We start from the raw sequence: 40,935 nt of genomic DNA, 5'->3' as shown, positions 1-40,935 counted from the left end.
TATCCTGTGCGGGCTGGACAAGTACGCAACCGGCCCCTGTGCGTCGGTGGAAACTCCGGAGGATGAAGATGAAATCGTCGAAATTGCTGGTTCTGGCCGTTGCCGCCGCCGCCGCGCTGGCGGTCCCGTTGGTGATGGCGCAGAGCGCCGCCGACAAGGGCAAGGCGGGCGAGGCCGCGCAGAATGCGGCCGTGGACAAGGCGCAGAACGAGGCCGAGCAGAAAGCCAAGCGCCGCGCTGCCGCCGCCGCCCAGGAAAAAGCCAAGGGCGAGCAGTCGGCCCCGCGCGAAGAGGAAGAAGAGGAAGCCCGCAAGCGTCGCTGACGCGGGTCTTCCGGTATCGATGGACGCCCCGGCGCAGGCCGGGGCGTCTTTTTTGTTAAGCCCCCTGCGGCGGCACGGCTCCTGGCCGGGGCGGCCGTGACGCCGGGCCGGATTTTTCGATGTCGCCGCATGCCGCGCTTGGGTGTTCGCGCGACAACCTTTAAACTAGGGCTTTCCGGGAGGCAAGTGAGCCATGACCCCCCTTATTTTCGTTACCGGCGGTGTGGTGTCCTCGCTTGGCAAGGGCATTGCCGCCGCGTCGCTGGCCTCCATCCTCGAGGCGCGTGGCCTGAAGGTCACGATGATGAAGCTGGATCCGTACATCAACGTCGATCCGGGCACCATGAGTCCCTTCCAGCACGGCGAGGTCTACGTCACCGATGACGGTGCCGAGACCGACCTGGACTTGGGGCACTACGAGCGCTTCGTCCATACCCGCCTGAGCCGCAAGAACTCGGTCACCACCGGGCGCATCTACGAGAACGTGATCCGCAAGGAGCGCCGCGGCGACTACCTGGGCGCGACCGTGCAGGTGATCCCGCACATCACCGACGAGATCCGCCGCTGCATCGACGAGGCCACCGAGGGCTTTGATGTGGCACTGGTGGAGATCGGCGGCACCGTCGGCGACATCGAATCGCTGCCGTTCCTGGAAGCCATCCGCCAGGTGCGTACCGAGCGCGGCCCCGAGAAGGCCTTGTTCATGCACCTGACGCTGGTGCCGTACATCGGCGCCGCCGGCGAGCTGAAGACCAAGCCGACCCAGCACTCGGTCAAGGAGCTGCGTTCGATCGGCATCCAGCCCGACGTGCTGCTGTGCCGTTCCGAGCAGGCCATCCCCGATTCGGAACGGCGCAAGATCTCGCTGTTCACCAACGTCTCCGAGCGCGCGGTGATCAGCGTGCCGGACGTGGAGGTGCTGTACCGCGTGCCGATGGGCCTGCATGCGCAGGGCCTGGACGACATCGTGGTCGACCAGCTCAAGCTCGCCGACAAGGCCGGCCCGGCCGACCTGTCCGAATGGGAGGCGGTGCTGGATGCGGCGCTGCACCCGCTGGACGAGGTGACCATCGCCGTGGTCGGCAAGTACGTGGACCACCAGGACGCCTACAAGTCGGTCGGCGAGGCGCTCAAACACGGCGGCCTGCGCCAGCGCACCCGCGTCAACCTCAAGTGGCTGGAAGCGCAGGACCTGGAGGAGACCGGCATGTCCGCGCTGGAAGGCGTGGACGGCATCCTCGTGCCCGGCGGCTTCGGCGACCGTGGTTTCGAGGGCAAGGTGCTGACCTCGCAGTACGCCCGCGAACACCGGCTGCCGTATTTCGGCATCTGCTACGGCATGCAGGCGGCGGTGGTGGACTACGCCCGCCACGTGGCCGGGCTGGACGGCGCCAACAGTACCGAGAACGACCGCCAGTCGCCGAACCCGGTGATCGGCCTGATCACCGAATGGCGCACCGCCAGCGGCGAGGTCGAGAAACGCGACGAGAAGTCCGACCTGGGCGGCACCATGCGCCTGGGCCTGCAGGAGCAGCGCCTGAAGCCGGGTACGCTGGCGCGCGAACTGTACGGCAAGGACGTGGTGGCCGAGCGCCACCGCCACCGCTACGAGTTCAACAACCGCTACCGCACCCAGCTGGAGGACGCCGGCCTGGTGATCTCCGGCAAGTCGATGGACGACACGCTGGTGGAAGTGGTGGAACTGCCGCGCGAGGTGCACCCGTGGTTCCTGGCCTGCCAGGCGCACCCGGAATTCCTGTCCACGCCGCGCGGGGGGCATCCGCTGTTCATCGGCTTCATCCGCGCCGCGCGCGAGAAGAAGGCCGGCGGCAAGCTGTTGAAGGAAGCGCGGGCGTGATGTTTTTCCCTTCTCCCTCCGGGGCGAAGGCGTGTGGCTTGCGGGCCACCGGCTCGCACACGCCTGAACGTCCGGCGCGTTGCGCCGGGCAGGGGCGCGCAGCGAGGTGCCCCGAAGGGGCGGATGAGGGTGCGGGCGAAGCCTCGCAGTACCCGCATGCCGCGGTGGCTTCGCCCTGAACCCTCACTCCAACCCCTTTCCCGCCGGGAGAGGGGCTTCAATCACGAGGTAGTTGAATGAAGCTCTGCGGATTCGAAGTAGGCCTGGACCAACCGCTGTTCCTGATCGCCGGCCCCTGCGTCATCGAGTCGATGCAGCTGCAGCTCGACACCGCCGGCAGGCTCAAGGAGATCACCGGCAAGCTGGGGATGAACTTCATCTTCAAGTCCAGCTTCGACAAGGCCAACCGTACCTCCGGCACCAGCTTCCGCGGCCCGGGCATGGAAGAAGGTCTGAAGGTGCTGGCCGAGGTGAAGAAGCAGATCGGCGTGCCGGTGCTGACCGACGTGCACGAGTACACGCCGATGGACGAAGTGGCCTCGGTCGTCGACGTGCTGCAGACCCCGGCCTTCCTGGTGCGCCAGACCGACTTCATCAGGAAGGTGTGCAGCGCCGGCCGGCCGGTGAACATCAAGAAAGGCCAGTTCCTGTCGCCGTGGGACATGAAACCGGTCGTGGAGAAGGCCAAGGCGACCGGCAACGACGACATCATGGTCTGCGAGCGTGGCGCCAGCTTCGGCTACAACAACCTGGTCAGCGACATGCGCTCGCTGAGCGTGATGCGCGACACTGGCTGCCCGGTGGTGTTCGACGCCACCCATTCGGTGCAGCTGCCGGGCGGGCAGGGCAGCAGTTCCGGCGGCCAGCGCGAGTTCGTGCCGGTGCTGGCGCGCGCGGCGGTGGCGGTCGGCGTGGCCGGCCTGTTCGCCGAGACCCACCCGGATCCGTCCAAGGCGCTGTCCGACGGCCCCAATGCGTGGCCGCTGGACAAGATGGAAGCACTGCTGGAAACCCTGCTGGCGCTGGATTCGATCACCAAGAAGAACGGGTTCCTGGAGAGCACGCTCTGATGAGCGGCGGCGCTGGGCCAGCATGGGGGCGGGGCGCATGAAGCGAGCCATTCTTGTGACTATGGCCTGCGCGCTGTTCGTGTTGGCGGGCAATGCTGCCGCATGCCATACCGACCCACCCATCGTGACGCCGCCCCTGCGCGAAGTCACCGGGTCGTCGGATATCGTGGCCGTGATCCATGTCGACTGGGTCGGTTGGCGGACTCCTGCAGAAGAGGCGGAGTTTCGTCGCCTGTGGGAGCGCCCGCCAATGAATACGCCATTTTCCTATCCTGCCCGCTCGGCGCGTTTCAGTGTGAAGCGCGTCCTCAAGGGCAACATTCCGGCCGATACATTGATCTGGAGTGGTGCCACCAGTTGCGAGGTCGGTCTGGCGGAAGGCCGGGATTATGTATTGTTTGCCAGCCTGCCTTCGGGAGAAGATGACCGGCTCATGCCGCTGCGCGGCACGTTTTCCCTGGATGCGCCCCCCTACACCGACGCCATGCTGGCCGAAGTGGAATCCTTCCTCACTCACTCCAACGCCCCCACACCATGACGACAATCGCCAAGATCCACGCCCGTGAAATCCTCGACAGTCGCGGCAACCCCACGCTGGAAGCCGAAGTCACCCTGGCCGACGGCTCGTTCGGCCGTGCCGCGGTGCCCTCCGGTGCCTCCACCGGCACCAAGGAAGCGGTGGAACTGCGCGATGGCGACAAGACCCGCTACCTGGGCAAGGGCGTGCGCGACGCGGTGGCCAACGTCAACGGCCCGATCGCCGCGGCGCTGAAGGATTTCAATGCCGAGGACCAGGCCGGGCTGGACCGCCGCCTGATCGACCTGGACGGCACCGAGAACAAGGGCCGCCTGGGCGCCAATGCGCTGCTGGGCGTCTCGATGGCCGCCGCGCATGCCGCCGCCACCTCGAAGAAGCAGGCGCTGTGGCAGTACCTGGCCGCCAAGACCGGCGCCACGCCGTCGCTGCCGGTGCCGATGATGAACATCATCAACGGCGGCGCGCACGCCGACAACAACGTGGACTTCCAGGAGTTCATGGTGCTGCCGGTCGGCTTCGGCTCGTTCGGCGAATCGCTGCGCGCCGGCACCGAGATCTTCCATGCGCTCAAGTCGGTGCTCAAGGGCCACGGACTGAGTACGGCGGTGGGCGACGAGGGCGGCTTCGCGCCGGACTTCCGCAGCAACGTCGAGGCGCTGGACACCATCCTGGAAGCCATCGGCAAGGCCGGTTACACCGCCGGCGAGGACATCCTGCTGGGCCTGGACGTGGCCTCCAGCGAGTTCTACGAGAACGGCAAGTACAACCTGGTCGGCGAGAACAAGCGCCTGACCTCCGAGCAGTTCGTCGACTTCCTGGCCGACTGGACCGCGCAGTACCCGATCATCACCATCGAGGACGGCCTGGCCGAGAACGACTGGGCCGGCTGGAAGCTGCTGACCCAGCGCATCGGCAGCAAGGTGCAGCTGGTCGGCGACGACCTGTTCGTCACCAACCCGAAGATCTTCGCCGAAGGCATCGAATCGGGCACCGCCAACGCGATCCTGATCAAGGTCAACCAGATCGGCACCCTGAGCGAGACGCTGGAAGCGATCGCCATGGCCGACAAGGCGCATTACGCGGCGATCGTCTCGCACCGCTCGGGTGAGACCGAGGACACCACCATCGCCGACATCGCCGTGGCCACCACGGCCACCCAGATCAAGACCGGCTCGTTGTGCCGCAGCGACCGCGTGGCCAAGTACAACCAGTTGCTGCGCATCGAGGAGGCCCTCGGCGGCAACGCGCGCTACGCCGGGCGCGACGCGTTCGTCTCGCTCAAGCGCTGACGCCGATGCGCGACTGGCGCTGGCTGCTGCTGGTGCTCGCGGTACTGCTGGCGCTGCTGCAGTACCGCTTCTGGTTCGGCCCGGGCAATTCGGGCGAGGTGATGATGCTCGAGGCCCAGGTCGCCAACCAGAAGCGGGACAACGAAGGCCTGCAGCAGCGCAACGACGCGCTCGCCGCCGAGGTCAAGGACCTCAAGGAAGGCGAGGCCGCCATCGAGGAGCGCGCGCGCAGCGAGCTGGGCATGATCAAGCCCGGCGAGAAGTTCTACCGCGTGGTCGAGAACGCGCCTGCTGCCCGGCCGGCCGCCGCGCCGGCGGGCGAGCACGGCGCGGCGACGCAGGAGGACGTGCCATGACCACCCAGGTCTGGGCGGTGGTGCCGGCCGCCGGCCGCGGCACCCGCTTCGGCGGGCCGATGCCCAAGCAGTACCTGCTGGCCGCCGGCGAACCGTTGCTGGCGCATGCGCTGGAGGCATTGCTGTCGCACCCGGGCGTGGCCGGGGTGATGGTGGCCATCGCCGCGGACGATGCCGACTGGCCGGGCTGGAATGCCTTCGCCGGCAAGCCGGTGCTGACCTGCACCGGCGGGCAAACCCGGGCCGCCTCGGTGCTGGCCGGGTTGCAGGCGCTGCCGGAGAGCGTACGCGCCGACGATTTCGTGCTGGTGCACGATGCCGCGCGCCCGAACCTGCCGGCAGGCGACCTGGGCCGCCTGCTGGAGGTGGGACGCACCGATCCGGTCGGTGCCATCCTCGCTGCGCCGGTACGCGATACGCTCAAGCGCGCCGGCGACGATGGCGGCATCGACCGCACCGAGCCGCGCGAGCGGTTGTGGCGCGCGCTGACGCCGCAGTTGTTCCGCCGCCACCAGTTGACCCGCGCGCTGGCCGAGGCGACCGCCGCCGGCGTCGAGGTGACCGACGAAGCCATGGCCATGGAGCGCCAGGGCGCGCGGCCGCTGCTGGTCGAAGGCGACGAATGCAATTTCAAGGTCACCACGCCGGCCGACCTGGCGCGCTTCGAGTTCGAGTTGTCGCAGCGCGGCTGAATCCCCGTCCGGCGTCCCCGCGCCGGGCCTGACACGACGATCCGATCCAACGCCATGAATCCTTCTTCCTTTCCTCCCATCCGCATCGGCCAGGGTTACGACGTGCACGCCTTCGGCGAGGGCGACCACGTCATGCTCGGCGGCGTGCGCGTGCCGCACCGCTGCGGCGTGCTCGCGCACAGCGACGGCGACGTGATCCTGCACGCGCTGTGCGACGCGATGCTGGGGGCGCTGGCGCTGGGCGACATCGGCCAGCATTTCCCGCCCAGCGACGACCGCTGGAAGGGCGCGGACAGCAGCGATTTCGTGCGCCACTGCGACGGCCTGCTGCGCGCGCGCGGCTGGCAGGTGGGCAACGCCGACATCACCGTGATCTGCGAGCGGCCCAAGGTCGGCCCGCATGCGCAGGCCATGCGCGAAACGGTGGCCCGGCTGCTGGGCGTGGAACTGGACCGGGTCAGCGTCAAGGCCACCACCAGCGAGAAACTGGGCTTCACCGGCCGCGAGGAAGGCATCGCCGCGCAGGCGGTGGTGCTGCTGGTTCCGGCATAGCCACCGCAGATTACCCGCGTTCTCGTAGGAGCGGCTTCAGCCGCGAAGAGGCACTCCCAGCCCAACCCTACATCCGGCCTGCACAAAGGCGGGAGAATGCATGAAAGCCCCTTCGCGGCTGAAGCCGCTCCTACGAGGATGCGGGCCAGACATCGTTCCACAGGACTGACATGACCGATCTTCCCGCGCTTCCCCTTGCCTACGGTGCCCCGGTACTGCGCGCGCTGATGCGCAGCGTGCCGGAGGATTTCCAGGTCGACGAACTGCCCGCCTTCGAGGCGAGCGGCGAGGGCGAGCACCTGCTGCTGGACATCCGCAAGCGCGGCGCCAACACCGTGGGCGTGGCCAGGCAGCTGGCGCAGTGGGCCGGCGTGCCGGAAATGGGCGTCAGCTATGCCGGGCAGAAGGACCGGCACGCGGTGACCACACAGCGTTTCAGCGTGCACCTGCCCAGGCGCGTCGCGCCCGACCTGGCGCTGCTGGAGTCGGACGAGGTCCACGTGCTGGCCTCGACCTGGCACAACCGCAAGCTGCAGCGCGGTGCGCTGGCCGGCAACCGCTTCACGCTGGTGCTGCGCGGCGTGCAGGGCGAACGCCCGGCCATCGGCGAGCGCCTGCAGGCCATCGCCGCGCGCGGCCTGCCCAACTGGTTCGGCGAGCAGCGCTTCGGCCGCGATGGCGGCAACGTACCGGCGGCGCTGGCGATGTTCGCCGGCCGCCGGGTGCGCAAGGACCAGCGCTCCATGTTCCTGTCGGCGGCGCGCTCGGCGCTGTTCAACCGCGTGCTCGCCGCGCGCGTGGAACAGGGCAACTGGGACGGCGCGATGGACGGGGAGGTGTGGATGCTCGACGGCAGCCGTTCGGTGTTCGGCCCCGAACCGATGAGCGAGGCGCTGGCCGAGCGCCTGGCGCGTTTCGACATCCACCCCAGCGGGCCGTTGTGGGGAGCGGGCGAACTGCGCGCCACCGGCGCCGCGCTGGAACTGGAGCAGGCGGCGCTGGCCGACGATCAGGCACTGGCGCTGCGCGCCGGCCTGGAGCAGGCCGGGCTGAAGCAGGAGCGGCGCGCGCTGCGGCTGCGGCCGGCGCTGATGCGTCACGCCTGGCTGCAGGACGACGTGCTGGAACTGTCCTTCGCGCTGCCGCCGGGCTGCTACGCCACCGCCGTGCTGCACGAACTGGGCGAGGTGAGCGACGCCAGCCGTGTCGGATCACCCGCAGCGGAGTAAATCTCAGGGTCCATCGGTACGGACCACCCTGCTGCGTAGGAGCGGCTTCAGCCGCGAAACCCATGCAGGCACGGGCTTCCGGGCGGTCCGCGACCGCAGGCCGCAGCGCATCACCCGCACCGCGACGAACGCAGCGCCCCTGCCGCCAGCATGTGACAGCTGCGCTGCGCACCCCCGCTGCCGATTGCCGGGGTCGCCGGAAGCTATCGCCTCAGCGCCGCGCCAGCAGCACCAGCACCGCGCCGGTGCCGCCCTGCGCGGGCGGCGCGGAATGGAAGGCCAGCACGTCGTTGCGCTGGCGCAGCAGGCGGTCCACCAGGTTCTTGAGCACCGGCGCGCCGCCGTCGGACTGCAGCCCCTTGCCGTGGATGATGCGCACGCAGCCATGGTCGTGCGCATGGGCGTCGAGCAGGAATTCGCGCAGCAGGTGTTCGGCCTGGGCCACGCTGGCGCCGTGCAGGTCCAGTTCGTCCTGCACCGAATACTGGCCGCGCTTTAGCCGCTGGAACATGCGCGGCGGCAGCGCGTCGCGCCGGTAACTGGCCACGTCGCCGGCTTCCAGCGGCGCGCTCGAATGCAGCAGCCGGGCGAACTCGCCCAGCGCCTGCGCCTCGTCCTGCTCGGCCATGCGCGCACGCGGCTTCGGCCGCGGGCGGGCGATGGCGGGCGTTTCCACCTTGCGCAGCGGCTTTACCTGGCCGATGGCGGAGCGGAACAGGGCGCCGTCGTCTTCGTCTTCTGGGTGCGACATGCGCATAGCGTAACGGCTGCGGCGATGGGCAGGATGTCACGGGAAGGCGACGGACGCATTCCGGTATCATGCCGGATCGGGCCATGCCGGCCGGCGTGCTGCACGCCGACGGGATGGCGGTGGACGGCGAGGCAGCGGGAGCGCCGTCATGGATTCAGCGATTCAGGTCTTCAATGCGCGTACTTGTAAGCAACGACGACGGCGTGGACGCCCCCGGCATCAGGATGCTCGCCGAGCAACTGCGCAATGCCGGGCATGAGGTCACCGTGGTGGCGCCGGACCGCGACCGTTCCGGCGCCAGCAACTCCCTTACCCTGGACCGGCCGGTGCGGCTGCGCCGGATCGACCACTACACCTGCGCGGTGGCCGGCACGCCCACCGACTGCGTGCATCTGGCCCTGACCGGCATGCTCGAGCACGAGCCGGACATCGTGGTCTCGGGCATCAACAACGCGGCCAATCTCGGCGACGACGTGATCTATTCCGGCACCGTGTCGGCGGCGATGGAAGGGCGTTTCCTCGGCCTGCCGTCGGTGGCGGTGTCGCTGGTGACCCAGCGCCACGAGGCGAAGAACTTCCTCAGCGCCGCGCGCGCGGCCATCGAGATCGTCGCGCGGCTGGTGGCCGATCCGCTGCCGGCCGACACCATCCTCAACGTCAACGTGCCGGACCTGCCGTGGGAGCAGATCCGCGGCTTCGAGGTGACGCGGCTGGGCAACCGTCACCGCGCCGAGGCCTGCATCCCGGCCACCGACCCGCGCGGCAATACCGTGTACTGGATCGGCCCGGCCGGTTCCGAGCAGGATGCCGGCCCCGGTACCGATTTCCACGCGGTGCGCACCGGCCATATCTCGATCACCCCGATCCAGGTGGACCTGACCCGCTATGCGGCGCTGGAGAAGGTCGCCAGCTGGGTCGGCGGGCTGTCGGCGACGCTGGAGCGCCCGGCATGACGCCACGCCTGCGTCTTTCCCCCGAGGCGGTAGGCAGCGGCATGACCTCGCAGCGCGTGCGCGACCGGCTGGTGGACCGCCTGCGCGAGGCGGGTATCGGCGACGAGCGCGTGCTCAACGCAGTGCGCGTGGTGCCGCGGCACCTGTTCATCGACGAGGCGCTGGCCTCGCGCGCCTACGAGGATACCGCGCTGCCGATCGGCCATGGCCAGACCATCTCCCAGCCGTGGGTGGTGGCGCGCATGACCGAGGCGGTATTGCAGGCGGCGCCGAAGACGGTGCTGGAAGTGGGCACCGGTTCGGGATACCAGGCCGCGATCCTGGCGGCGGTGGGGCTGGAGGTGTACACCGTCGAACGCATCGGCGACCTGCTGCGCCAGGCGCGCAAACGCCTGCGGCAACTGGGCATGAACGTGCGCAGCAAGCACGACGACGGCCGCATCGGCTGGCCCGAGCACGGCCCCTACGACGCCATCGTGGTCACCGCCGCCGCACCGGCGCTGGTGGACGCGCTGATCGAGCAGCTGGCCGTGGGCGGCCGCCTGGTGGCGCCGGTGGGCGGCCCGGGCGGGCAGATGCTGCTGCAACTCAGCCGGCAGGCCGACGGCGGCATCGCGCAGGAGGAACTGGCGCCGGTCAGCTTCGTGCCGCTGCTGTCTGGCATGCTGGATTGAACGCGCTGGACTGACACGGGAACCCTGCGACGATGAAGATATTCGGGCCGCTGTACGACCGCGCCCTGTACTGGGCCAGCCACAAGCGCGCGCCCACCTACCTGACGGTGCTCAGCTTCGTGGAGGCCATCATCTTCCCGGTGATGCCGGAAGTGATGCTGATGCCGATGTGCGTGGCGCAGCCGCGCAAGGGCTGGCGCTTCGCCACCTTGAGCCTGGCCGGCTCGATGGTCGGGGCGTTGATCGGCTATGCGCTGGGCCACTATGCGTTCGAGGCGCTCAAGCCGCTGTTCGCCGCGATGGGCATGCTGCCGGGCATCGAGTCGGGCATCGCCACGCTGCAGGCGAAGATGGCCGAATCGCCGTGGGCGGTGTTCACCTTCCTGGTGCTGGGCGGCTTCATGCCGATCCCGATGAAGGTCTTCACCTGGGCATCGGGTATCGTCGGCGTGCCGCTGCCGCAATACGTGCTGAGCATGCTGGTGGGGCGCGGCAAGCGCGTCTATGTACTGGCCGCGGTGATCCGCTTCGGCGGCGCGCGCGCGGCCGAGGCGCTGCGGCGCTGGATCGAACCGCTGGGCTGGATTGCGACCGCGCTGGTCGTCGCGCTGGTGGGCTGGCTGGTATGGAGGGCGAAATTCGCATGAGTGCAGAGGTAATGGTCAAGGGCGTTTCCAGGGCGGTGGCAGGCATGGCGGCGCTGCTGCTGGTGGCGATGGCGGCGGGCTGCGGCACCGCCACGGTGGTCAGGCCTTCCGGCAGCGCATCAACGGCCGCGTCCGCGCCGCGCACGTCCGTGCCCAAGCCAGGCCAGACCGCGGTGGTGCGTCGTGGCGACACGCTGTACGCGCTGGCCCGCATCCACAACATCACGCCCGGCGACCTGGCGGCCTGGAACGGCCTGTCCAACCCGAACGCGATCTATCCGGGGCAGACGCTGCGGCTGTATCCGGGCAGCGCCACGGCCTCGCGCCCGGCCACCGGCAGCAGCGGAACCGCGACGCGGCCATCGGCGCCGCCGCCCACGGCAACGCCGGCGCCGGCCAGCAGCGGCATCGGCTGGCGCTGGCCGGCCGACGGCGCGCTGGTCGGCCGCTTCGTCGCCGGCGAGACCACCAAGCAGGGCATCGACATCGCCGGCAGCAGCGGCCAGGCGGTGCGCGCGGCGGGGCCGGGCGTGGTGGTCTATTCCGGTGCCGGCCTGGTCGGCTATGGCGAACTGATCATCATCAAGCACAACGACCAGTGGCTGTCGGCCTACGGCCACAACCGCAAGCGCCTGGTCAACGAGGGCCAGAACGTCAAGGCCGGCGAGCAGATCGCGGAAATGGGCCGTACCGGCACCTCGCGCGACATGCTGCACTTCGAGATCCGCTACAACGGCAAGCCGGTGGATCCGCTGCAGTACCTGCCGCAGAAGTAGCGGATGAACGCAGGGCCGCGGCGTGCGGCCCTTCCATCCGGACACGGAGGACAGGGATGCTGTTCGTCGAAACAATGAAGGAAGCGTGTTTCGTCGTGTTCCCCGTCTACGTCGTGCTGACGGTGCTGGCCTGCGTGTTCGACTGGCGCCGCCTGCAGGGGCTGGGCTCGCTGGGGGGCATGGTGGGATGCGTGATCGGCGCCGCGCTCGCGGCGCAGCTGGAACTGGCGGCGGTGCCGCGCTGGCTCCTGATGGGGGCGATGGTCGGAATCTTCCAGTATCTGTTCGCCCTGCTGGAGCGGAAGGCGCGACTGCGGCACGCCAGCTGAGCCGCTGTATGCGGTGCATGGACATACGCGGCGGGCACGCGGCATCGTTCGTTCCATGGAGGCGGTGCTGGTCGAGGAGGAAGAGCGTGGAGAAATCGCGTTACTGGTTCGCCGCCAAGGAACTGGGATGGGGCTGGGGATGGCCGCTGGCGTGGCAGGGATGGCTCGCCTATGCGCTCGCGGCCTTGCTGCTGGTCGCCGGTTTCGTGGTGTTCCCGCCGGTGGCCGAACCGGTCCGCGCCCTCGTCTGCAACGTGGGCGTCGTTCTGCTTCTGCTGCTCGTCTGCTGGCTCAAGGGCGAGCCGTTGCGCTGAGCGTCGCGCGATGGCGGGGACACGCAGCGGCGGTACGCAGGCGCCGTGGATGCGCGGCTTGCCCGCATGAAGGTCCAGGCGTGTTTCGTGCGCGGCAACTCCCGCACCGGCGCCAGGCGTCCGGCCGTCGCTGCCGTCAGTCCAGGATGAACGCCGCGACCACGCGGCGGTTCTCGCCGGCCAGCACGTTGAACGTGCGCGCGGCCGAGGCGTTGTTCATCACTTCGATGCCGATCCCGCGGGTCAGGCAGGCGGCCATGACCGCCGCCGGCGGAAACACCTGCCGCTCGCCCGTGCCGAGGATGAACACCGCCGGGTTCTGTTCCAGCGCCGGCGCCAGGTCGTCCACGCCGAGCTGGCCGATTCCGGTCACTTCCCAGTCCTCGACCAGCTGGTCGGGAGAGAGGATGAAGCTGCGCGTCAGCGTCCTGTCGTTGACCCGGGCCTGGTGGCCGTCGGCCGAGCGCAGGGCGTAGGTGTAGTCGGGCAGTTCGCGGCTCAGGTACATCTTGCGTTCCTCGGCGGTCAGCCGCGGGGCAGCACGATCTGGCGCTTTTCCCGGGCCGGGCGGTACAGCACGGCGACGTGGCCGATGCGCTGGATCAGCGCGCCGCCGCTGGCCTGGACCAGTTCGCCGATCATGGCGTCGCGCGCCTCGCGGTCTTCGGCGGCGATCTTCACCTTGATCAGTTCGTGGCGTTCCAGCACCTCGTCCAGTTCCGCCAGGAAGGCGGGGGTGACTCCCTTGCCGCCGATCTGCAGCAGTGCTTTCAGATCGTGGGCCATGCCGCGCAGGAATCGGTTCTGGGCCGGGGTGAGGACGATGGACATGCAGGGATTACGGGTTATCAAGGGGGTTCAGGGTATCATGCCCACCCCTACAGGCCCCATTCCGATGTCCCGCAGCAAGAGCAGCCAACGCTGGTTGAAGGAACATTTCTCCGATCCCTTCGTGAAGAAGGCCCAGGCCGAAGGCATGCGCTCGCGCGCCGCCTACAAGCTGGAGGAGCTGCTCCAGCGCGACCGGCTGCTGAAGCCGAACATGGTGGTGGTCGACCTTGGCGCCGCGCCGGGCGGCTGGTCGCAGCAGGTGCGGAGACAGATGGGCGACAGCGGCCGGGTGCTGGCCCTGGACATCCTGGAGATGCCGCCCCTGGCCGGCGTGGAGTTCCTTCACGGTGACTTCAGGGAGGAAACCGTCCTATCCCAGTTCGAAGCCATGCTTGGCGACCAGCCGGTGGACCTTGTCCTGTCGGATATGGCCCCCAATAAGAGTGGCATGGATGCGGTGGACCAGCCGCGGATGATGCACCTGGCGGAACTGGCGATGGATTTCGCCGACAACCATCTCAAGCCGGGTGGGGCGTTCCTGATCAAGCTGTTCCAGGGCGTCGGCTTTGACGACTACGTGCGGGAAATGCGCCGCCGTTACGACAAGGTCGTGATCCGCAAGCCGGAAGCCTCGCGCAAGCGCTCGCCCGAGGTCTACGCCCTGGGCCAGGGCAAGCGCACGCAGATCAAGTAAGCTCGACACCATACGAATCGCGTCAGAAATTAGAGGAACGCCGGAGCCGATGAGGATGAACGACCTGACCAAGAACCTCCTGCTATGGGTGGTTGTCGCCGTCGTGCTGATGGTGGTGTTCCAGAGCTTCGCTCCGCGCGGCGGCACGTCGCCGACCACCGACGCCAACACCTACACCCAGTTCCTGCGCGACGTGGATGCCGGGCGGATCAAGTCGGTGGAAATCACCAACGAGACCACCCTCACTGCCAACGCCATCCGCTTCAAGCGCAGCGACGGCAGCGAGGGCGCGCTGTACGGCCCCAGCGACAGCAAGCTGATCGACCAGCTCTACCAGAAGGGCGTGGACGTCGTACGCATGAAGCCGGAAACCGGCCTCAGCTTCTGGTCGATCCTGCTGCAGTTCCTGCCGGTGCTGCTGCTGATCGGCTTCTGGATCTTCATGATGCGGCAGATGCAGGGCGGTGGCGGCGGCGCCAAGGGCGCGATGTCCTTCGGCAAGTCGCGCGCCAAGCTGCAGGGCGAGGACCAGATCAAGGTGACCTTCGCCGACGTGGCCGGCTGCGACGAGGCCAAGGAAGAGGTCGGCGAACTGGTCGATTTCCTGCGCGACCCGTCCAAGTTCACCAAGCTCGGCGGCAAGATCCCGCGCGGCGTGCTGATGGTCGGCCCGCCGGGTACCGGCAAGACGCTGCTGGCGCGCGCCATCGCCGGCGAGGCGAAGGTGCCGTTCTTCTCCATTTCCGGCTCGGACTTCGTCGAGATGTTCGTCGGCGTCGGCGCCAGCCGCGTGCGCGACATGTTCGAGCAGGCCAAGAAGCACGCGCCGTGCATCATCTTCATCGACGAGATCGACGCGGTCGGCCGCCATCGCGGTTCGGGCATGGGCGGCGGCCACGACGAGCGCGAGCAGACCCTGAACCAGATGCTGGTCGAGATGGACGGCTTCGAGGGGGGCGAGGGCGTGATCGTGATCGCCGCCACCAACCGTCCGGACGTGCTCGACAAGGCGCTGCTGCGCCCGGGCCGCTTCGACCGCCAGGTCATGGTCGGCCTGCCCGACATCAAGGGCCGCGAGCAGATCCTGCGCGTGCACCTGCGCAAGGTGCCGGCCGCCGACGACGTGCGCCCGGAAGTGCTGGCGCGCGGCACCCCGGGCTTCTCCGGCGCCGACCTGGCCAACCTGGTCAACGAGGGCGCCCTGTTCGCCGCGCGCCGCGGCAAGCAGGAAGTGAGCATGCAGGACTTCGAGGACGCCAAGGACAAGATCTACATGGGTCCTGAGCGCCGCAGCATGGTCATGCGCGAGGACGAGCGCCGCAACACCGCCTACCACGAGTCCGGCCACGCCGTGGTCGCCATGTCGCTGCCCAAGGCCGACCCGGTGCACAAGGTCACCATCATGCCGCGCGGCTGGGCGCTGGGCGTGACCTGGCAGCTGCCCGAGCACGACCACATCAGCAAGTACAAGGACCGCATGCTGGAAGAGCTGGCGATCCTGTTTGGCGGCCGCATCGCCGAGGAGATCTTCGTCGGCGAGATGTCCACCGGCGCCTCGAACGACTTCGAGCGCGCCACCAAGCTGGCCCGCGGCATGGTCACCAAGTACGGCATGTCCGACGTGATGGGCACCATGGTCTACGCCGACGAGGAAGCCGGCTACGGCATGCACAGCAAGACCATCTCCGAGGCCACCCAGCAGAAGGTGGACGCGGAGATCCGCCGTATCCTCGACGAGCAGTACAACGTGGCGCGCCGCATCCTGGAGGACAAGCGCGACGTCGTCGAAGCCATGACCGCCGCGCTGCTGGACTGGGAAACCATCGACGCCGAGCAGGTCAAGGCGATCATGGAAGGTCGCAAGCCCTCGCCGCCGGCCGGCTGGGTGGACAAGCCCAAGAGCGGCCCGTCGGACAGCGACCAGGGGGGCGACGCGCACCCGGTCGCGCCGATCAGCGACCCGGCGGGGCAGCACTGAGCTCGGTATTTGCATGAGGCATTGGACGAACGGGCCGGTTTTCCGGCCCGTTTGCTTTTGGTGCTTAGCGCTTCTCCCTCCGGGAGACAGCTTGGCAGGATTGCCAAGCGGCCCGTCGAAGCCGTCCGACGGGTGAGGCACAGGGATGTGCCGGATGTCGGTGCCCGAAGGGCGGATGAGGGCGAACGTGGTCCATGATGGTCAACCCTTTGGACTACGTTGCCCTTACCCCAACCCTGCTCCGCGCCCCGGCCCACGCCAGCGGCGCGGGCGCTCCATTGCACGCGCGCCAGTGGCGCGCAAGCCGTGCGGTCTCGCCCCGCAGGGAGAGGGGCTTTGACTCCCCGGCTCTATCCGTCGGAAATGCGGCCGTAATATAGGCACCCATGAACGAAGCTTCCCCAAACACACCGGGGCACATCCCCGAAATGGTCATCGCCACCGTCGCGGGCGTCGCCTTCGCGATGAAGACCGGCCATTACCTGGCCGGCATCGTCCTCGGCATCGCATTGGGCGTGGTGTTGAGCCTGGTCGGCACGGCGATCCGCGCAAGGAACAAACGCTGATGTTCGATATTTCCCCGGTACTGGATTGCGCCGGCCGGCCGCTGCGGCTGGACCGCCCGCGGGTGATGGGCATCGTCAACGTCACCCCGGATTCGTTCTCCGATGGCGGGCAGCACTTCGATACCGGTGCGGCCATCGCCCATGCGCTGGCGCTGGTCGAGCAGGGCGCGGACCTGCTCGACATCGGCGGCGAATCCACCCGGCCCGGCGCCGCGCAGGTATCGGTGCAGGAGGAGATCGAACGCGTGGTGCCGGTGATCGAGGCGCTGGTGGCGCGCGTGCCGGTGCCGGTCAGCGTCGATACCTTCAAGCCGGAGGTGATGCGCGCGGCGCTGGCCGCCGGCGCCGGCATGGTCAACGACGTGCAGGCCCTGCGCCAGCCCGGCGCGCTGGAGGCCGTGGCCGGTTCCGGCGCGGCCGTGGTGCTGATGCACGCGGTCGGCGGCCCGCACGATGCCGGTGCGGCCTGGGACAGCGGCGACGTCGCCGGCGACGTGCAGCGTTTCCTCGCCGAGCGGATCTTCGCCGCGGAGATGGCCGGCATCGCCCGCACCCGGCTGGTGGTCGACCCCGGCTACGGCTTCAACAAGGACACCGCGCAGAACTTCGCACTGCTGGCGGCACAGGAAAAACTGCTGGCGCTGGGCGTGCCGCTGCTGGCAGGGCTGTCGCGCAAGCGCTGCATCGGCGAGGTCATCGGGCGCGCCATAGCTGCCGGGCGCGTGGCCGGTTCGGTCGCCGCGCACCTGCTCGCGGTACAGCGCGGGGCGAGGATCGTGCGCGTGCACGATGTGGCCGCCACGGTCGATGCGCTCAAGGTGCTGGCCGCGCTCGACGCGGTGCCGGCGCCGCGCGCTGACCGCCCGGCGCCGCCGCACTGGCCGGACGAGGATTGATGGCGGCCGACACGCGGCCGCTGGCCATCGCGCTGATGGGCCCCACCGCCTCGGGCAAGACCGCGGCGGCCATCGACCTGGCCAGGCGCCATGGCGGCGAGATCGTCAGCGTCGATTCGGCGTTGGTGTACCGCGGCCTGGAGATCGGCGCGGCCAAGCCCGACACGACCGAGCGCGCCGGCATTGCCCACCATCTGCTGGACCTGCGCGATCCCTGGCAGAGCTACTCGGCCGCCGAGTTCGCTGCCGATGCCGCCGCCGCGGTGCGCGACATCGTCGCGCGCGGCCGGCTGCCGATCCTGGCCGGCGGCACCGGGCTGTATTTCCGCGCGCTGCTGCAGGGGCTGTCGCCGATGCCGGAGGCCGACCCGGCCATGCGCGCGGCGATCAGTGCCGAGGCCGGCGCCGTAGGCTGGCCGGCGCTGCACGCGCAGCTGGCGCAGGTCGATCCGGCCGCGGCCCGGCGCATCCATGCCACCGATCCGCAGCGCATCCAGCGCGCGCTGGAGGTCTACCGGCTCACCGGCAAGCCGATCAGCCATTGGCAGGCGCTGCCGGGCGTCGCCCGCCTGCCGGCGCGCGTGCTCAAGCTGGTGCTGGCGCCGGCCGACCGCGCGGTGCTGCATGCCCGCATCGAACGCCGTTTCGACCTGATGCTCGAGCAGGGATTCCTCGACGAAGTGCGGCGCCTGCGCGCGCTGCCGCAGATGGCGGGCGTGCCCGCGCCGCTGGACCTGCCGGCGATCCGCGCGGTGGGCTACCGCCAGGCCTGGCAGTTCCTGGACGGGCAGGACGACACGGCCGCATTCCGCGACAAGGCGGTCTTCGCCACCCGCCAGCTCGCCAAGCGCCAGCTCACCTGGCTGCGCGGCGAACTGGACGCGCGCTGGTTCGATCCGGCCACCGACGCGCAGCGCCTGCAGGACGCGGTTTCCCTGTTTCTGGGGCGATGAAGCACGCCGGGCGGTGTAACATCCCGGTTCCGGACAGGCAGGGGAAGCCGCACGGTCCGGGTCGATAAGAACAATAAAGAGGAGTTGAAGATGTCCAAGGGGCAATCCTTGCAGGACCCGTTCCTGAACGCGCTGCGCCGCGAGCGCGTGCCGGTTTCGGTCTACCTGGTCAACGGCATCAAGCTGCAGGGCACGATCGAATCGTTCGACCAGTTCGTGGTGCTGCTGCGCAATACGGTCAGCCAGATGGTCTACAAGCACGCCATTTCCACCGTGGTGCCGGCGCGCAACGTGCGCGTAGGACCGGGCGGCGGCTACGTGCAATCGGCCGACAGCAATCAGGCAGGCGATGACGACAACGAATAAGCAGGACGTGGCGCGTGTTTGACCGTTCCAAACGAGGCGAACACGCGCTGTTGATCCAGCCGCACGCAGGGCGGCTGGAAGAGGATGTGCTGGAAGAGTTCACCGACCTGGCCCGCTCGGCCGGGGCCAGCATCGCGGCCACCGTGACCGCGCGCATCGACCGCCCCAGTCCTTCCACCCTGATCGGCAGCGGCAAGCTGGACGAGGTCAAGGCCATGGCCGATGCCACCGGCGCCGACCTGGTGCTGGTCAACCACGCGCTGACCCCGGTGCAGGAGCGCAACCTGGAACGGTTTCTGGAGCGGCGCGTGATCGACCGCACCGGGCTGATCCTGGACATCTTCGCCCAGCGTGCGCACAGCCACGAAGGCAAGCTGCAGGTGGAACTGGCGCAGCTGCGCCACCTGGCCACGCGCCTGGTGCGCGGCTGGACCCACCTGGAGCGCCAGCGCGGCGGTTCCATCGGCCTGCGCGGCCCCGGCGAGACCCAGCTGGAAACCGACCGTCGCCTGCTGCAGAAGCGCGTGGAGCAGTTGCAGAAGCGCCTGGACAAGGTGGAGGTGCAGCGCACCCAGATGCGTCGCGCGCGCGTGCGCAGCGAGATGCCGCGCGTGGCCCTGGTCGGCTACACCAACGCCGGCAAGTCGACCCTGTTCAACGCGCTGACCGGCGCCGGCGCCTATGCCGCCGACCAGCTGTTCGCCACGCTCGACCCGACCGTGCGCCGCATCGCGCTGCCCGGTGGCAACGCGATGCTGGCCGACACCGTCGGTTTCGTGCGCGACCTGCCGCACGAACTGGTCGCCGCGTTCCGCTCCACCCTGAGCGAGGCGCGCGAGGCCGATTTCCTGCTGCACCTGGTCGATGCCGCCGATCCGCTGCGCGAGGAGCGCATCGCGCAGGTGGACGAAGTGCTGGAGGCGGTCGGCGCCGGCGAGCTGCCGCAGCTGCTGGTGTTCAACAAGATCGATCGCATCGACGGCGCCGACGTGCGCCACGACGCGCAGGACGGTGTGCCGGACGAAGCGCGGCGCGAACGCGTATGGATTTCCGCGCGCGACGGCCGTGGCCTGGACCTGCTGCAGTCGGTGCTGGGCAAGCGCCTGGGCCTGCAGCACGTCACCGGTACCGTGCGCCTGCCGCCCAGCGCCGGCCGACTGCGTTCGCGCCTGCACCAGCTGGAAGTCATCCGCAGCGAACAGGCCGACGAGGAAGGCTGGCTGATCGAGGTGGACATCCCCATCGCCGAAGCGGAGAAGCTGGCCGCGGGTGCCGACGGGCAGGTGATCCGCGCGCTGCTGCCGGAGCGCGAGCCGGAGTGGTGAGCAATGGGAAACGGGGGCGCCTTCAACAGCGGATTCCCACCTGCATGCCGCCATCAAGGAAAATTCCGCGGGACACGGAAAACATCCGCCAGATATTTATTCTTGCGCGGGAAAAGCCGTGATTCCGTAGGAGCGACTTCAGTCGCGACCGGGGCTTGGCCGGGATAGCTCTTTCGCGACTGAAGTCGCTCCTACGAAGGGCGATGAGGAATGGCCGCTATGGATTTCGGCCGATGTCCCCACGAAACCCGCGGGTGCGGCTTGCCACACGTGCCCGGTTTGCCTTTACGACGGGATCGAACTGCGCCACGCCCGGCAGAGGCACGATCATGATGGAGCCATGGTCGAAGCGCGCCGCAATGACATCAAGGCGCCAGGATGGTGGGTGCGTCGCCACCTTGCCGATGCCTCCGTGCCGCAGCAGACATTACTTCAATCGCGCAAGCATCTGTCCCAATATGACCGGGCTCTCCGCCTTCAACGCCGGATCGAACTCGGCCACGCCCGGCGGCAGCAGCACGATCACGGTGCTGCCGTAGTTGAAGCGCGCCATCTCGGCGAACCGCTCCAGCGTGATGCCCTTGCCGCGCCAGTCCTTGCGGGTGATGCGGTCGCCGTAGGCGGGGATTTCCTCGCCGCTCCATACCGTTTCCACGCCGCTGACCAGCAGCGCGCCGACCATCACCTGCACCATCGGGCCGAAGTCGGTGTCGAAGTGGCACACCAGCCGCTCGTTGCGGGCGAACAGGCGCGGCACTCGCGCCACTGCGGCGGTGCCGACGCTGAACAGCCGGCCCGGCACGTGCACGGTCTCGCGCAGGGTGCCGGTCCAGGGCATGTGCACGCGGTGGTAGTCGCGCGGGGACAGGTAGACGGTGGCGAACAGGCCATCGGCGAAGGGTGCGGCATCGGTGGCGTCGCCGAGCAGTTCGGTGGCGGTGAACGACTGTCCCTTGGCCTGGAAGATGCGGCCGCCCTCGATCGCGCCGAGCTGGCTGATGTGGCCGTCGGCCGGCATCAGCAGCGCACGCGGGTCGGGGTCGGCCACGCGTACGCCGGGCCTGAGCGCGCGGGTGAAAAAAGCATTGAAGCTGGGGTAGCTGCGCGGGTCGGGGTCGGCGGCTTCGCCCAGGTCGACGCCGAACTTCGCGGTCACCGTGTCGATCAGCCAGCGCGAGACCCGCGGGTTGCGCGAATAGGCCAGCGAACGGGCCAGCGAGGAAAGAAAGCGGTGCGGCAGCGCGTAGGTGAGCGTTGTCAGCAGACTCATGGGGCGGTTTTTCCGGTGAGCTTGGTCAGGTCGCTGGCGATCAGCTTCGGGTCGAACGGCGGGCGCATCAGGCCGGCCAGGCGGCCTTCGGGATCGAGCACGGCGATGCTGGCCGAGTGGTCCATGCTGTAGTCGTTCGGGTTCTTGTCGAAGTTTTTGCCCGGCGCCTTCTGGAACACCAGGCCGAGCGGGGTGGCGAAGCGCTCCAGCGACGGCACGTCGGCGGTCGCCGCCAGCGTGTCCTTGTGGAAGGCGTGGGCGTATTCGCCCAGCCGCGCCGGCGTATCGCGTTCCGGATCGACGGAGACGAACACCACGCGCGGGCGCAGGCTTTCGGGAATGCCTTCCCATTGCTTCTGCGCCAGCGCCAGCTCGGCCAGGGTGGTCGGGCACACGTCCGGGCAGGAGGTGAAGCCCAGGAACACCAGGGTCCAGTGCCCGCGCAGTTCGCCGGGAATCAGGCGGGTGCCGTCGGACTGGCTGAGGCTGAAGTCCGGCACCGGCCGCGGCGTGGGATAGAAGATGATCGAGCCGGTCTGGCGGCCGCCGTTGCCGGCCGGGCCGAACACCTTCTGCGCCAGCAACAGGCCCAGGCCTGCCGCCAGCGCGATGGCCAGGACGATGCCGGTATTGCGGTTGAACATGGACCGTGTCTCCGTACGGGTGAGGGCGGCGCCCGGCCCGGGTCGGACGCGGGCCTGCGGGCAGCGGTGGCGGGATGCGCAGGCGGCCCCTTGCCGGGGCGTTGCGGCCCGATGCCGGGACATCGCCGCAGTTTCGGCTGCAACCGGGCGCTCAATATACCGGGTGCACGCCTATAATCGCAGACCACTCTTGTTGCCCGTATTGCCATGACAGCCCAGGCGGCCGCCGAACTCCACACGATCATCGACCTGATCCGCTACGGCGCCAGCCGTTTCAATGCCGCGGGCCTGACCTTCGGACACAGCTACGACAACGCGCTGGACGAGGCCACCAGCCTGGTGCTGCATACCCTGCACCTGCCGCCGGACCTGGGCCCGGCCTATGGCCAGGCGCGGCTGCTGGCCGAGGAGAAGCAGCAGGTGCTGGCGCTGTTCGAGCGCCGCATCGCCGAGCGCGTGCCGGCCGCCTACCTGACCGGCGAGGCGTGGTTCGCCGGGCTGAGCTTCAAGAGCGACGCCCGCGCGCTGGTGCCGCGTTCGCCCATCGCCGAGCTGATCCTCAATGGCTTCGAGCCGTGGCTGGCCGGGCGCGACGTTTCCCGCGCGCTGGACCTGTGCACCGGCTCGGGCTGCATCGCCATCGCCATGGGCCACTACTACCCGAACTGGCAGGTGGACGGCAGCGACATCAACGAGGCCGCGCTGTCGCTGGCGGCCGAGAACAAGGAGCGCCTGCTCGCGCACAACGTCGAACTGGTCAGCAGCGACCTGTTCGCCGGCCTGCAGGGCCGCGTCTACGACCTGATCGTCACCAACCCGCCGTACGTCACCAACGACGAGACCGACGCGCTGCCGCGCGAATACGCGCACGAGCCGGAGCTGGCGCTGCGCGCCGGCGACGACGGCCTGGACCTGGTGCTGAAGATCCTGCGCGACGCGCCGGACCACCTGAGCGAGGACGGCCTGCTGATCTGCGAAGTGGGCGATTCCGAACAGCACCTGGTCAAGCTGCTGCCGGAAGTGTTCATGTCCTGGATCGAGTTCAAGGTCGGGCAGATGGGCATCTTCGCGGTCGAGGCCGCCGAACTGCGCGCCCACCACGCGCGCATCGCCGAGCTGGCGGCGCAGCGATGAGCTCCAATTCCTTCGGCAAGCTGCTGACGGTCACCACCTTCGGCGAATCGCACGGGCCGGCGATCGGCTGCGTGATCGACGGGTGCCCGCCGGGGCTGGAGATCGCGCCGGAGGAATTCGCCCACGACCTGCAGCGCCGGGCCACCGGCAAGAGCCGGCACACCTCGGCGCGGCGCGAGGCCGACGAGGTGGAGATCCTGTCCGGCGTGTACGAAGGCCGCACCACCGGCACGCCGGTCGCGCTGCTGATCCGCAACACCGACCAGCGCAGCAAGGACTACAGCAACATCGCCGCGCAGTTCCGTCCCGGCCACGCCGACTACAGCTACTGGCAGAAGTACGGCATCCGCGACCCGCGCGGCGGCGGCCGTTCCTCGGCGCGCGAGACCACCATGCGCGTGGCCGCCGGCGTGATCGCCAAGAAGTGGCTGCGGCAGCGTTACGGGGTGACCGTGCGCGGCTGGCTGTCGCAGCTGGGCGAGATCACCCCGGCCGGCTTCGACTGGAGCGCGGTGGAGGACAACCCGTTCTTCTGGCCCGACGCCGCGCAGGTGCCGGCGCTGGAGGCGTACATGGATGCGCTGCGCAAGTCCGGCGATTCGGTCGGCGCGCGCGTGAACGTGGTGGCCGACGGCGTGCCGCCGGGCTGGGGCGAGCCGATCTACGGCAAGCTCGACGGCGAGATCGCCGCGGCGCTGATGAGCATCAACGCGGTCAAGGGCGTGGAGATCGGCGACGGTTTCGCCAGCGCCGCGCAGAAGGGCACCGAACACCGCGACCTGATCGCGCCCGCTGGTTTCCAGTCCAACCACGCCGGCGGCATCCTCGGCGGCATCGCCACCGGCCAGCAGATCGTCGCCTCGATGGCGCTCAAGCCGACCTCCAGCCTGCGCCTGCCCGGCGCGACGGTGGACGTGGAAGGCAACGCGGTCGAGGTCGTCACCACCGGCCGTCACGACCCCTGCGTCGGCATCCGTGCCACGCCCATCGCCGAGGCGATGCTGGCGCTGGTGCTGATGGACCAGGCGCTGCGCCACCGCGCACAGTGCGGCGACGTCGGCGACGTCTCCCCGCGCATCCCCGGGAGCCTCGATGGCTGAGCGGCGGCCCCGCGTCTGGGTATCGCAGCCGCTGTTCGACGACACCGTCGCGCAGCTGGCCGCGTACTGCGACGTGGTGGCCACGCCGGCCGTCACCGCCCACGACAGCGCGGCGCTGGCGACGCACCTGGCCGGCGCCGACGGCGCCCTGGTCACGCTCAACGAACGCATCGGAACGGCCGAGATCGCCGGCGCGCCGTCGCTGAAGATCGTCGCCAACGTCGGCGTCGGCTACAACAACCTCGACATTCCGGCGCTGAGCGCGGCGGGCATCGTCGCCACCAACACCCCGGACGTGCTCACCGAGACCACCGCCGACCTCGGCTTCGCATTGCTGATGGCCGCGGCGCGGCGCATCGTCGAGTCCGACCGCTGGCTGCGCGAGGGCCACTGGGGGCAGTGGTCGTTCACCACCATGCTCGGCGCCGACCTGCATGGCAGCACCCTGGGCATCCTCGGCATGGGCCGCATCGGCCAGGCCATCGCCCGCCGCGGCCACCACGGTTTCGGCATGAAGGTGCTGTACCACAAACGTTCGCGGCTGCCGGCAGACGTGGAGCAGGCGGTCGGCGCACGTAACGTGGGTTTCGACGAGCTGCTGGGCAGCGCTGATCACCTGCTGCTGGTGCTGCCCTACACCGCGCAGAACCACCACATCATCGACGCCGTCGCGCTGGCGAAGATGAAGTCCACCGCCACACTTGTGAACATCGCCCGCGGCGGCATCGTCGACGAGCTGGCGCTGGCCGACGCGCTGGCGCAGGGCCGCCTGGCCTCGGCCGCGCTTGACGTCTACGAGAACGAGCCGGACGTGCGTCCGGAACTGCGGGCCCTGCGCAACATCGTGCTGACCCCGCATGTCGGCAGCGCCTCGCTGGCCACGCGCCGGGCGATGGTGCAGGTGGCGGTGGACAACCTGCTGGCCGGCCTGGGCATCGGCGCCAACGCCGGCCGTCCGGCCAATGCGGTCAATGCCGGCCTGCTGGCCGAAGGCAACGCCCGCATGGGCGATGCCGGCAGCAAAATCGACACCAAGAAACGATAGGGAGCCTCCGAGGCGGTCCGCCGGAGGTTCCCCGAACCTGGCTCGACGCGTGTCCCCCATCTCTTTCTTTCGAGTACACCCCATGAGCAATGAAGCCCGTCGTTTCCACGTAGCCGTCGTCGGCGCCACCGGCGCGGTCGGCCAGACCATGCTGTCGATCCTGGCCGAGCGCGATTTCCCGGTCGCCAAGCTGAGCCTGCTCGCCTCCGAGCGCTCGGCCGGCCAGCAGGTCGAGTTCAACGGCGAGAAGGTCACCATCCAGGACCTGGCGACGTTTGATCCCGCCGGCGTCGAGATCGCCCTGTTCTCGGCCGGTGGCGGCATCTCCAAGGAATACGCACCGAAGTTCGCTGCCGCCGGCGCGGTCGTCATCGACAACTCGTCCTCGTTCCGCTACGACGACGACGTGCCGCTGGTGGTTTCCGAAGTCAATCCGGACGCCGCGAAGAACCGCCCGCGCGGCATCATCGCCAACCCGAACTGCTCGACCATGCAGCTGATGCCGGTGCTGGCGCCGATCCACCGCGAATACGGCATCGAGCGCGTCAACGTGGCCACCTACCAGTCCGTTTCCGGCGCGGGCCAGAGCGGCATGGAAGAACTGGGCAAGCAGACCGCGCAGCTGCTGGGCTTCCAGGAGATCGAGCCGAAGAAGTTCCCGATGCAGATCGCCTTCAACCTGATCCCGCACATCGACGAGTTCCTGGACAACGGCTTCACCAAGGAGGAAATGAAGCTGGTCTGGGAGACCCGCAAGATCCTCGGCGACGACAGCATCCAGGTGAATCCCACCGCCGTGCGCGTGCCGGTGTTCTACGGCCACTCCGAGGCGGTGAACGTCGAGACGAAGAAGAAGATCAGCGTGGAGCAGGCGCGCGAGCTGCTGGCCGCCGCGCCGGGGGTGAAGGTCGTGGACGAGCGCAAGGCCGGCGGCTATCCGACCCCGGTCACCCACGCCTCGGGCACCGACCCGGTCTATGTCGGCCGCATCCGCGAGGACATCTCGCACCCACGCGGGCTGAACCTGTGGGTGGTGGCCGACAACATCCGCAAGGGCGCCGCGCTCAACGCGGTGCAGCTCGCCGAGCTGGTCGCCAACGGCGGCTGAGGCAAGACCCGCCGCACTATCCTGCATTGCCAGGGATGCGGCGCCGTCCTGAGCCCGACCGTTGGTCGGGCTTGGGCTTTCAGGCGTCGTCAGACATGACCCCACCAATGGTCGATACCCACGGTACCCGCCAACACCACCTGAAAGCATCTGGAGCAGAGCCCCCTTAGTAAGGGGGCGCGCCGAAGGCGGGGGGTGTGGCAGGCGAGAGACGGGGCCCACGGTTTGCGAGGCAAACCGTGGGGCGACAGCGCGCAGCGCTGACGTGTCTGTGGCAGGCGAAAGACGGGGCCCGCGGTTTGCAATGCAAACCGTGGGGCGACAACGCGCAGCGCTGACGTGTCTATGGCAGGCGAGAGACGGGGCCTACGGTTTGCGAGGCAAGCCCTGGCGCGACAGCGCGCAGCGCTGACGTGTCTGTGGCAAGGCGAGAGACGGGGCCCATGGTTGCGAGGCAAACCGTGGGGCGACAGCGCGCAGCGCTGGCGTGTCTCGTCCCTGCGGTATTCGGAACCCGCCTCTGCCGGTATATTTGCCGGCATGAAACCACGGGGCAGGAGCGCGATGCGCTCGATACAAGGCGTGCTCGTCCTCGCGCTGGGGCTGTACAGCAGCGCCGCGCTCGCCCTCGGCCTGGGCAACATCCGCGTGCTGTCCAGGCCCGGGCAACCGCTGGTGGCCGAGATTCCGGTGATCTCCAGCGATCCGGGCGAGCTGGAAAACGCTACGGTGGGGCTGGCCTCGGCGGCGACCTTCGAGCGGGTGGGGCTGTCGCGCCCGGAAGGGCTGGTCAGCGAGCTGCAGTTCCAGTTCGCCCAGGACGCGCAGGGGCGCGCCGTGGTGCGGGTGACCAGCGCGGCGCCGGTGCAGGTGCCGGCGCTGAGCTTCCTGATCGAGGTCGACTGGGGGCAGGGGCGGCTGGTGCGCGAATACTCGGCGCTGGTCGCCGCGCCGGAGACCGCCACCGCGGTGGCCGAACCGGTGATCGAGGCGCCGGCGGCGGCTCCGTCCAACCTGATCGTGCGCGAACCCGAACCGGCACCGGCCGCGGTGCCCGAACCGGCAGGCGCGCCGGCAGCGGTGACCGCGCCTGCGCCCGCCGTGCCTTCCGCATCGCCCGCGCCGCGCCCGGCGCCGGCCGCACCGCCGGCGGCCACGGTCGACGGCACGCTGGCACCGGTGCAGCGCGGGCAGACCCTGTCGCGGATCGCGGGCGACCTGGCGCGCGACAGCGGGGTGTCGCTGGACCAGGCGATGGTGGCGCTGCTGCGCGCCAACCCCGAGGCGTTCATCCGCGACAACGTCAACCTGCTCCGGCAGGGCGCGGTGCTCCGCGTTCCCGGAAGCGACGAACTGCAGCGCACCGACGCGGCCGCGGCGCGTGCGCTGGTGCGCGAGCATGTCGCGCAATGGCGCCAGGCGCGCGCGCCGATCCCGCAGCCGGCCGTGGCCGGCACGGCGGGCGCCGCCGCCGCGAGGGCGGAGACGACAGCGGCGGCGAACGACGCGCGGCTGGAAATCGCGCCGGCGGTGGCCGGCGCGCAACAGGCGGCAGGAATGACGACCGGGCTCCAGGCCGGTGGCGAGGGCGACATGGCGGCGAACGAACAACTGCGGCAGGCCAGGGAAGACCTCGCCACGCGCGATGCGGAACTGCAGGAACTGCGTGGTCGCGTGGCCGAACTGGAAAAGCTGCAGTCGCAGCAGCAGTCGCTGCTCGCGATGAAGGACAGCAACCTGGCCGCGGCGCAGCAGCGCCTGGCCGAAGCGGCCAAGCGCGAACCGGCAGGCTCCGCGCCGTGGGCCTGGCTGGCGGTGGCGTTGCTGCTGGTGGGCGCGGCGGGCTGGTGGCTGTCGCGCCGTCGCCGTCCGTCGCCGCTTCCGCCTGCACCCGCTGCCGGCCGCGCCGCCGAAGGCGAACTGTCCGCGCTTGCCGCGGCGATGCCGGCGGTGGAGGAGGATATCGCCGCCGAAGCCGCACCCGTGCAACAGGAACCGGCGTTCGCCGAAGCCGAGGCGGAGACCGAAGCGGTGCCGTTCTGGTCGCAGCCGTCCGCCGGCGCGAATCCGCCGCATTCCGCCAGGCAGGAGCCGGTGCTGCTGTTCGAGGCGTCGCGTACGCCGGACGACGGCAGCGCGCCGTCCGCCGCGGCGGAACCGACGGTGCAGGAAGAGAGCGGCTGGCTGGCCGGCGACATGGCCAGCCTGGCGCCGCTCAACCCCGCGCCCGCCGGCCGCGAGCGGCTGGAACTGGCGATCGCCTACCTGGACCTGGGCGATGCGGAAACCGCGCGCACGCTGCTGAACGAAGTGGCCGCGGGCGGCGACCCGCAGGCGCGCGCCGAAGCGGTCGAACTGCTGGGGCGGCTGGGATGAGCGGGCAGCAGACGGCGATGAAGCACGAGCGGCGCATCGACTACGTGGAGTTCCCCTCGCGGGATCCTTCGGCGAGCCGGCGTTTCTTCGAGCAGGTGTTCGGCTGGCGCTTCGAGGACTACGGCCCGGACTACACCGCGTTCGACGACGGCGGCCTGCAGGGCGGTTTCTTCCGCGGCGAACCTGCGACGAGCGCGTCCGGCGCGCCGCTGGTGGTGCTGTACGCGGCGCAGCTGTCGCCGCTGCAGGCGGCGGTGCTGGCGCAGGGCGGCACGCTGAGCAAAGCGGAATTCACTTTCCCGGGCGGGCGCCGCTTCCAGTTCGTCGAGCCCGGCGGCAACGAACTGGCCGTGTGGTCCGAAAGCGACGCGGATTGAACGGGCGTCCGCCGCGGGCGCCGGCTCCGGCAAGCGCCGGCGAAACGAGAGGTTTGACGATGCGCTACGCGCTGGGCGTGGAATACGACGGCAGCGACTTCAAGGGCTGGCAGCAGCTGGGCGAGAGCGGCTGCGCCAGCGTGCAGGCGACGTTGCAGGATGCGCTGTCCTCGGTGGCCGATGCGCCGGTGAGCGTGGTCTGCGCCGGCCGCACCGATGCCGGCGTGCATGGCGAATGCCAGGTGGTGCATTTCGACAGCGATGTCGCGCGCCAGCCGCGCGGCTGGGTGCTGGGCACGACCACGCGGCTGCCGCCGTCGGTATGCGTGCGCTGGTGCGTGCCGGTGGCCGACGATTTCCATGCGCGCTTCTCCGCGCGCGCGCGGCGCTACCGCTACCGCCTGCTCAACCGCCAGGTGCGCCCGGCGCTGTACCGGCAGACGCTGAGCTGGGAGCGCCGCCCGCTGGACGCCGATGCCATGCATCGCGCCGCGCAGGCGCTGCTGGGCGAGAACGATTTCAGTTCGTTCCGCAGCGTGCAGTGCCAGGCGCTGCATGCGCGGCGCGAACTGCAGGCCATTTCCGTGGCGCGGCAGGGCGAAGTGGTCGAGGTGCAGGTGCAGGCCAATGCCTTCCTGCACCACATGGTGCGCAACATCGTCGGGTCGCTGCTGCTGGTCGGCGCCGGCGAGCAGCCGGAGTCGTGGATCGGGGACGTGCTGGCGCTGCGCGACCGTACGCAGGCCGGGCCGACCGCGCCGCCGCAGGGGCTGGTGTTCGTCGGCCCGCTGTATCCTGACCAGTGGCAACTGCCGGCCGAGGTGACGCTATGACCCGCATGCTGTTCCGCACCCGCATCAAGTTCTGCGGCATGACCCGCGCCGGCGACATCCGCCTGGCCAGCGAGCTGGGCGTGGATGCGATCGGCTTCGTCTTCGCCCGCGGCAGCGCGCGCCGGGTGGCACCGGCCGAAGCCCGCGCGATGCGCCAGGCGATCACGCCGATGGTCGACGTGGTTGCGCTGTTCCGCGACAACAGCCGCGAGGAAGTGCGCGAGGTGATGCGCACGGTGCGGCCGAGCCTGTTGCAGTTCCACGGCGAGGAGGACGACACCTTCTGCCGCGCGTTCAACATGCCCTACCTGAAGGCGGTGGCGATGGGCGGGGCCGAAGCGGTCACTGCGCGCGGCCTGCATCAGGCGCACCCGCATGCGGCCGGTTTCCTGCTGGACAGCCATGCGCCCGGCGGCAGCGGCGGCAGCGGCGTGGCGTTCGACTGGTCGCAGGTGCCTTCAGGCCTGCACCGGCCGTTCCTGCTGGCCGGCGGCATCCGTCCGGACAACGTATTCGACGCGATCACCAGCGTGCAGCCGTGGGGCGTGGACGTGTCCAGCGGCATCGAATCGGCGCCGGGCATCAAGGACGGCGACCGGATGCGCCGCTTCGTCGAGGAAGTGCGCCGCGCCGACATGCACGACGCCTCCGCGTAACCCCGTAGGAGCGGCTTCAGCCGCGAAAGGGCGTTCCCGGTAAAGCCCCATCGCGGCTGAAGCCGCTCCTACGCGGCCAGTTGCCGCCGCAGCCAGTCGGCCAGCGCCCCGACCTGCGGGTGCCGGTTCCCGCCGGCGGTGCACAGCGCCCATTGCCCTTCGGTGTCGACGAAACCCCAGGGCGCGATGAGGCGGCCGTTGACCAGGTCGTCGGCCACCAGCGGTTCGGGGGCGATGGCGACGCCGAGGCCGGCGACCGCGGCTTCGAGCAGGTAATACAGGTGCTCGAAACCGGTGCCTTCGCGCAGGGCGGTGGTGTCCAGGTCGTTGAGCGCCGCCCAGGTGGGCCAGGCCTGCGGCCGCGAGCGGGTGTGCAGCAGCGCATGGCCGAGCAGGGCCTCCGGCGGCTGGTGCGCGAGCAGGTGCGCGCCGTGCATGGACGGGCTGAACACCGGGCCGATGCGCTCGCTGCCCAGGCCATGCACGCTCCAGCCGGCCGGCCACGGCGCCTGGCCGAGCAGCAGGGCTGCGTCCAGTCCCGCCAGCCGCGGGGCGAAATCGCCGTCCTGCGCGGCCAGGTGCAGGGTCAGCCCCGGCAGGTCGCGCTGCAGCTGCTGCAGGCGCGGGATCATCCAGCGCGCCAGCACGCTGCCGGGACAGCCGAGCACGAAGGCGTCGTTGCGCTGGCCGCGGCGCAGCGCCGTCACGCAGTCGCGCAGCTGCGAGAACGCCCCGGAGGCGGCTTCCTGCAAGCGCCGGCCGGCGGCGGTCGGGCGGATGCCGCGGCCGTCGCGTTCGAACAGCGCCACGCCCAGTTCCTCCTCCAGCGCCCGCAACTGGCGGCTGACCGCGCCGTGGGTCACATGCAATTCGCCGGCGGCGAGGCTGACGCTGCGCAGGCGGGCGGCGGCCTCGAAGGCGCGCAGCGCATTGAGCGAGGGCAGGGCGTGATCGTCTTTCATGGCGCACACCTGACCGCCATGGATGGCGGGAATGCCGGTTTTGCAGGAGCAAAAACCGGCCCTGCGCCACCCTGCAGGCGGCCTCGCCGTGGAAAACATCCATCCTGCCATTTTTTCATGTGAGTTTTTCTAACACATGACAGCCCCATATATCGATTTTCATCGCCGGGCATGTGCGCTACGGTGCTGGCCTGTCCTGCCGACCGTGATGCCATGACCGCCGCACCGATCCCCGATTTCCATGCCTTTCCCGATGCCCGCGGGCATTTCGGCCGCTACGGCGGCAGCTTCGTCGCCGAGACCCTGGTCGGGCCGTTGCAGGAACTGGCGGCCGCCTACGACCAGGCGCGGGTCGATCCGGCCTTCATCGCCGCCTACGACAAGGATCTGAAGCACTACGTCGGCCGGCCCAGCCCGATCTACCACGCCGAACGCCTGAGCCGCGACGTCGGCGGTGCGCAGATCCTGCTCAAGCGCGAGGACCTGAACCACACCGGCGCGCACAAGGTGAACAACACCATTGGCCAGGCACTGCTGGCCGCGCGCATGGGCAAGACCCGCATCATCGCCGAGACCGGCGCCGGCCAGCACGGCGTGGCCAGCGCCACCGTGGCCGCGCGGCTGGGGCTGGAATGCGTGGTCTACATGGGGTCCACCGACATCGAGCGGCAGAAGATCAACGTCTATCGCATGAAGCTGCTCGGCGCCACGGTGGTGCCGGTGAGCAGCGGCTCGGCCACGCTCAAGGACGCGCTCAACGAGGCCATGCGCGACTGGGTGACCAACGTGCGCGACACCTTCTACATCATCGGCACGGTCGCCGGCCCGGATCCGTATCCGCGCATGGTGCGCGACTTCAACGCCATCGTCGGGCGCGAGGCGCGCGCGCAGATGCTGGAGGACTACGGTCGCCTGCCCGATGCGATCACCGCCTGCGTCGGCGGCGGTTCCAACGCCATCGGCCTGTTCCATGCCTTCCTCAACGACCGCGAAGTGAAGATCTACGGCGCCGAGGCGGCTGGCGACGGCATCGCCACCGGGCGCCATGCCGCCTCGATCTCCGCCGGCCGCCCCGGCGTGCTGCATGGCAACCGCACCTATGTGCTGTGCGACGACGACGGCCAGATCACCGAGACCCACTCCATTTCCGCCGGCCTGGACTACCCCGGCGTCGGTCCGGAGCATGCCTTCCTGGCCGACAGCGGCCGCGCGCGGTACGTCGGCATCACCGACGACGAGGCGCTGGCCGCGTTCCACCGCCTGACCCGCACCGAGGGCATCCTGCCGGCGCTGGAATCCAGCCACGCGGTGGCGCAGGCGATCAAGCTGGCGCGCGAACTGCCGAAGGACGCGCTGGTGCTGTGCAACCTGTCCGGACGTGGCGACAAGGACGTACATACCATCGCCGCGCGCGAAGGGCTGTCGCTGTGAGCGCGGCGATGATGCGCAAGGGCGCGCTGGCCTGCATCGCGTTGGCGCTGGCGGCCTGCAAGCCGGCAGGGCCCGGGGCCACGCCGGCGCCGGCCACGCCCGCTCCGCCCGCCGCTTCCGCGCCGGCGCCCGATGCGGCGCCCCCGGCAGCGCCCGAGGATGCGGCGACGCAACTGGCCGCCGTCGGCGAACTGCGCGTCGGCGCCCCGTTCGGCAAGGCGCCGGGCGATGCGGCCTTCAAGTCCGCGGGCATGCGCGAGGTAATGGAAGGCGACTGCGAGTACTACGACCGCGGCACCTTGCCCGACGGCATGTCGATGATGGTGATCGCCGACCGCATCGCGCGCTTCGACGTGCACGGCGAAGGCGACCCCGGCGTGCGCGTCGATGCGCGGCCGGCCGCCGCGCCCGTGATTCCCTTCGGGCTGTGGGTGGGCATGGACGCGGCCGAGGCGAAGAAGCGCCTGCCGGCCGGCGTCGTGGTCAGCCCGCACGCCTATGTGTCGCCCGATGGCGATTACCTGACCTGGACCGACAAGCGGGCCAACCTGGCCCTGCGCCTGGAAACCCTCAACGGCGTGGTGACCTCGATCTACTGGGGCCAGCCGGACGCGGTGGAACTGATCGAAGGATGCGCTTGAGATGACCGTGACCCGTATCGACGAATGCTTCGCCCGCCTGCGGGCGTCCGGCCGCAAGGCGCTGATCCCGTTCATCACCGCCGGCGATCCGGCGCTGGAGGCGACCGTGCCGGTGATGCACGAACTGGTCGCCGCCGGTGCCGACGTGATCGAGCTGGGCGTGCCGTTCTCCGACCCGATGGCCGACGGCCCCACCATCCAGCGCAGTTCCGAACGTGCGCTGGCGCGCGGCGCCGGCCGCCGCTACGTGCTGGACACCGTGGCCCGGTTCCGCGAACAGGATGCGCTCACCCCGGTGGTGCTGATGGGTTACCTCAATCCGGTGGAGATCCGCGGCGCCGCGCAGTTCGCGGCCGAGGCGGTCGCCGCCGGCGTGGACGGCGTGCTGCTGGTCGACCTGCCGCCGGAAGAGGCCGGGGAAATCCGCGCCGCGTTTACCGCGGCGGGGCTGGCCTTGATTCTGCTCGCCTCGCCGACCAGCAGCCAGGCGCGGCTCGACGGCCTGTGCGATGCCGCGCAGGGCTATCTGTACTACGTCAGCTTCGCCGGCGTCACCGGCGCGTCGGAACGGCTGGACAGCGCCGCCGCCGGCGAGCGCCTGCGCCTGCTGCGCAGCCGTTCGACGGTGCCGGTGGTGGCCGGGTTCGGCATCAAGGATGCGGCCAGCGCCGCGGCGATGGCGGTCGATGCCGACGGCGTGGTGGTCGGCAGCGCGCTGGTCGCGGCGATGGGCGAGGCCGGCTCGGTGCAGGAAGCGGTGCGCGCGGCCGGGGCGTTCCTGGGGCCGTTGCGGCAGGCACTGGACGCCTGAGCGGCAAAGCCGCGCGTGCGGCATCGCGCGCATGGATAATGCGGGCCGGCTCCGTTTCGCGGGATGACGCTTGAACGTTTCATTGGTGCAGGCCGGCGGCCGCAACCCCGGCATCGACGCGTTGCGCGGCGCCTCCATCCTGATGGTCGTGTTGCACCACCTGGCCCTGCGCATCCCGCTGCGCGACACCGCGCTGGGCGACGTCCTGCCACGGCGCCTGCTCAACGCGCTCAGCTACAACGGCTATGAAGCGGTCTTCGTCTTCTTCGTCGTGTCCGGCTTCCTGATCGCCTCGCATTCGCTGCGGCGCTGGGGCGCGCTGTCGGCCATCGACCTGCGCGCCTTCTACGTGCGCCGCGGCGCGCGCATCCTGCCGTGCCTGTTGCTGCTGCTGGCGGTGCTGGCCGCGCTGCACCTGGCCGGCGTGCCGTTCTACGTGATCGACGGGGAAGGGCAGTCGCTGGGCGGGGCGCTGTTCTCGGCGCTGGGGCTGCACCTGAACTGGTACGAGGGCCGCACCGGCTGGCTGCCCGGCGGCTGGGACGTGCTGTGGTCGCTGTCGATCGAGGAAGTGTTCTACCTCGGGTTTCCGCTGGTCTGCCTGCTGGTGCGCGGACGCGCGCTGCTGATCGTGCTGCTGGCCCTGTTCGCGCTGTCGCTGCCGTTCACCCGCGCGGCGCTGGCGGGCAACGAGATCTGGCAGGAAAAGGCCTATCTGCCCGGCATGGCGGCCATCGCCACCGGCGTGCTGACCGCGCTGCTGATCGAACGCTGGCACGCGCCGCGGCGGACCGCGCGGCTGCTGCGCCTGGCCGGCGGCCTGGGCCTGCTAGCCGTGCCGCTCTACGGGCGCGAACTGTGGGCCTCGTTCGGCAACGGCTACATGCTGGTGCTGACCGGATCGGCGGCGATGCTGATCGCCGGCCTGCAGCAGCCCGGCCCCGGCGCGCCGATGCGCGCACTGGGCTGGCTGCGCGCCTTCGGCCGGCTCAGCTACGAGATCTACCTGACCCATATGTTCGTCGTGTTCGCGCTGGTGGCGCTGTACCGGCATGGCGGCAGCGATGTCCGCTCGGGTTTCTGGTGGTACCTGCCGCTGCTGGCCCTGTGCTGGGCGCTCGGTGCGCTGGTGGCGCGGTTCTATTCCGATCCCTGCGACCGGGCATTGCGGCGGCGTTGGCTGGGCGCGCGCGGGCGCGACGTGCCGGCGCCGCCGGGGCCGCGGCGGGTCAGCCTGGAATAGGGCCGGCGAACAGGTCCGGGGTTCCGGCCGCAGGCAGGGCGCCTTCCAGTTCCAGCAGGAAACGTTTGGCCGCCAACCCGCCGCTGAAACCGGTCAGCGCGCCGTTGGCGCCGACCACGCGGTGGCAGGGCAGGATGATGCCCAGCGGATTGCGGCCATTGGCCGCGCCTACCGCGCGGGTCGCGGTCGGGCGACCCAGGCGCGTGGCCAGCCGTGCATAGCTCGTGGTCTGCCCGTAGGGAATGTCCGCCAGTGCGAACCAGACCTGGCGCTGGAACGGCGTGCCCTGCGGGACCAGGGGCAGGTCGAAGGCGCGACGGACGCCGGCGAAGTATTCGTCCAGTTGCGCCTGCGCCCGCCGCAGCAGCGGGTGATCGCCCTCGCGCCAGCCGTCCCGCCGCAGGAACCAGGCGTCCTGCGGGAACTCGAGCGCCAGCAGGCCGTGGTCGGTGGTGGACACGGTAAGCGGCCCAAGCGGGCTGTCGATGTGGCGGAAGTGGATCGTCATCGTGTTTCCAGGAGCGGGCGCGGGCCTCCGGGCTGTACGCTACCGTCGGTTTGCCGCCGCGCGCTAGACTGTCGGCCCTGTCGTGGCCTCCGGGCCGCCCTGAACGGAACCGTCATCCCGCATGAGCTGGCTCAGCAAATTGATGCCCTCGGGCATCCGCACCGACAACACGCCCAACAAGAAACGCAGCGTCCCCGAGGGGCTGTGGGAAAAGTGCAGCAGTTGCGGTGCCGCCCTGTACCGGCCGGAGCTGGAGGAGAACCTGGAGGTCTGCCCGAAGTGCGGGCACCACATGGCCATCCGCGCCCGTGCCCGCCTGGCGTCCCTGTTCGATGCCGACAGCACCACCGAGATCGCCGCCCGCCTTGGGCCGACCGACCTGCTCAAGTTCAAGGACCAGAAGAAGTACGCCGATCGCATCAAGGCCTCGCAGAAGAACACCGGCGAGTACGACGCGCTGGTGGCCATGCGCGGCGCCCTGAAGGGGCGGGCGCTGGTCGCGGCCTCGTTCGATTTCGCCTTCATGGGCGGCTCGATGGGCTCGGTGGTCGGCGAGCGCTTCGCGCTGGCGGCCGAGACAGCGCTGGAGATCGGCGCGCCCTTCGTGTGCTTCTCCGCCAGCGGTGGCGCGCGCATGCAGGAAGGCCTGTTCTCGCTGATGCAGATGGCCAAGACCTCGGCCGCGCTGGGCCGGCTGCGCGCCGCCGGCCTGCCGTACATCTCGGTGCTGACCCACCCGACCACCGGCGGCGTGTCCGCCTCGTTCGCCATGCTGGGCGACATCAACATCGCCGAGCCGCAGGCGCTGATCGGCTTCGCCGGCCCGCGCGTGATCGAGCAGACCGTGCGCGAGAAGCTGCCCGAAGGCTTCCAGCGCGCCGAATTCCTGCTCGAGCACGGTGCCATCGACCAGATCTGCGACCGCCGCGAAATGCGCGAACGCCTGGCCGACCTACTGGCCATGTTGATGCGCCAGGAGCGCCCGGCCGACGACGTGGCCGCCGCCTGATGATGACCCGCAGGTATTTCGGCACCGACGGCATCCGCGGCCGGGTCGGCGAGGGGGCCATCTCCGCCGATTTCGTGCTGCGCCTGGGCAATGCCTACGGGCAGGCGCTGGTGCGCGCGACCCAGGCGCGCGGCACCGGCCGCAAGCCGCTGGTGGTGATCGGCAAGGACACCCGCATCTCCAACTACATGTTCGAGGCCGCGCTGGAGGCCGGGCTGGTCGCGGCCGGCGTGCACGTCCAGTTGATGGGGCCGATGCCGACCCCGGCGGTCGCGCACCTGACCCGTTCGCTGCGCGCCGATGGCGGCATCGTCATCTCCGCCTCGCACAACCCGCATCACGACAACGGCATCAAGTTCTTTTCCGCGCAGGGCGAGAAGCTCGACGACGCGACCGAACTGTCGATCGAGGCCGCGCTCGACGAGCCGTTCTCGACCGTGGCCTCCGAACGCCTGGGCAAGGCGGTGCGCACCCGCGATGCGATCGGCCGCTACGTCGAGGCCTGCAAGAACTCGGTGCCGCGCGACTTCGACCTGGAAGGCATGCGCATCGCGGTGGACTGCGCCAACGGCGCGACCTACCAGGTGGCGCCGCTGGTGCTGCGCGAACTGGGCGCCAGCGTCGATGCGATCGGCATCGAGCCCAACGGCGTGAACATCAACGACGGCGTCGGCTCGATGCACCCCGAAGCGCTGGCCGCCAGGGTGCGCGCCGGCGGCGCGCACCTGGGCATCGCCTTCGACGGCGACGGCGACCGCCTGCTGTTCGTTGACAGCGATGGCGCGATCCACGACGGCGACGACCTGCTGTACCTGCTGGCGATGGACTGGAAGGCCAGCGGCCGCCTGCACGGGCCGGTAGTGGGCACGCTGATGACCAACTACGGTTTCGAGCAGGCGCTGGCGCGGGCCGGGATCGGTTTCCTCCGCGCCAACGTCGGCGACCGCTACGTGCACAAGGCGCTGCTGGAACACGACGGCGTGCTCGGCGGCGAGGCGTCGGGCCACCTGCTGTGCCTGGACCGGACCACCACCGGCGACGGCATCATCAGCGCGCTGCAGGTGCTGGAGGTGCTCAAGCGCCGCGGCATCACCCTGCAGGAGGCGCTGGCCGGGCTGAGCCGGATGCCGCAGCAGACCGTCAACGTCAGGGTCGGGCAGGGCGCCCCGGCCAAGGCGATCGTGCAGTCCGATGCGGTCAAGGCCGCACTGGCCGCCGCGCAGCAGGCGGTGGAGGGCCGCGGCCGCGCCTTCCTGCGCCCGTCCGGCACCGAGCCGGTGGTGCGGGTGACGGTGGAGGCCGACGACGCCATGCTGATGCAGGCCACGCTCGACCGCCTGGCCGAGGCGGTCAAGGCCGCCGCCGCATGACGCCAAACGCCCCGGATTCCCGGGGCGTTTTCCTTTGCGGCGCCAGGCGTTGCCCGGCTGTTCGTCGGCCGGTTGCGGGCCACCTGGACGAGCACCTGGAAACCCTGCCAACCGCCGACCAGCGCAGCCGCGAGATCCTCAAGGTCATGAAGATCGACGAAGCGCGCCACGCCGACCATGCCGAACACGCCGGCGCGCGCATCCTGCCGCCGCCGATCCCGCCTGCGGCTGGTCTTCCTGCGGCTGACCTTGAAGCGTATGAAGAACGGCGCGACCAGCGGGTAGGTCGGCCCTGCGCGGCCGACGGGAGGCCTGTCCGGTCCGGCATGCGTCGGGGCATAGCCCCGACCTGCGGTCTGAAACGGAACGCCCCGGGAATCCACGGCGTTCCATTCCCGTCATCGGAGTCGACCGGGCCGCCCCGGCCGGTTTTTACGGCCCTGCGACCATGCCCTTGCGACTGGCCTTGAAACGGTTGAAGAACGGCGCGATCAGCGGGTGGTAGCTGCTGGCGATGCGCTTGCGCAGCCACTTCGCCGGGCGGTTGCGGATGGCGAAGCGGTAGATGTGCTCCGGATCGCCACCGACGAGGTTGCGGCCGAACGGGTGGGTGGTGTGCAGATGGCGGAAGCCCAGTTCGCGCGCGATGCGCACGTAGTCCTCGTCGAAATCGCCGTAGGGCCAGCACAGGGTGTCGGAGGCTTCGCCCAGTTCCCGGTGCAGTTCCTCGCGCGCCCGTGCCAGGTCGTCGCGGATGCCCGCGCACTTTTCCTCGCGGCTGATCTCCCGGCGCAGCCAGCGGGTATGCGAATGGGTGTGGCAGTGGATCTCGAAGGTGCCGGCGGCGATGGCCGCGCGCGCTTCGCTCCAGCGCATCATCACTTCGTCGGCGCGGCCCTGCCGGAAGATCGCCTCCTCGCAGCCGCGGTGGTCCGGCGTCGCCGGCAATGGCGCGCCGGCCTCGCCGGCATGCGGGCGCACCTCGCCCTGGCCCATCCAGCCGGTGACCACGAACACCACCGCATGCATGCCATATTTCTGCAGGATGGGGTGGGCATGCACCCAGTTGTCCAGGTAGCCGTCGTCGAAGGTGATGAGGATGGATTTGCGCGGCACCGGCGCGCCGGCCAGGAAGCCGGCGTACTGCTGCATCGTCAGCGCGGTCCAGCCGTCGGCGGCCAGCCAGGCGATCTGGCTTTCGAAGTTCTCAGGGGAGACCGTGATCATGCCCGGCGACGGGCTGACGTGGTGGTGCATCAGCACCGGTACCGACTTGGCGTGGGCCATGTCCCAATTCCTCGAGCCACTGGTGGTAGTGATGTTCGGTGGCTTCGCAGTGCCCGGTGGCCGTGAAGCGGTGTTCGCTGCGGATCCAGTCCCAGCCGGCGCGCCCCATCGCCTGGCGAAGCTCGCCGGAGGACGCCAGCGTGCGCAACGCGGCGGTCAGCGCGGCCGGGTCCCGGGGGGCGACGAGGATAGCATTGCCGTGCTCGACCACCATTTCCGGGATGCCGCCCACGCGCGTGGCCACGATCGGCACGCCGGCCCGCGCGGCCTCCAGAAACACGGTTCCGGCCGCTTCCTTGTGGCTGGGCAGGGCGAACACGTCGAAGCCGGCCATCAGGCGCGGGGCATCCTCCCGGTAGCCGGGCAGGTGCACCTGGCGTTCGATGCCGTGCAGCGCGCTCGCCGCCTTCAGCCGCGACATGACCGGTTCGCCGTCGCCGACGATGAGCAGGTGCAGGTTCGGGTTGTCGCGGCACAGCGGCGCGATCGCCTCCAGCAGGTCGAGGTGGCCCTTGGGTTCGCGCAGCACGGCCACGCAGCCGACCACCACGTCGCCGTCGCCGAAGCCGAACGCCTCGCGGACCCCGGCGCGCAGCCGCTGCCGTTCCTGCCAGGAATCGTCGGCCGGCGCCTCGCCGGGAGCCTGCGCCATCGGCGGCACCACGCCGATCCTTTCCGCGGCGATGCCGCGTTCCTGCAGCAGGCGCTTGACGAACCGGCTGACGGTAAGCACCCGGTGCGGCAGCCATGTATAGGTCAGCAGCGAGCTGACCGGGCTCATCAGGTGGCGCGAGCGCACCACCAGCGGCGCGCCGGCCAGGCGCGCGCCGGCCGCGGCGATCAGCGCGTCGCGCCGGCTGGTGACGTTGACCACGTCGTAGCGGTGGGTGCGGACCAGGTGGCGCACCGCGGGTATGCCGCGCAGCAGCCGCAGCAGTCCGCCCATCTCCAGCGTGTGCACGACCAAGCCATGGCCGCGGGCGGCCTCGGCCAGGCGCGCGCCGGGCTGGCACAGCAGCGAGACGTCGTGGCCGCGGTCGCGCATGGCCAGCAGGTGGCGCAGCAGGTAGATCTCCTGGCCTCCCATGCCGCGGGCGGCTTCGGTGTGCAGGATCTTCAGCGGGCGGTCCGCCGGCGATGCGGGAGGCATATGCGGTGCGTGGTCGGGGA

The 40,935-nt window shown here is 69.9% G+C and carries 45 protein-coding genes and 1 pseudogene; 37 read left to right on the top strand and 9 right to left on the bottom strand.

Annotation, left to right across the window (positions count from 1 at the left end; genetic code table 11):
- Positions 1–68: 68 nt before the first annotated feature.
- The 9 genes from CQ393_RS16225 (at position 69) to truD (ending at position 7,907) form a co-directional block, all read left to right on the top strand.
- Positions 69–323, top strand: a complete 255-nt coding sequence (locus tag CQ393_RS16225; RefSeq protein ID WP_153193020.1) for a hypothetical protein — start codon at positions 69–71, stop codon at positions 321–323.
- 193 nt (positions 324–516) lie between these two features.
- Complete coding sequence (locus CQ393_RS16220) at positions 517–2,181, top strand: CTP synthase (RefSeq protein WP_153193018.1); 1,665 nt, start codon at positions 517–519, stop codon at positions 2,179–2,181.
- Between the two features lie 236 nt (positions 2,182–2,417).
- Complete coding sequence (gene kdsA / locus CQ393_RS16215) at positions 2,418–3,251, top strand: 3-deoxy-8-phosphooctulonate synthase (RefSeq protein ID WP_153193016.1); 834 nt, start codon at positions 2,418–2,420, stop codon at positions 3,249–3,251.
- A 37-nt stretch (positions 3,252–3,288) separates the two neighbouring features.
- The gene (locus tag CQ393_RS16210) at positions 3,289–3,789 is read left to right on the top strand and encodes a hypothetical protein (protein ID WP_153193014.1); all 501 of its coding nucleotides are present in this window, start codon (positions 3,289–3,291) and stop codon (positions 3,787–3,789) included.
- Positions 3,786–5,078, top strand: coding sequence for a phosphopyruvate hydratase (gene eno, locus CQ393_RS16205; protein ID WP_153193012.1), 1,293 nt, complete (start codon positions 3,786–3,788; stop codon positions 5,076–5,078). Before CQ393_RS16210 ends, eno begins: the two co-directional genes overlap by 4 nt.
- A 5-nt stretch (positions 5,079–5,083) precedes the next feature.
- Entirely contained in the window at positions 5,084–5,434 is a 351-nt protein-coding gene (ftsB, locus tag CQ393_RS16200; protein ID WP_153193010.1) for a cell division protein FtsB, read from the top strand.
- The gene (gene ispD, locus CQ393_RS16195; RefSeq protein WP_153193008.1) at positions 5,431–6,126 is read left to right on the top strand and encodes a 2-C-methyl-D-erythritol 4-phosphate cytidylyltransferase; all 696 of its coding nucleotides are present in this window, start codon (positions 5,431–5,433) and stop codon (positions 6,124–6,126) included. The genes ftsB and ispD overlap by 4 nt, the downstream gene beginning before the upstream one ends.
- A gap of 54 nt (positions 6,127–6,180) precedes the next feature.
- Positions 6,181–6,678 (top strand): 2-C-methyl-D-erythritol 2,4-cyclodiphosphate synthase, encoded by a 498-nt coding sequence (gene ispF, locus CQ393_RS16190; protein ID WP_153193006.1) that lies wholly within the window; start codon positions 6,181–6,183, stop codon positions 6,676–6,678.
- Positions 6,679–6,848: 170 nt separating this feature from the next.
- The gene (gene truD / locus CQ393_RS16185) at positions 6,849–7,907 is read left to right on the top strand and encodes a tRNA pseudouridine(13) synthase TruD (RefSeq protein ID WP_153193004.1); all 1,059 of its coding nucleotides are present in this window, start codon (positions 6,849–6,851) and stop codon (positions 7,905–7,907) included.
- 211 nt (positions 7,908–8,118) lie between these two features.
- On the opposite strand, the gene CQ393_RS16180 is transcribed toward truD, so the two are convergent.
- On the bottom strand, positions 8,119–8,658 hold the full coding sequence (locus CQ393_RS16180; protein ID WP_194269698.1) for a Smr/MutS family protein: 540 nt from the start codon (positions 8,656–8,658) through the stop codon (positions 8,119–8,121).
- Between the two features lie 173 nt (positions 8,659–8,831).
- Between CQ393_RS16180 and surE the strand changes: the two genes are divergently transcribed.
- The 6 genes from surE to CQ393_RS16150 all read left to right on the top strand — a co-directional run bounded on the left by surE (position 8,832) and on the right by CQ393_RS16150 (position 12,351).
- Positions 8,832–9,611 carry a 5'/3'-nucleotidase SurE gene (gene surE, locus CQ393_RS16175; protein ID WP_153193000.1) on the top strand — a complete coding sequence of 260 codons (780 nt, stop codon included), beginning with the start codon at positions 8,832–8,834 and terminating at the stop codon, positions 9,609–9,611.
- Complete coding sequence (locus CQ393_RS16170) at positions 9,608–10,285, top strand: protein-L-isoaspartate(D-aspartate) O-methyltransferase (protein ID WP_153192999.1); 678 nt, start codon at positions 9,608–9,610, stop codon at positions 10,283–10,285. Before surE ends, CQ393_RS16170 begins: the two co-directional genes overlap by 4 nt.
- Positions 10,286–10,317: 32 nt before the next feature.
- The gene (locus CQ393_RS16165) at positions 10,318–10,932 is read left to right on the top strand and encodes a YqaA family protein (RefSeq protein ID WP_153192997.1); all 615 of its coding nucleotides are present in this window, start codon (positions 10,318–10,320) and stop codon (positions 10,930–10,932) included.
- Positions 10,929–11,708, top strand: coding sequence for a peptidoglycan DD-metalloendopeptidase family protein (locus CQ393_RS16160; RefSeq protein ID WP_228114630.1), 780 nt, complete (start codon positions 10,929–10,931; stop codon positions 11,706–11,708). Before CQ393_RS16165 ends, CQ393_RS16160 begins: the two co-directional genes overlap by 4 nt.
- A 56-nt stretch (positions 11,709–11,764) precedes the next feature.
- Complete coding sequence (locus CQ393_RS16155) at positions 11,765–12,037, top strand: hypothetical protein (protein WP_153192993.1); 273 nt, start codon at positions 11,765–11,767, stop codon at positions 12,035–12,037.
- Between the two features lie 86 nt (positions 12,038–12,123).
- Positions 12,124–12,351, top strand: a complete 228-nt coding sequence (locus CQ393_RS16150; protein ID WP_343200006.1) for a hypothetical protein — start codon at positions 12,124–12,126, stop codon at positions 12,349–12,351.
- A gap of 136 nt (positions 12,352–12,487) precedes the next feature.
- On the opposite strand, the gene CQ393_RS16145 is transcribed toward CQ393_RS16150, so the two are convergent.
- Positions 12,488–12,859, bottom strand: coding sequence for an Mth938-like domain-containing protein (locus CQ393_RS16145; RefSeq protein WP_153192991.1), 372 nt, complete (start codon positions 12,857–12,859; stop codon positions 12,488–12,490).
- A gap of 17 nt (positions 12,860–12,876) precedes the next feature.
- The gene (gene yhbY / locus CQ393_RS16140; protein ID WP_153192988.1) at positions 12,877–13,182 is read right to left on the bottom strand and encodes a ribosome assembly RNA-binding protein YhbY; all 306 of its coding nucleotides are present in this window, start codon (positions 13,180–13,182) and stop codon (positions 12,877–12,879) included.
- Between the two features lie 58 nt (positions 13,183–13,240).
- On the opposite strand from yhbY, the gene rlmE reads away from it, so the two are divergent.
- The 7 genes from rlmE (at position 13,241) to hflX (ending at position 19,960) form a co-directional block, all read left to right on the top strand.
- Positions 13,241–13,876 (top strand): 23S rRNA (uridine(2552)-2'-O)-methyltransferase RlmE, encoded by a 636-nt coding sequence (rlmE, locus tag CQ393_RS16135; RefSeq protein ID WP_343200008.1) that lies wholly within the window; start codon positions 13,241–13,243, stop codon positions 13,874–13,876.
- Between the two features lie 55 nt (positions 13,877–13,931).
- Positions 13,932–15,854 carry an ATP-dependent zinc metalloprotease FtsH gene (gene ftsH, locus CQ393_RS16130; protein WP_153192986.1) on the top strand — a complete coding sequence of 641 codons (1,923 nt, stop codon included), beginning with the start codon at positions 13,932–13,934 and terminating at the stop codon, positions 15,852–15,854.
- Positions 15,855–16,240: 386 nt separating this feature from the next.
- The gene (locus CQ393_RS16125; protein WP_153192984.1) at positions 16,241–16,420 is read left to right on the top strand and encodes a hypothetical protein; all 180 of its coding nucleotides are present in this window, start codon (positions 16,241–16,243) and stop codon (positions 16,418–16,420) included.
- Complete coding sequence (gene folP, locus CQ393_RS16120; RefSeq protein ID WP_153192982.1) at positions 16,420–17,316, top strand: dihydropteroate synthase; 897 nt, start codon at positions 16,420–16,422, stop codon at positions 17,314–17,316. Before CQ393_RS16125 ends, folP begins: the two co-directional genes overlap by 1 nt.
- Positions 17,316–18,269, top strand: coding sequence for a tRNA (adenosine(37)-N6)-dimethylallyltransferase MiaA (gene miaA / locus CQ393_RS16115; protein ID WP_153192980.1), 954 nt, complete (start codon positions 17,316–17,318; stop codon positions 18,267–18,269). Before folP ends, miaA begins: the two co-directional genes overlap by 1 nt.
- A 90-nt stretch (positions 18,270–18,359) precedes the next feature.
- Complete coding sequence (gene hfq / locus CQ393_RS16110) at positions 18,360–18,635, top strand: RNA chaperone Hfq (protein WP_054668644.1); 276 nt, start codon at positions 18,360–18,362, stop codon at positions 18,633–18,635.
- Positions 18,636–18,649: 14 nt separating this feature from the next.
- Positions 18,650–19,960, top strand: coding sequence for a ribosome rescue GTPase HflX (gene hflX, locus CQ393_RS16105; protein WP_343200005.1), 1,311 nt, complete (start codon positions 18,650–18,652; stop codon positions 19,958–19,960).
- Positions 19,961–20,387: 427 nt separating this feature from the next.
- On the opposite strand, the gene asd is transcribed toward hflX, so the two are convergent.
- Complete coding sequence (gene asd / locus CQ393_RS16100) at positions 20,388–21,230, bottom strand: archaetidylserine decarboxylase (protein ID WP_153192978.1); 843 nt, start codon at positions 21,228–21,230, stop codon at positions 20,388–20,390.
- Complete coding sequence (locus CQ393_RS16095; protein ID WP_153192976.1) at positions 21,227–21,874, bottom strand: SCO family protein; 648 nt, start codon at positions 21,872–21,874, stop codon at positions 21,227–21,229. Before CQ393_RS16095 ends, asd begins: the two co-directional genes overlap by 4 nt.
- Positions 21,875–22,081: 207 nt before the next feature.
- Between CQ393_RS16095 and prmB the strand changes: the two genes are divergently transcribed.
- From prmB to CQ393_RS16055, 8 genes are all read left to right on the top strand, one after another.
- Complete coding sequence (gene prmB, locus CQ393_RS16090; protein WP_153192974.1) at positions 22,082–23,008, top strand: 50S ribosomal protein L3 N(5)-glutamine methyltransferase; 927 nt, start codon at positions 22,082–22,084, stop codon at positions 23,006–23,008.
- Positions 23,005–24,108 carry a chorismate synthase gene (gene aroC / locus CQ393_RS16085; protein WP_153192972.1) on the top strand — a complete coding sequence of 368 codons (1,104 nt, stop codon included), beginning with the start codon at positions 23,005–23,007 and terminating at the stop codon, positions 24,106–24,108. The genes prmB and aroC overlap by 4 nt, the downstream gene beginning before the upstream one ends.
- A complete protein-coding gene (locus CQ393_RS16080; protein WP_153192970.1) occupies positions 24,101–25,153 on the top strand; it encodes a D-glycerate dehydrogenase in 1,053 nt (350 codons plus the stop codon). Before aroC ends, CQ393_RS16080 begins: the two co-directional genes overlap by 8 nt.
- An 82-nt stretch (positions 25,154–25,235) precedes the next feature.
- Positions 25,236–26,261 carry an aspartate-semialdehyde dehydrogenase gene (locus CQ393_RS16075; RefSeq protein WP_153192968.1) on the top strand — a complete coding sequence of 342 codons (1,026 nt, stop codon included), beginning with the start codon at positions 25,236–25,238 and terminating at the stop codon, positions 26,259–26,261.
- 564 nt (positions 26,262–26,825) lie between these two features.
- A complete protein-coding gene (locus CQ393_RS16070) occupies positions 26,826–28,637 on the top strand; it encodes a FimV/HubP family polar landmark protein (protein ID WP_153192966.1) in 1,812 nt (603 codons plus the stop codon).
- Between the two features lie 17 nt (positions 28,638–28,654).
- Positions 28,655–29,014 (top strand): VOC family protein, encoded by a 360-nt coding sequence (locus CQ393_RS16065; protein WP_153193024.1) that lies wholly within the window; start codon positions 28,655–28,657, stop codon positions 29,012–29,014.
- A gap of 59 nt (positions 29,015–29,073) precedes the next feature.
- Entirely contained in the window at positions 29,074–29,847 is a 774-nt protein-coding gene (gene truA, locus CQ393_RS16060; protein ID WP_153192965.1) for a tRNA pseudouridine(38-40) synthase TruA, read from the top strand.
- A complete protein-coding gene (locus CQ393_RS16055) occupies positions 29,844–30,503 on the top strand; it encodes a phosphoribosylanthranilate isomerase (RefSeq protein ID WP_153192963.1) in 660 nt (219 codons plus the stop codon). Before truA ends, CQ393_RS16055 begins: the two co-directional genes overlap by 4 nt.
- A gap of 68 nt (positions 30,504–30,571) precedes the next feature.
- On the opposite strand, the gene CQ393_RS16050 is transcribed toward CQ393_RS16055, so the two are convergent.
- Positions 30,572–31,465, bottom strand: a complete 894-nt coding sequence (locus CQ393_RS16050) for a LysR family transcriptional regulator (protein WP_153192961.1) — start codon at positions 31,463–31,465, stop codon at positions 30,572–30,574.
- 213 nt (positions 31,466–31,678) lie between these two features.
- Between CQ393_RS16050 and trpB the strand changes: the two genes are divergently transcribed.
- From trpB to CQ393_RS16030, 4 genes are all read left to right on the top strand, one after another.
- The gene (trpB, locus tag CQ393_RS16045; RefSeq protein WP_153192959.1) at positions 31,679–32,896 is read left to right on the top strand and encodes a tryptophan synthase subunit beta; all 1,218 of its coding nucleotides are present in this window, start codon (positions 31,679–31,681) and stop codon (positions 32,894–32,896) included.
- 8 nt (positions 32,897–32,904) lie between these two features.
- Positions 32,905–33,537, top strand: a complete 633-nt coding sequence (locus tag CQ393_RS16040) for a hypothetical protein (protein WP_194269697.1) — start codon at positions 32,905–32,907, stop codon at positions 33,535–33,537.
- A gap of 7 nt (positions 33,538–33,544) precedes the next feature.
- Positions 33,545–34,348 (top strand): tryptophan synthase subunit alpha, encoded by an 804-nt coding sequence (gene trpA, locus CQ393_RS16035; RefSeq protein ID WP_343200007.1) that lies wholly within the window; start codon positions 33,545–33,547, stop codon positions 34,346–34,348.
- A gap of 70 nt (positions 34,349–34,418) precedes the next feature.
- Entirely contained in the window at positions 34,419–35,591 is a 1,173-nt protein-coding gene (locus CQ393_RS16030; RefSeq protein ID WP_228114629.1) for an acyltransferase, read from the top strand.
- On the opposite strand, the gene CQ393_RS16025 is transcribed toward CQ393_RS16030, so the two are convergent.
- Positions 35,578–36,099, bottom strand: coding sequence for a methylated-DNA--[protein]-cysteine S-methyltransferase (locus CQ393_RS16025; RefSeq protein ID WP_153192956.1), 522 nt, complete (start codon positions 36,097–36,099; stop codon positions 35,578–35,580). The genes CQ393_RS16030 and CQ393_RS16025 overlap by 14 nt on opposite strands.
- A gap of 121 nt (positions 36,100–36,220) precedes the next feature.
- On the opposite strand from CQ393_RS16025, the gene accD reads away from it, so the two are divergent.
- The 3 genes and pseudogenes from accD to CQ393_RS18440 form a co-directional block, all read left to right on the top strand.
- A complete protein-coding gene (gene accD / locus CQ393_RS16020) occupies positions 36,221–37,108 on the top strand; it encodes an acetyl-CoA carboxylase, carboxyltransferase subunit beta (RefSeq protein WP_153192955.1) in 888 nt (295 codons plus the stop codon).
- Positions 37,108–38,478: a phosphoglucosamine mutase gene (gene glmM, locus CQ393_RS16015; RefSeq protein WP_153192953.1), complete on the top strand. Its 1,371-nt coding sequence runs from the start codon at positions 37,108–37,110 to the stop codon at positions 38,476–38,478. The genes accD and glmM overlap by 1 nt, the downstream gene beginning before the upstream one ends.
- Positions 38,475–38,705 (top strand): annotated as a pseudogene (locus tag CQ393_RS18440) (demethoxyubiquinone hydroxylase family protein); the annotation flags it as partial. The gene glmM and the pseudogene CQ393_RS18440, both read left to right, overlap by 4 nt.
- Before the next feature lie 205 nt (positions 38,706–38,910).
- On the opposite strand, the gene CQ393_RS16005 reads toward CQ393_RS18440, so the two are convergent.
- Positions 38,911–39,765 (bottom strand): polysaccharide deacetylase family protein, encoded by an 855-nt coding sequence (locus tag CQ393_RS16005; protein ID WP_153192951.1) that lies wholly within the window; start codon positions 39,763–39,765, stop codon positions 38,911–38,913.
- A complete protein-coding gene (locus tag CQ393_RS16000; RefSeq protein WP_153192949.1) occupies positions 39,686–40,915 on the bottom strand; it encodes a glycosyltransferase family 4 protein in 1,230 nt (409 codons plus the stop codon). Before CQ393_RS16000 ends, CQ393_RS16005 begins: the two co-directional genes overlap by 80 nt.
- Between the last annotated feature and the right edge of the window lie 20 nt (positions 40,916–40,935).

The sequence above is a fragment of the Stenotrophomonas sp. MYb238 genome (assembly GCF_009496535.1).
Lineage (GTDB): Bacteria > Pseudomonadota > Gammaproteobacteria > Xanthomonadales > Xanthomonadaceae > Stenotrophomonas.
This window is presented reverse-complemented; position numbering and strand designations above follow the sequence as displayed.

What these genes read in the sequence shown, in the direction of transcription:
- CQ393_RS16145 (WP_153192991.1), bottom strand. Translation starts at nt 12,859, where the DNA reads ATGTACCTGAGCCGCGAACTGCCCGACTACACCTACGCCCTGCGCTCG.
- ispF (WP_153193006.1), top strand. Translation starts at nt 6,181, where the DNA reads ATGAATCCTTCTTCCTTTCCTCCCATCCGCATCGGCCAGGGTTACGAC.
- miaA (WP_153192980.1), top strand. Translation starts at nt 17,316, where the DNA reads ATGGCGGCCGACACGCGGCCGCTGGCCATCGCGCTGATGGGCCCCACC.
- trpB (WP_153192959.1), top strand. Translation starts at nt 31,679, where the DNA reads ATGACCGCCGCACCGATCCCCGATTTCCATGCCTTTCCCGATGCCCGC.
- CQ393_RS16225 (WP_153193020.1), top strand. Translation starts at nt 69, where the DNA reads ATGAAATCGTCGAAATTGCTGGTTCTGGCCGTTGCCGCCGCCGCCGCG.
- CQ393_RS16210 (WP_153193014.1), top strand. Translation starts at nt 3,289, where the DNA reads ATGAAGCGAGCCATTCTTGTGACTATGGCCTGCGCGCTGTTCGTGTTG.
- CQ393_RS16075 (WP_153192968.1), top strand. Translation starts at nt 25,236, where the DNA reads ATGAGCAATGAAGCCCGTCGTTTCCACGTAGCCGTCGTCGGCGCCACC.
- CQ393_RS16055 (WP_153192963.1), top strand. Translation starts at nt 29,844, where the DNA reads ATGACCCGCATGCTGTTCCGCACCCGCATCAAGTTCTGCGGCATGACC.
- eno (WP_153193012.1), top strand. Translation starts at nt 3,786, where the DNA reads ATGACGACAATCGCCAAGATCCACGCCCGTGAAATCCTCGACAGTCGC.
- ftsB (WP_153193010.1), top strand. Translation starts at nt 5,084, where the DNA reads ATGCGCGACTGGCGCTGGCTGCTGCTGGTGCTCGCGGTACTGCTGGCG.
- CQ393_RS16170 (WP_153192999.1), top strand. Translation starts at nt 9,608, where the DNA reads ATGACGCCACGCCTGCGTCTTTCCCCCGAGGCGGTAGGCAGCGGCATG.
- CQ393_RS16005 (WP_153192951.1), bottom strand. Translation starts at nt 39,765, where the DNA reads ATGGCCCACGCCAAGTCGGTACCGGTGCTGATGCACCACCACGTCAGC.
- truA (WP_153192965.1), top strand. Translation starts at nt 29,074, where the DNA reads ATGCGCTACGCGCTGGGCGTGGAATACGACGGCAGCGACTTCAAGGGC.
- CQ393_RS16180 (WP_194269698.1), bottom strand. Translation starts at nt 8,658, where the DNA reads ATGTCGCACCCAGAAGACGAAGACGACGGCGCCCTGTTCCGCTCCGCC.
- truD (WP_153193004.1), top strand. Translation starts at nt 6,849, where the DNA reads ATGACCGATCTTCCCGCGCTTCCCCTTGCCTACGGTGCCCCGGTACTG.
- CQ393_RS16000 (WP_153192949.1), bottom strand. Translation starts at nt 40,915, where the DNA reads ATGCCTCCCGCATCGCCGGCGGACCGCCCGCTGAAGATCCTGCACACC.
- prmB (WP_153192974.1), top strand. Translation starts at nt 22,082, where the DNA reads ATGACAGCCCAGGCGGCCGCCGAACTCCACACGATCATCGACCTGATC.
- CQ393_RS16220 (WP_153193018.1), top strand. Translation starts at nt 517, where the DNA reads ATGACCCCCCTTATTTTCGTTACCGGCGGTGTGGTGTCCTCGCTTGGC.
- surE (WP_153193000.1), top strand. Translation starts at nt 8,832, where the DNA reads ATGCGCGTACTTGTAAGCAACGACGACGGCGTGGACGCCCCCGGCATC.
- CQ393_RS16065 (WP_153193024.1), top strand. Translation starts at nt 28,655, where the DNA reads ATGAAGCACGAGCGGCGCATCGACTACGTGGAGTTCCCCTCGCGGGAT.
- CQ393_RS16165 (WP_153192997.1), top strand. Translation starts at nt 10,318, where the DNA reads ATGAAGATATTCGGGCCGCTGTACGACCGCGCCCTGTACTGGGCCAGC.
- CQ393_RS16125 (WP_153192984.1), top strand. Translation starts at nt 16,241, where the DNA reads ATGAACGAAGCTTCCCCAAACACACCGGGGCACATCCCCGAAATGGTC.
- folP (WP_153192982.1), top strand. Translation starts at nt 16,420, where the DNA reads ATGTTCGATATTTCCCCGGTACTGGATTGCGCCGGCCGGCCGCTGCGG.
- ftsH (WP_153192986.1), top strand. Translation starts at nt 13,932, where the DNA reads ATGAACGACCTGACCAAGAACCTCCTGCTATGGGTGGTTGTCGCCGTC.
- CQ393_RS16070 (WP_153192966.1), top strand. Translation starts at nt 26,826, where the DNA reads ATGCGCTCGATACAAGGCGTGCTCGTCCTCGCGCTGGGGCTGTACAGC.
- CQ393_RS16050 (WP_153192961.1), bottom strand. Translation starts at nt 31,465, where the DNA reads ATGAAAGACGATCACGCCCTGCCCTCGCTCAATGCGCTGCGCGCCTTC.
- CQ393_RS16080 (WP_153192970.1), top strand. Translation starts at nt 24,101, where the DNA reads ATGGCTGAGCGGCGGCCCCGCGTCTGGGTATCGCAGCCGCTGTTCGAC.
- CQ393_RS16040 (WP_194269697.1), top strand. Translation starts at nt 32,905, where the DNA reads ATGATGCGCAAGGGCGCGCTGGCCTGCATCGCGTTGGCGCTGGCGGCC.
- CQ393_RS16160 (WP_228114630.1), top strand. Translation starts at nt 10,929, where the DNA reads ATGAGTGCAGAGGTAATGGTCAAGGGCGTTTCCAGGGCGGTGGCAGGC.
- kdsA (WP_153193016.1), top strand. Translation starts at nt 2,418, where the DNA reads ATGAAGCTCTGCGGATTCGAAGTAGGCCTGGACCAACCGCTGTTCCTG.
- glmM (WP_153192953.1), top strand. Translation starts at nt 37,108, where the DNA reads ATGATGACCCGCAGGTATTTCGGCACCGACGGCATCCGCGGCCGGGTC.
- asd (WP_153192978.1), bottom strand. Translation starts at nt 21,230, where the DNA reads ATGAGTCTGCTGACAACGCTCACCTACGCGCTGCCGCACCGCTTTCTT.
- ispD (WP_153193008.1), top strand. Translation starts at nt 5,431, where the DNA reads ATGACCACCCAGGTCTGGGCGGTGGTGCCGGCCGCCGGCCGCGGCACC.
- aroC (WP_153192972.1), top strand. Translation starts at nt 23,005, where the DNA reads ATGAGCTCCAATTCCTTCGGCAAGCTGCTGACGGTCACCACCTTCGGC.
- hfq (WP_054668644.1), top strand. Translation starts at nt 18,360, where the DNA reads ATGTCCAAGGGGCAATCCTTGCAGGACCCGTTCCTGAACGCGCTGCGC.
- CQ393_RS16155 (WP_153192993.1), top strand. Translation starts at nt 11,765, where the DNA reads ATGCTGTTCGTCGAAACAATGAAGGAAGCGTGTTTCGTCGTGTTCCCC.
- CQ393_RS16025 (WP_153192956.1), bottom strand. Translation starts at nt 36,099, where the DNA reads ATGACGATCCACTTCCGCCACATCGACAGCCCGCTTGGGCCGCTTACC.
- yhbY (WP_153192988.1), bottom strand. Translation starts at nt 13,182, where the DNA reads ATGTCCATCGTCCTCACCCCGGCCCAGAACCGATTCCTGCGCGGCATG.
- CQ393_RS16095 (WP_153192976.1), bottom strand. Translation starts at nt 21,874, where the DNA reads ATGTTCAACCGCAATACCGGCATCGTCCTGGCCATCGCGCTGGCGGCA.
- accD (WP_153192955.1), top strand. Translation starts at nt 36,221, where the DNA reads ATGAGCTGGCTCAGCAAATTGATGCCCTCGGGCATCCGCACCGACAAC.